The sequence below is a fragment of the Stieleria magnilauensis genome, assembly GCA_007753675.1.
Taxonomy (GTDB): Bacteria; Planctomycetota; Planctomycetia; order Pirellulales; family Pirellulaceae; genus Stieleria; species Stieleria magnilauensis.
In genome coordinates, this window is the sequence record CP036432.1 from 6,620,655 (window position 1) to 6,678,325 (window position 57,671).

Consider the following 57,671-nt stretch of genomic DNA (forward strand, 5'->3'; position numbering starts at 1 on the left):
ACGAATGGATGTCGGTCGATCCCTACATGCGAGGCCGAATGAAAGCGGGTGATAGCTATGTGCCAGCTTTCTCAATCGACCAACCCTTAGAAGGCGGTTGCATCGGCAAGGTGGTGGAGTCTCGGCATACCAGCTTCAAAGAAGGCGACTACGTGCTGGGCACTCTCGGATGGCGAGAGTATTGGACGTCGACCGGTGAAGGGGTCACCCCCATTTCCAGCGATCTGGCCCCGGTACAGGCCTACCTGGGTGTGCTCGGCATGACGGGCATGACGGCCTGGGTCGGCTTGAACCGAATCGCAAACCTGTCCAACAACAGCACCGTCTTCGTTTCGGCCGCCTCGGGCGCGGTCGGTTCGGTCGCCTGCCAGATCGCCAAAGCGAAAGACTGCCGCGTCATCGGTAGTGCCGGTCAACCGTCCAAGATCGAGTGGTTGAGCGGAAAAATCGGCATCGATGCCGTTATCAACTACAAGGAAACGGACGATCTGACCGCGGCATTGAGAGAGCATGCACCCGACGGCATTGACGTTTACTTTGACAACGTCGGCGGCGACCATCTGGAAGCGGCCCTCGAGGTGATGAACGATTTCGGATGCTGCGTCGAATGTGGCATGATCTCCACCTACAACGCCACCGAGCCGCCCGCCGCCCCACGAAACCTGTTCAAAGTCGTCAGCAAACGCATTCGCATGCAAGGCTTCATCGTTCGCGACCACATGAGCGATCAAGAGGAATTCACCCGCGAGATGGTCTCGCTGATCAAGTCCGACAAAGTCGTTTGGGAGGAGTCCATTGTCTCCGGGCTGGAGAATGCCCCGGCCGCCTTTATCGGATTATTCAGTGGCGACAACCTCGGCAAGCAACTCGTCCGCATCGACTGATACTGGGGTCATCAACTGAAGTCGTCAACTGAAGTCGTCAACTCGGGTCACACGTCTCGTTCCATCGGAAACTCGCACCCTCGCATCGCATGCGAGGGCAGAATCTCCATACAGTCCGGCCGCTACCGGACTCGATCGCTGACTTGGCGCGTCTACCTGCGCGGTCCGATCAGTGTCGGCGCGCCGAAGAAGATCTGTCGCAAGGGTCGGACCGGTTCAGCTGAAACGCGAGACGTTGTGATCAATCGAATCGTATTGCCGTAGACGTGCAGCGGACGCCCCGGTCGCTGATGGATCGGCATGGATTTAATTCGTTCACGGTACTCACCGGTCGCAATGATGACGGGACTCCAACCGGTCGGGGAGGCGGCTCGTCCATCATCGGCGGCGAGCGAGGTGAAACCGAAAACGAGTATCAATAGGGTGGAACGCAGCATGGTCTGTAGGTCTCCGTGTGTTGAGCATCAAGAAGTGAATCAGTTCATCGGCGATGCGGGCGAGACGACACCGCCCTCGCGATGGTGACTCCACGGCAATCGGCAACTGCCGTGCCAATCGAACACCCGCCCGACCGAGGGAGTCTGCAACCGACGAATGACTCGCAGACGATTGACGACGGCGATCATTGTCGGTCCAATTCGGCTACACTTTAGGGGTCTTGAAATGGATCGATTGTCTCGCGAGAGAACGAAGAATCGACGGCGAGAAGATGGAATGCGCAATGCTTGGTCGGTCTGACGCAGATCGCCGAAGCCGCTGCGCTCTGTGGTGTTCCTTTGGAAACATGAAGGAGATTGAGATCGCAGTGAGCGACGGGCGGCTAAGCAACGAGCGTTGCCATGAATGATCGATCACAGACGCTGCCGTTCGTCGTCGGCATCGGAATTGCAACCTACCGACAGGACGCGCTGCAAGCATTGGTTGCGGCACTGGGTGACGTGCCCGGCATGGCGGTCGTGTTGGTGCCACCGTTTGATTGCCGGGAAAGCCTGCTGCGACCGAATCGGCTACAGGAATTCACGCCATCGCGGGTGATCGAGGTCGTGTCCCGGGAAAAGCTCACCGCGGGCTGCGTCTTTGTCTGCCGCCCCCAGACGTTTCTCGAATTGCGTGGCGACGACCTTGTCGTCGTCGAACGCCAGGACGCAGACCTCGAATCCGGCCCGATCGACCACCTGTTTGATTCGCTCGCGCGGCAATGCGGGGAGTCCTGCACCGGCGTCCTCTTCGCTGCTGCAAGCGAACAGGGCGCGAGCGGGCTAAAGGCGATCGGCGACGCCGGCGGGCACACCTTTGCGATCGATACTGACTCAGTCACGGCAGCGACGGCCAGCGTTGCCGACTACATCATGCCTGTGGCGAAGGTTGCCTCGGCGATTCGAAAGCATGCGTTTCAATGGCAGAAGATCGAACAACTGCAACGGAAACGATCGACTGCTCCACTGGTTCACTCCGACTCTGGTCAGACGGATCTTCTCGACAGCATGAACATCGCCACGCTGTTCCTGGATAACCAGCTGAAGATTCAGCGTTTCACTCAAGGGGTGACTGCACTTTATCAACTGAGCGCATCCGATATCGGCCGCCCGCTGCAGAGCGTGACCCACTTTGCGGTCGAGATGCCTCCGTATCCGGACGAGGTCACGCTGGTCGCCAATGCACCTGTTGAAGATGAAGTCGAAACGCAAGACGGTCGCTGGTTCCTTCGGCGCGTTCAACCGTATGCGGACGACACCACTGGCCGTGGCGGGCTGGTCGTGACGTTTTACGAGGTCACGGAGCAACACCAACTCCGCATGCGATTGGCTGCAGCACATGCGGTCACAAAACTGTTGGCGGACGCGGATTCCTTTGAAACGGTGATCCCCAAAGTCCTGAAGGCTCTCCGCAGCTCCTTGTCGGCGGAAGTCTGCTTGCTGTGGAGAGTGGACGCCCAAGCAGAATTCATGACCTGTGTCGAGGCTGACGCGATCGACCGCTCCTTGCAACCGTTCGTGGACCTCAGTCGCGACATCCGGATCGTCATCGGTGAAGGATTACCCGGACAAGCTTGGCTGGACCGCGAGCCGGTTTGGTTTGAAGACATTCAAAATAAAAAAGGGTTCATCCGAGCTGCCGCTGCCAAGCAGAGTAGCCTGACCAGCGGGGTCGGGTTTCCGATCGTCGTGGGCCGCAAGTTCAAGGGTGTCATCGAGATCTACACCGCTCGAACGCTGAAGCGAGAACCCGAACTGCTCCAATTACTTGGCGCGGTCGGAAACGAAATCGGACAGTTCATTCGGCAACGTCGACTCACCGACACGATCCGCGACGAAGAAGCGCGCAAGACGGCGATTCTTCGATCGGCACTCGATTGCGTCGTCACGATGGATACGACCGGTCGAATCGTCGACTTCAATCCGGCAGCCGAGCAGACCTTCGGCTATGCAGCCTCCGACGTCGTCGGCAGACTTCTGTCCGATGTCATCATCCCCGAAGAATTTCGTGAATCCCATCGCAACGGATTGACTCGATACCTCCATACCGGGACGTCCGATCTATTGGGCCGACGCGTTGAGCTGACCGCGCAACGAGCCGACGGCAGTTTGTTTCCTGTCGAGGTGGCGATCAGCGTTTCCCATGGTCGCGATGGCTCGCCATTTTTCACCGGCTACCTACGCGACATCACCGAACGCAAACAGGCCGATGAGATCCTGTTGGAGCGAGCCGAAATGGCGGCGTTGCACGCGTCGTTGGCGGTCTCGTTGGCCGGCGAGGCTCCGCTGGGCGAAATCCTCAACACCTGTTGCCAGAGAATCGTCGAAGGGCTCGATGCCGCCCACGCACATGTTTGGTTACTGGACGAACAAGACCAGATGCTGGAACTGACGGCCAACGCCGGCGTCGACACCCACTTGGACGGTCCACCACGAAGGGTGCCTCTGGGGAAATCAAAAATCGGACAGATCGCGGCGACCCAGCAACCGCTGCTGACCAATGATGTGTCGCATGATCCCGAGATCAGTGATTTACAGGGGTCCGGCCGGGAAGACATGGTGGGATTCGCCGGGTTTCCGCTGATCGTTGAACATCGCCTGGTCGGCGTGTTTGCGTTGTTCACCCGACACCCGCTGGCCCAGGCAGTCTTTGAGCAATTGATCCCGATGGCCGACGCGATCGCGCAGTGCATCGCCAGAAAGGAGTCCGAGCAAAGGCTGGTCGATCGCGAACAGCGGTTGAATCTGGCGTTGGAGGCCGGTCGCCTGGGGACCTGGCACTGGGACATTCAGAATGACCGCGTGACGTGGTCCGACCAGATGTTCGAAATCTTTGGTTATACGAACGATCAATTCGACGGGACGCGGGCTGGGTTTCTCGACATCATCCACCCCGACGATCAAGCATACGTTCGCAAGCGACTCGGCGACGCCGTGACGGGAACCTGCGGATCCTACGAGATGGATTTCAGAGTCATTCGAGGTGACGACGGGCGGACCATCTGGACGTCGGGACGAGGAGTCATCGACCGCGACGAGCTCAATCGACCGTTGGGCATCACCGCGGTGGCGAGTGACATCACCGACCGCAAGCACTGGGAATTGGAACTCACCGACCGAGAGTCCCATCTCCGCAGCGTGATCGACAACACGCTCTTCTTTATCGGAGTCCTGGATGTCGAAGGCACGCTGCTGGAAGCCAATGCCGTCGCGATCAACGCCGGTGGTCTGAATCGAAACGATGTCATCGGCAAGAAATTCTGGGATTGCTACTGGTGGAACTTTGACGAAGAAACGATCGCCAATCTAAAGGAATCGATCCGACTTGCCGCAGCGGGCGAGGTGGTTCGCTACGACGTCGAGGTCCGCATGGCGGGCGATAGCCGCATGACCATCGATTTCATGCTCAGCCCCGTTCGAGCGAGCGATGGGTCGATCACCCACTTGATTCCATCGGGAGTCGACATCAGCGAACGAAGGGCTGCCGAAGCCGCGGTCGTCGAGCGAGAACAATTCCTGACGCTGGCGCTCGACGCCGGAAAAATGGGATCGTTCAAATGGGATGTCATCGCAGGACACGTGGAATGGTCAGAGATGGTGTATGCCATGTACGGCTACCACCAGAGAGAGTTTGATGGCAAAGTGAGCAGCTTCTGGCAGCTCATTCATCCGGATGACCTGGACCTCGTCAAGGCTCAGATTGATGAAGAACTCGCCAGCGATTGCGAGGACCATTTTGTCGAGTTTCGGTTGATACGACCGAGTGACGGTCGCACGATTTGGGTCGAGGAGCGGGGAGTGATCCACCGCGACGCCAAGGGTGAACCGCTGCAAATGACCGGTTTAGTCCAAGACATTTCCGAACGCAAAGTCGACGAACTGAATCTCGCCTTTCTATCCGATTTACAAACGCGGCTCGTGCCGTTGACGTCGGTCAACGAGTTGATGGCGGTCGCAACTCGGCTGACCGCGGACTACCTTGGGCTCGCTCGCTGTCTGCTCGTTGAGTTCGACCAACACGGCGAGATTGCTGATATCCTGTGTGACCATCACACCGGCGACGGTCCCAGCATGGTGGGGAAACATTCGGTACGCGACTTCCATGACGACGCCGAACGGGCGGATCTGATCGCCGGAAACCAGGTGCTCTCTAACGACGCGCAAAGCTCCCGCCGTGAGGATCGGCTGGTCAAAAGTTTCCGCGCGTTCAACATCGGCGCATTCTGCAATTCTGCCTACGTGACCGATCGCGGCACGAAGTTTGTCGTCTCCGCCCTGCACGCCGAAAAACACACCTGGCAACTCGATGAACGCAGGCTGCTGCAGGAAGTTGCCGATCGCGTCGGCATTCGGATCGAACGGGCCAGATCCGAGGAGGAATTGGCCAACCGCGAAGCGCACCTGCGTCGTGTGATCAACAATCAACTCGGGCTCGTCGGCGTCATCGACCGCAACGGAATTCTGTTGGAGGTTGACGATCGGTCACTCAAGATCGCCCGCACCCGCCGTGAAGACGTTGTCGGAAAACACTTTGCCGATGCGCCGTGGTGGAGTTATGACCCGGCGGTTGCCGCCAGGATGCGTGACGCCATGCGTCGAGCGATGGCTGGCGAAGTCGTTCGTTACGATGTCTCACTGTTCGCGCACGGTGACGAGGGCGTGATGATTGACTTCATGATCGCGCCGGTGACCGATGACAACGGCGAAGTGGAATTCTTGATCCCGTCAGGCGTTGACATTCGCGATCGCTATCGGGCGCAGCAGCAATTGATGGAGAACGAACGTCGCGTCTCGATGGCGTTGCGGGCCGGACGAATGGCTGCCTGGGAATGGACGCCTGAAAAAAGCCATTGGGATCCCAAGCTATTTGAATTACTGGGAAAGCCACCCATCGCTGATCCGTCACCGGAATACCTGTTCGAGTGCGTCCACCCGGACGATCTGTCGATGCTGCGATCCAGTTGGCAACGAGCCATCGACGGCGAAGACGATTATGACGTGGAGTTTCGGGTCCACTTGCCGGGCGGCAGCATCCGCTGGCTGGCTGCGGTCGGCACCGTGATTCACAGCCCGGACGGTGGCGTCGCCGCAATGCATGGCTTGAACTGGGACATCACCGAACAAAAAGAGTCTCAGCAACGAATTCGTGATAGCGAACAACGGTTCCGCAATATGGCAAACGCCGCTCCCGCGATGATCTGGGTCAGCGACCAAAACCATCAGTGCACGTTTCTGTCGCAACGTTGGTGTGACTTCACGGGACAGACCGAACGGGAGGGCCTGGCGATGGGTTGGCTCGAAGCGGTCCACCCGGACGACCGCCGATCGACGCGACAAGCGTTTTTGGCCGCGGTCGATCGTCACGAACCATTCGAGCTGGATTTCCGTTTGCGGACCGTCGACAACAGCTACCGTTGGGCGATCGACGCCGGACAACCGCGGTTTGATGAGTCGGGCGAGTTTGTCGGCTACGTCGGATCGGTGATCGATGCCCATGACCGACACGAAGCCCAATCCGCATTGCAGGAAGCGCGCGCCGTCGCTGTCGCCGCCAACGAATCCAAAAGTGCCTTCCTGGCCAACATGTCGCATGAAATCCGCACGCCCATGACGGCGATCCTGGGCTACGCCGATCTGCTGGGCGACTTGATCGAAAACGAAGAAGCGAAGCAACATTTACAAACGATCCGACACAACGGCGACTACCTGCTGGAAATCATCAACGACATCCTGGACCTGTCCAAAATCGAGGCGGGAAAACTGGACGTCCAATACGAAGACTTCAATCCCCATCTGTTGATCGAAGATGTGCGCAGCATCATGGAAGTGCGCGCCAGTGAAGGGAACTTGACATTGGACGTTGAATACCAGGGCAAGATTCCCAAACTGATCAATTCCGACATCAAACGGCTGAAGCAGATCCTGATCAATCTCGTCGGCAATGCGATCAAGTTCACGCGACAAGGGGGAGTCAAGATTCGCGTTCGATATGAAGCCTCCGTGCAACAATTGCAACTCGACGTCGTCGACACGGGAATCGGCATTGCAGAGGAACAGATGGAAAAACTGTTCAAGCCATTTTCGCAGGGCGACGCGAGCGTGACCCGCAATTTTGGCGGAACGGGGCTGGGGCTGGCGATCAGCCAGCGACTTGCCGAGACGCTTGGAGGAAAAATCACGGTGCGCAGCGTTGTCGGTGTCGGCAGCACGTTTACGGTCGGCATCGACACCGGAAACGTTGCGGAGTCCGACTTGGTCGACTACAGCGAGCTGGAAACCGATCAAGCGGCCAAAACGACGGCGGAAAAGGATGTCCCCACGCACCTGCCGTGGCATGTGCTGATCGTGGACGATCGCCGCGACATCCGGTTTTTGAGCAAACGCATTCTTACCCAGTCGGGCGCGACGGTGGACGAATGCGAAGACGGACTGCTTGCCGTGAAATACATGTCGGGTTGCTTGGCGGGCGGCGACTGCCCGGACCTGGTCTTGTTGGACATGCAGATGCCGAACCTGGACGGTTACTCGACCGCGGCGGAACTGCGGACGCTCGGTTATACCGGTCCGATCATCGCCCTGACCGCCGATGCCATGCAAGGCGACATGAACAAATGCCTGGAAGCAGGCTGCAATGATTACTTGTCCAAACCGATTGACAAAGCCGCACTGCTTCGAAAGGTTTCAGAAATGCTAACATAGGTAGAGTGATCGTCTTGACAAGACGACTGCCTGTGCGACGCCAGCCTACGGAAAATTCAAAATGTCTCAACCCGAACAGCAAATTAGCACGGGCATCGACACACTCGATGACATCATGCACGGCGGCCTTACCGCAGATCGTCTTTATCTGATTGAAGGCTACCCGGGCACCGGAAAAACGACACTCGCCATCCAATTCTTGCTCGACGGCGCCGCCAAGGGTGAACGCGGTCTCTACGTCAGTCTCTCCGAAACCCGCGACGAACTCGAAGGCGTCGCGGTCTCGCACGGCTGGTCGCTCGAGGGGATCGACATCCATGAACTTGTCGATCAAGAGAAACTGACCCAAGAACAATCTCAATACACCATGTTCGAGCCTTCGGAGATCGAACTCGGCGTGACCATCGACGGCGTCCTGGAGAAGGTTCAAGCAATTCAACCCAAACGGGTCGTTTTTGACTCACTGTCGGAGATGCGACTGCTGGCACAAAGTCCCCTCCGCTACCGACGTCAGATTCTGGCACTGAAACAGTTTTTCGTCGGGCGTGGTTGCACCACACTGATGCTCGATGACAAATCGGGTGGAGACATGGCAGCCGATCTCAACGACCAACAATTGCAAAGCATTGCCCATGGCGTGATCCGATTGGAGCAATTGCTCAACCACTACGGCGCCGAACGCCGTTATCTGCGTGTCATCAAACATCGCGGCCGTGATTTTGTCGGTGGCACCCATGACGTTCTACTCAAACGTGGTGGGATGCAGGTCTATCCGCGCAAAACGATAGAATCGCCTCAGTGGCTTTCAACGGGAAATCTGATTAGCAGTGGCAATCCGGAACTGGACTCGTTGATCGGCGGCGGATTGATGGAAGGCACCAGCACACTCCTGCTCGGTCCAGCCGGTGTCGGCAAGTCGTCGACGGCAACGCAGTTTGCCATCGCAGCGGCCGAGCGAGGCGAGCGAGCGGTGTTTTTCGAATTCGAAGAAAGCCAGCATGCGTTCCTTCAACGCAGTCGCGGCTTGGGATTTGAAATTGACCAATACATCGAATCGGGTTTGATCGAACTGCACCAGTTTTCCGCCGGGGAAACTACCCCCGCCGGATTCGCGTCGCAAGTTCGCCAGGCCATCAAACCGGATGCCCAGGGTCGCAAGGCCACGATCGTCACGATCGACAGCCTCAACGGCTTTTTGAATTCGATGCCCCATGAGCAATTCCTGCTCATACAGCTCAACGATATTTTGCAAATGCTCGGTCGTCACGGTATCGTGTCGTTTCTGATCACCGCCCAACACGGGATGCTGGGGACGGCGATGAAAACGCCCTTGGACGCCAGCTACATGGCGGACAACGTCTTACTGTTCCGATACTTTGAATCAAACGGAGCGATTCGCCAGGCGATTTCGATGGTAAAGAAGCGAACGGGTAGACATGAGCGTACCATTCGTGAGTTTTTGTTGACGGATCGGGGACTATCGATAGGCAGTCCCTTGGCCGACTTCCACGGAGTACTGAGCGGAACACCGTCCTATCAAGGCAACCGCGAGGATCTAATCAAGCGCGGTGGAAAAGATGCATGAGCGAGCAACCCAGAATCAGACCACCGTCGCGACCGAACGACAGCCAGACGGTTACCGTGCTGGCGCCCACACCTCAGGACGCGAAGTATTGCGACCAAGTGTTACGCGAAAACGGCGTACCGGTCGAATTTGCCACCTCTATCTACGACATCAACTCGCGAATACGCGAAGGGGCGGGAGTTATACTGATCGCACAGGAGTACCTAACAGGAGAAACCACCGAACACCTTCGACAAGCCGTCCGCGAACAGCCGTCATGGTCCGACGTGCCGATCCTCGTGCTGCTCGCGCAACGCGGTTCGTCCCCACGCGTCATTGCCGATTTGTTGTCCATCGGTCACGTGACGTTGATCGAACGGCCGCTGCGAATCGCCCTCTTGGTGAGCACCCTGCAGGCAAAACTACGTGATCGCCTCAGACAATACGAGGTTCGAGATCTCCTGCACACCGCGCAATTGGCCAACGAATCGAAGAGTGAATTTCTGGCGAACATGTCCCACGAAATCCGCACGCCGATGACCTCGATCCTCGGCTACGCAGAGTTATTAACCGATCTGGTGGAGGATGAAAAAGCGGTCGGATACCTGGCCACGATCCGTCGCAACGGCAACTTTCTGCTGGGCATCATCAACGACATCTTGGACCTCTCGAAAATCGAAGCGGGGAAGTTTGAAATCGACAGCGAACGCTTTGATCCGGCACGCGTGATCGAGGATGTCCGCAGCATCATGGAAGTTCGCGCCTATGAAAAAGGATTGAAACTGGATGTGGACTATCGCGGCCGCATTCCTCAGTTCATCGAAAGTGATGCCAAGCGGTTGAAGCAAATCCTGATCAACCTTGTCGGCAACGCGATCAAGTTCACCAAGCGGGGCCGCGTCGGAATCGTCGTCGAGTCCGCCAATCGTCCTGACACCAACGAGCCTTTGACGACGTCGACCGAAGGCCAGTTGCGGATACGGATCAAAGATTCCGGCATCGGAATGACGCCTGAACAACAAACGCGTCTGTTTAAACCGTTCTCTCAGGGCGACTCGATCATCACGCAACAGTTCGGTGGCACGGGACTCGGACTCGCCATCAGCCAACGGCTTGCCAGCATGTTGGGTGGCGAAATCTCTGTCGAAAGCAAGATCAACGGCGGCAGCACGTTCACACTTTCGATCAAGACCGGTGACGTGGCTGAGGCGACGGAGATCCGACCGACCGGCGAACGTCAACTGGACACAGAAACGACGTCAAGTTCCACGGTTAGACTAAACGCCCATGTCTTGATCGTCGATGACCGCCGCGACATTCGCTTCCTCAGCAAACACATCATCAACAAGGCGGGCGGACGAGTCACCGAAGCCGAAGACGGCGTCCTGGCCATCGAATCGGTCAAGCAAGCGGCCGAACGTGGCGAGACCTTTGATCTGATCTTGCTGGACATGCAGATGCCCAACATGAACGGCTACGAAACCGCGCGGCAACTCCGCCAACTCGGCTATGCCGGACCGATCATTGCGCTAACGGCCGATGCCATGCAGGGTGACATGAACAAATGCCTGCAGGCGGGATGCAACGACTACCTGTCTAAACCCATCGACAAATCGATGATGTTGGAAAAGATCGCCGCGTTCGTGAACACTTCTAAGCAACGGTCGGTCGATCAAAGGTAGTGATTGATGGGGGAATCTGACGAGACAAACGTGGAATTCATCGAAAACGTGCGTTGCGTACCGAGCACGCAACGCACGTGGATCGACGAATGAATTCGCCCTAGGTAGGGATTTGCCCTTCGACCTCAGCGGCCTTCTTTTCGGCCTTCTGCTGAAGCTCTTCATCCGTCATTTCGGGGACGATGACCGTTGGACGGGAATCGCTGCACCCGATCGCGGCCACGCAGGACACCGCGACGACGGAAAGGACGAGGAGATGGAACAGGTTTTTCATTGTTGAATCCTTAGTTTGAGTTGTGATACCGAGTACGACGCCATGACGATGACTCAAGGTCAATCGCCGTGCGTGAACTACAGTTCCTCCGAAATGACTTCTCGACTCGCTCGAGTTCCGAGCGCCCCCCAGACACCAAAGGGGCTGGCGCGACCGACCATGTTTTGGTTGGCGTTGTCGAAGTAGTAAACGATGGTCGAGCTGGCGTTGCCCGCGTCGATGGAATCGGTGACAAACTTCACCGCACCATCGCCCATCAAGACATGCGCGCCGCCTTGATGCCGGCTGCTCGCTGACATCGTGCCACCGTACGTCCGTGCAAACGTCGAAAGAATGCAGGAGGGGGTGTTGGGCCCATGGATCGTGTAAAAGCCGCTGAAGACGGGACCCCAGTCGGCCCAACGAAACCCACGCTTGTCGTCGGCGGACGGGATCAGTGTGACCCCGGTTCGTAGCCAAAAACGCGGTCGTTCGGGATCAAGCATGTCATCACAAGTGCTGGGATCGGTGTAAGAATCTCCCGCACTCGGGGCACGTGCGGACGAACCGGAGACCACGCGGGGATCGGTGCGGGCATCTCGATCTCCCAGATCTGTCGCGATTTCGCCACACATGATGGTGTTCGAAAGTCCGTCCAAGGTATCGCGGAACTTCATGTCCACTCGGGGGCGAAACATGCCGCGGTGACCGGCTTGACTTCGCTGGGCCACCTGGGCAAGAGAAACCCCGCCCGGGTAGCCGCCCGATCCGCCGTTGCCGTTGGGATAGGTGTATTGATAGACGTAGTGGCTGTCGCCGAGACACGCGGCGTAGTTGGTTCGTCCCTGAGCCGGAAGCCCCGTTCCCGGATCACTCGGGCAACGCAGGGTCGGGATTTCAGAGGCCCACGGCACATAGCCATCTTGTACCCACGGGTTGGGTCCCATCGGATTCCACGACCCCGTCATCACGCTACCGTTGGTGTTCTCACGGAGCGGGTTGGAGATCTTGTCCCACAAGGCTTGCTGCTCGATGAACGGCATGATGCCGACCAAAAAGCTCAGCCGTCTGGAACTATACCCGCCACCAGACGTGACGTTGCCGCCACCGGCCCCCCAGCCCGTTGATGAATTTGCATTCGTCCCGGTACCTTGAACGGGTTGCTGCTTGTGAGCCGCATAGTAGTTGTGAACGCCCAAACCAATCTGTCGAAAGTTGTTGCTACAACTCATCCTTCGGGCAGCCTCCCGCGCGGCTTGCACAGCGGGAAGCAGAAGGCCGACGAGAATGCCAATGATCGCAATCACGACCAACAATTCAACAAGCGTAAAGCCTGTCCGTTTCTTCGACTGCATTATGAAACCTCTTGAGGAATGCCATCTTCCAAGTAAAACCGATGGGCTGTGAACGGACCACTCGGCTGATGCGATTCCACATAGGCGGACATTCAGCAACACGCCTGACCTTACGTCGATCGGAGTTGTCGTCACCGCCTTGGTTGAAAACATACGTAGATTGACGGGAGATCAAATACGTAAAATTTGCAGCAACGTTCTATGGAAAGATGCGCCTCCGCAAGGCGCGAGAAGGGCGAGTCGCAGGACGACAGCGCGAACGTTTTCCAAAGACACATTCGGGCAATACTCGGAGTTGCTGATTCGTTGCTTAGTCCATACGCTGAGAACGGCGCGCCTCTAAAAGCGTCACGGACATCCGACTCGTATCGACGACGCACGTGTTCGCTGTCTCCGCGAGCGATTCCTTCGATCGATCTTGCACCGCTCATTCATTCCAAGGGTCAGAGAATCGCAATCCCATGTATCCATTGATCCGACTCACGTGTGTTCTGATCGGCTTCCCCCTGGCGAGCCATTTACTCCCTCTCCACACGACGAACGCCCAATCCGTTCCTTCCCATCCGATCGCACCCGCGACGGACGCCGTGAACTGGAGCGAGATGCTTTCTCGGTTCAATCCGCGATGGGACCGAATGCCGACGCGGTGGGATGAAGCCCCCTTTCTTGGCAATGGAGAACAAGGGACGCAAGTTTATCAAACCGGTTCCAGCACCCTGCATTTTGGTGTTGGCTGTTCCGCTGCTCACGACCATCATCCGCCGGCAAAGGATGACCTGAACGAGAAACATGTCGAAGTCCTCAATCGGGGCCGGCACTTCATCGGACATCTGGAACTCCACACTTCCGCCCCGCTGACCGCCGGCACCTCTGAATTGGATCTCTGGAACGCCGAGGCAACCGGCACGATCCGATCCGCCAGCGGCGGCCAACTGAAATGGAGGTGCCTTGTTCATGCGGATCAACCCGTGATCATGATCGAGACCCTGGGCAGCGGTGATCTGAAAGACAGCGTGTTCGACTATCTGCCGGCGAAAGCCCAAAGCCCGCGAGCGGTTCGCAGCAAACAGCCACGCGAACCAGCCAACCCGGCAACGGTTCTCGCCAGCAATCCCGATGGGGTCCAAACTGCGATCCAGAACCTGGCATCCGGAGGCCAAACGGCGGTCGCCTGGAAAGTTGTTCGATCCGACCAGAACGCGCGCACCGCCCAGGTGATCTACCTGTCCGTGCAGCATTCCTTTCCCGAGACGACGGCCGCCGCATCGGCCGCTCACGCCATCGCGAACGCGTCAATCGCCCCGGTCGATCGATGGGTCGGCCGGCATCGCGGATGGTGGCACCACTATTATCCGCTCAGTTTCCTGTCCACCGGCGACCCCTACTGGGATGCGTTCTATTGGATCCAGCAATACAAACTCGCCTCCGCTACGCGAGACCACGGGTGGATCATCGACAATCAAGGCCCCTGGCTGCAACCGACGGCGTGGAACGCAACGTGGTGGAATCTCAACGCACAGATCTCGCACGCCGGCCCTTACCAGGCGAACCGGCGGGGACAGGCGAGTGCCCTGAGCCATCGGCTGAGCACCAATCGCGACAACCTGGCTTTGAATGTCGATCCCAAATTTCGCAGCGACTCCTACGGCCTGGGCCGATCCAGTTCCGGCTGGGACTTGGTTGCCCATAGCGGACAACCGGGTGGGCGACCGCCGATCGATCCACGCATCGGTCATGAAACCGGCAACCTGCTCTGGGCGCTTCACAATGTCGATCTGGAAGTCCGTTACTGGCACGACGAATCGCTGCGAGACGAAGTGCTGTACCCGTTGCTGGTTCGAGCCGTCAACTACTACCGCCATTTTCTGGTCGAGGAAAACGACGGACGATTACACCTTCCTGCAACACACAGTCCCGAATACCGCACCGTCGCTGACTGCACGTATGACCTCGATCTGCTGCACTGGGGACTCAACCGGTTGATCGAACTGGCCGAAGAAAAACGTCAAATGGACGCGCACTTCGAGGAGCCCCTGCTGCCGAAATGGAAGGAGGTCCAGCGCAAACTCACTCCCGTCCACACCGACGAAACGGGACGAATGATTGGCCGAAAAACGGCACTGACCGGAGGTCATCGCCATTGGTCTCACTTGCTGGCCGTTTATCCGCTGCGAACGTTGACCCCGGAGACGTCGGCCGATCGAGACTTGATCGAAACGTCACTCAAGCACTGGCGCAGCTTTGGCCGCAGCTTCGCCGGCTACTCCTCCACCTCTGCCGCATGCATGGCCGCCATGCTGGGCAACGGGAACGACGCGTTGGACTACCTGAACGGATTGAAGACCTACCTTCGTCCCAACACGATGTATTCCGAAGCCGGCAATCCTGTCATGGAAACGCCGCTTCACGGAGCCACTGCGATGCAGGAAATGGTCATGCAAAGCTGGGGTGAAACGTTGCGAATCTTCCCGGCAGTTCCCGACATCTGGACCGACGTTCAATTTGCCCGGTTCCGAGGCGAGGGTGGATTCCTGGTTTCGGCTCGTCGTTCCGGTGGCAAGAACCAGTGGGTCGAAGTGTTCGCGGAAAACCAAAGCGTGGTCAACATCGACTGCGGATTCGACATCCACCGGTACTCCGCCGATGCCGGAGCCAGCGTTCAGATCCAACCCGACGGCAAAGCAACGCTCCACCTGCCGGCCAACCATCGCGTGCAGTTTTTCGCGTCCACAATGACTCAATCGGCACCTGCCATCGACGCGATCCCATCGCGGGGCCAGCCGCACTTCTTCGGTTTAGGCCGACTGAAACCAACGCGTTAGCCGTCAAGCGTGAAGCCGATCTTGACGGTGACTTGCCAATGATCGACTTTTCCGTCATTGATATTGCCGCGGGTTTCTAAAATTTCGAACCACCGCATTCCATGCACACTTTTGGATGCGCGATCGATCGCGTTCTCGACGGCCTCTTCGATCGAACGGGTCGATGTGCCAACGATTTCAATCTTCTTGTAAACATGATCGGACATGGCCGGGGCTCCGGAGGTGGATCGGTTGTGTTTTCAGATGCGATGCGTCCAACAAAGCAAGTCGGAATCGGACGTTGACTTGCCCAACTTCACTGCATCTGCCGCGATCGATCGGGGCTGGCCAACGCATTCACCATTGTAGCCGATCTGAGCGTTCCGCCCGATCAAAGCGGCTTACGACGCGACTGGGCAGTGTATCATCTACAGACCCACGCCTTTCCGTCCGCGCCTTTGCGATTTCTCCTGTTTTATGATGGTCCTGCATGCTCATCCGGGGGAAAGCCGTCTTGCGTTGAACGAAGGGGCGTCCGCTGGAGTCCATCGAACACGACTCGGGGCCGGCGAACTGACCCGCGATCCACTCTCGTCATTGGAGCAAAACGCATGACAGATTCTTCAGCACCGATTGTGGTCGAGCAATCGTTTGACGTGCCCAAGTCAACGGTCTGGAAAGCCATCACCGAACGGGAACAAATGGTCGATTGGTTTTTTGAAAACATCCCGGAGTTCAGGGCGGAACCCGGATTTGAAACCCAGTTTGACATCGACTCCGGCCGACGCGTCTTCCGACATCTCTGGAAGATCACCGAAGTCATCCCGGGACAACTGATCGTTTACGATTGGCGATATGAAGGACTTCCTGGGACCGGCAAAGTGACGTTCGAAATTTTTGAAGAGGGCGAAGGGTCCCGACTGCGAGTGACCAACGAAGGCATCGAATCGTTTCCCAATGACATGCCAGAATTCACGCGTGAAAGCTGTGAAGACGGATGGACCTACCTGCTGCAAACCAGTCTGAAGCAATACCTGGACGGCTGAAACTCCTCACCACCGGTGGAACGATGATTCGCAAAGTAATGGCCGTCGTTGCGGGCCTGATTGCGGGCAGCATTTTTAACATGGCCCTGGTCAGTCTTTCCCACGCCGTGTATCCGCTGCCCCAAGAGATCGACCCCAACGATTTCGAAGCGTTTGGGGAGCATGTGAAAGCCAACGGCATGCCGACCGGAGCGCTGCTGATCGTGCTGGCGGCCCATGCCGGCGGCAGCTTTGTCAGCGGTCTGGTGTGTGGGCTGATCGCGAAACGAACGTGGTACCTCGCGGCGGGGGCGTTGGGGATTCTGTGGATGTGCGGGGGAATCACCATGCTGATGATGCTGCCGGCCCCGATCTGGTTCGCCGTCGCCGACACGATCTTGTACGTGCCCGTCGCCCTGCTGGGCGTCAGGCTCGGCGGAACGCTGACCGGCGCCTCCTCGCAACCACCGGCAGCGGATTACAATCATGACTCAACATGACGTCGATTTCCCCCCAGACCACGACAGAGGATTCCCCGATGCGACCGGTTCTCCACGCCGCCCTGATTGCGCCATTGCTGTTATTGACGCACGCTTGGCAGGCGACGCCTTGTGATGCCGCCGACCAACCCAACTTCATTGTCTTCCTGGCGGACGATCTCGGTTGGGGTGACCTGGGTTGCTACGGACACCCAAAAATCCAGACTCCGAATCTGGACCAATTCGCGTCCGAGGGGGTTCGTTTCACACAGGCCTATGCCGCTTGCGGTGTCTGCTCGCCGAGCCGTTCATCGATCCTGACCGGCCGCACCCCTTACCGAAACGGCGTTTGGCGTTGGCTGCCCGTGGGAAATCCCGCTCACCTGCGTGAGAGCGAAGTCACGATTCCCGAATCGCTGCAGCCGCTCGGTTACCAGACGATGCACAGCGGCAAGTGGCATTTGAACGGCTATTTCAACAGCGACGAACAACCGCAACCGGATGACCACGGATACGACTGGTGGTTCGCGACACAGAACAACGCGTCACCGTCGCACAAGGACCCGATCAACTTCGTTCGCAACCGAAAGGAGGTCGGCCCTCTGCAAGGATTCTCGGCACCGTTGGTCGCGGAGGAAGCGTCGACATGGTTGAAGCAGCAGCGCGACCCGGAGCGACCGTTCTTCATCACCGTCTGGACCCACGAGCCGCACTTGCCGATCGAAAGCGACCCAAAGTTCCAGCAGCTGTACAGCGAGATCGAGAATCCGGGCGTGCGGCAACACCACGGCAATGTCACTCAGCTGGACCATGCCTTCGGAAACTTGATAAAGACGGTTGATGAGCTGGGATTGCGAGACAACACGTTTGTCATCTTCACCAGCGACAACGGTCCCGAAGGCTCTAGCAAAGGCAATCTGAAAAACCCGGAATCACAACAGAATCGAACCTGGGGATCCACCGGCGGCTTGCGCGGCCGCAAACGCGACAGCCACGAAGGTGGAATCCGGGTTCCGGGAATCGTCCGCTGGCCCGGCAAGATCCAACCGGGAACAGTCAGCGATGTGCCGATCATCGGTTCGGACATTTTCACGACGGTGCTGCAGATCGCCGGCGCACCGGTGCCGACCGACCGCACGATCGATGGCGTCAACCTGCTGCCGGCGTGCGAAGGCAAGTCACTCGATCGCCCCGTGCCGCTGTTTTGGCGCACCCACATCGCTCCGCCGGCCAGTCACGCGGCGATGAGAATCGGCGACTGGAAGATCGTTGCCGATCAAAAACTGGAAAAGTTTCAGCTCTATCAGATCGCGAAGGACTGGAAAGAAGAACATGATCTGGCCGACGAGATGCCTGAAAAATTGGCGGAGATGAAAGCGAAGTTTCTGGAGGTCTGGGAAGGTGTCGAAAACGAAGGTCCGAAGCAGTGGTGGATCGACCAGCCGGACGGCGGGAAACGCAAACCCGGTCCCAAATTGTCCGATGGCACCGACGCGACCGGAGACTTTGATGTGGTCAAAGGGGCGACGGTGACAGCGACCGATTTCGGGTACCTGTTGGATGCCAGCCAAAGCGAGGGATTTGCGGTCCAAAAGTTGGACGCTCCGATTCAGGAATCAGCGACCTTTCGCGTCCAATATCGCTCGGCAATCGACAGCACGACGCGAAACGCATGTTTTTGTTTTGGAGCGACTGCGGTGAACGACCGCTTGCACAAAGCCGGCACGTTGATCGGGATGGGCCGCCACGGCGCGTTCGACGGTAGCTGGGCCAACGTCGGGATCGGCGCCAGCAAGCAAGGCAACTTTGACCCCACCGAGACATTTGAGGCCACCGTCACGATCGATTTGGATCACGGAAAGCTGATCTTGAGTGTCAACGACACGCGGATCGAGCATCAACTACCGAGCAATCTGGAAAGCATCCAGTACGTCGGCATCTATGCCAAGAAGACGAAGTCGGAGTTCTCCAAGATCACGCGGGTGAAGTGACCACCGCGGCTCGGACCAAGTGGCGTAAGCTTCCAGCTTGCGACTCAACAGATTTCTCTCCACGCTTGAGTCCCGATCACCCGTTCGCCTAATTCATCGATCCACCGTCGACGCGGACGGTTTGGCCTGTCAGCCAGCGTCCCGAATCGCCCGCGAGAAAGGAGACGGCTTCGGCAATGTCGTCAGGATGCCCGAGTCGCCCAAAGGGTGACATGGCGGCGAACGCTTTGGCCGCCTCCTCGCCGCTCTGCTCGAACATGCCCGGAACGGTCGCGCCCGGCTGGACCGAATTCACCGTGATGCCGCGCTCACCGAGTTCTTTGGAAAGCGAAACGGCCATCGCGTCGATCGCGGCTTTCGTCGCCGAATAGACTGCGGTGCCGGCCATCGGTCGTGCCGCCAAACCGGACGAAATAAAAATCAGCCGCCCGTTGCGACGGATCCGTTTTGCAGCCTCAAACGCGGTGAGAAACGCTCCACGCAAATTGACTGCGACCATCGAATCAAACTGCTCGATTGTCATGTCGACGACGGGGCACTTGGTGATCGTTCCCGCATTGGCAACCACAACGTCGACACCACCGAAGGCAGCTTCGGCCGTTTCGAACAGCTCGCGAATGCGCTGGGGATCCGTGACGTCCGCGTTTGCACTGATGGCCTTTCCGCCGCCGGAAGCGATCTGTTCCACAACATTCGTTGCGGCGTCCTCATTGGAACCATAATGGACGACGATCTGGAAACCGTCTTCGGCCAATTTCCGGCAAATGGCACCGCCAATGGCTCCAGAGCCGCCCGTCACGATTGCAGCTTTCACGTCACGATGCATCACGTCATTCCAAACCGGTGACCATTGAATGCTCCGATCCATCCTCGCGGGTACGGAGTCCGTCGATTGAATAGTCGTCGTAGCGACGAAGCATCCACAGAGTATAACAAGCGGCCAACATCGGGATCGCTGCAAAGAACAACAGGTGCGGATAGGTCCAGGGATCTGCGTATTGCTTGAACGAACTGAACGTTGAGATGCTGTGCAGAATCAGGATGATCGGATAGGTGATGTTTCGCATCGCACCGAGTGCAAACGCAATCACGAACGCCAGTTGAATCGCCCCGACGGCATAGGCCAGCGAATTGCTGAGCGACGGGATCATGTAAAACTTCTTGAACACGGCGGCGGCATGTTCTGGGTTGACGAACTTGTCAATCGTCCACATCAGAAAGACGCTGGTGATGCCCAGTCGCATCAGCAGCAGACAGGTCGCGAGTTGCGGACGGAGCTTGGAATCGATGGCAGACAAGCGATTCTCCCGGAAGTGACAGAGTGGAAACGGCTGGGGTTCAAACGAAGCGAGCGAGTGACGCTGCGAGGCTCCGTTGGACACAAATGGCCATCCACCACGATCAACCGCCGGCCCCCATCATCTTGCCCCCATCATTTTGCTACTTTGAGGGCAGGCTGTCACTTCCGGACCGATGAAATGATCACTGGGCCCACGGATGGCAGCGCGAACCCACGGATTTTTGGCACGCTGTCACCTGTGGGTTCGCGCTGCCATCGGTGGGTATTCGTTTCGCGGGTTAGCCCGGGAAAGTTGCTTAGCGGAAAAGGGGCAGGCACCTACATCTAAAGTTGTCGAAGTGCTAGGTGGGGTTGAACCGAGGATGACTGAGCAGCTCTCGGAGCTGATCGATACTGGGCGGTTTGACCAGATGCTCATCGAAGCCGGCGACCTTTGATTTCAGGCGGTCTTCATGTTGTCCGTATCCGGTCAGGGCGACCAGCAAGAAGGAGTGGTCGGTCGTGGATTCTCGTATTCGGCGGGCGAGTTCGTATCCGTCCATTCCGGGCAAACCGATATCCAGCAGCACCAGGTTGGGCCCAAAACTCGAAAATTTCTTCAATGCCGACGGACCGTCTTCGGCGGTGGCAACCGCTTGGGCACCGAGCTTTTCAAAGATTTTCTCCATCATCAACCGGGCGGCGCGATTGTCATCGACGGCGAGCACCCGCAAGGGAAACGGCGTCGCGCGAGCGGCTGGGCGAACCGTCTGGCCTTCCGCCCCGGAGGGAGCACTGCAGCACGGCAATCGGACCGTGAACGTACTTCCGGTCCCCAGCCCGTCACTTACGACCGACACCGTACCACCATGCATCTCCACCATGTTCTTGACGAGGGTCAGGCCGATCCCGAGGCCGCCCTGGGATCGCTCCAGCGTTCTATTGGACTGAGTAAATAGATCAAACACTTGTGGCAATAGGTCCTGGTCGATACCGACGCCGTTGTCTTGAACGCTGATCGAGACCCAGTCGCCGTCCTCTTTCGTCACCGTGATCGAGATTTCCCCACCAAAATCGGTGTACTTGCAAGCGTTCTTGAGCAGGTTCTCAATGACCTGGGTCAGCCGAACGGGATCGGCGTCCACCCAAACCGATTGCTCGGGAAGCCGAACGGTCAGTTGATGGCCGGTCTGGTCGATCGTGTGGCGCAACATGTCGCGAGCATGCTCGACGAGTTGAGCAACCGGAACGCGTTGGCGGCGCAATTCGACTTTGCCGCGCATGATGCGTGACACATCGAGCAAATCGTCGATCAGCCGAACCAAGTGTTCGATCTGTCGCTGCATCATGCGGATGGCGTCCTGATGATCGGTCTCACTGAGGATCAACAGATCCAAGCCGGAGCGGACGGGCACCAAGGGGTTTCGCAATTCGTGTGAAAGCATGGCGAGAAACTCGTCCTTTCGCCGGTCTGCTTCACGCAGTGCCTCGGTCTGCCGTGCCAGCCCGTCTTCGATGGATTGCTTGCGAATTCGCAATGCAATTCCATTGGCGACGGACTCGAGTAACGAGGCGACCGATTCGCTGAGGGGATGACTGGAAAACATGGCCATCACACCGACGGTCTTCCCCTCATCGATCAACGGGTACCCGGCGAAGGCGATCATGCCCTCACGCTTGGCCCATTGCTGATCATGAATTTCCCCGTCTCCGAGCACACGGTTGGTGACATGCGCGCGTTGCCCCGCCGCGATTCGTCCGATCTTGTAGTCGCCAAAGCGAATCCGGCTGTGTTGGCCGTCAAGATGTGTGTACAGCCCACTGCTGGCGGTCAACTTTAATTCGGTTTGCTCTTCATCGGCCAACCAGATTCGTGCAAAGGCCGCACCCAGACGATCGACCATCAGATCCGTACACTTTGCCAACGCCTCGTCCAACCCGCGGGACTGGACCAATGCAATGCCGATATCGCGACCGAACTCGGCAACATCACGCTCGGTCCGCAGTTGCATTTCAGCCGACCTGCGACGGGCAATTTCTCGATTGAGTTGATCGAACTTTTCGTTCAACGCCGCAAACTGTCGGGTCGCGATGTGTTGCGGTTCGATGCGTAGCAACAGCAAGACGCGTCCGTCGTGGCCCATCGTCCGGCGAGCGATCACACGGTGCGACTGAGCGGGTTCACCGAGGTCGATCGAACCAATGGTCTCGTCCGACGTCCGCCGCGCCAACTTCAACAGATCCTTCACACGCGAGGCGGATTGAAGTGCAACGCCACTCAAGTCGCGATGTCGCAATTGAGTCTGGTCCTCGACACCGATGATCGCGGCAGCCTGTTGATTGCCCGCTTGGATGGTGCCGTCGGGTAAGACCAGCAGCAACGCTTCCTTGAATGCGTTGCCGAACATCTCGAATGATTCAGGTGTCAACGTTCGCACCCTGGCCGAGTTCGTCCGAAAAGTATTCACGCCCGTCGGCCGATCGACTTTCTGGCGATTGTTTCAAATAGACCACCACCCGACACCCCGCGTCGCCGCGGGCGATCGCCTCTTGGATCTCTACTTTCGCATAGCCAAGATTCTCGGCGGTGATCATACCGAACACGTTGGACGTCATCATGCACAACGCGGGGCGGTCCAACACGTTGTCGCCGAAGGGACAGCGGCGGTTTCCGAGCACGATCTTCTCGTCGTCTTGGGAGACGATATAAAAATCTCCTTCGATTCGGCGCTTCAGGTCCACCAGAACCTCGCCGACCTGCTCAGCATTGAATTTGTCACCGCCGGCCGCTGCCCGGTACATCTCGTTGATCCGCTCTGCCATCCGCTGACCGACCACGGCCACGAATCCAGACGCCTGATCCAATCCGACGACGTCCTGCAGCGTCCCGGACAGTTCGCGAAGCAGCGTTCGCATGAAGTTGCCGCGAGCCAGGTCGATGGGCAATTGATTGATCACCGGAAGTTCGGGCGGTTGACTCATTTCGGTTCCCTTTTGCAATAGCAGTTGGTTGCCCCGTTGGTTGCCCAAGCTCATGCTACCACATCAAGATCAATCTCGTGCTCCGCCCTCAATTAATCTGGCTGTGGACGGCGAAGCGGACTCCGTCCGTCAATGATCGACTTCCGCAGCCGATCAACACGAGCCCAATGCGGTTAAGTGAAACGCAGTTTCTTCAGGTTGGGGCCCGTGAGCTTGCGCTCATACGGATGCTCCCACGTGGGATCCGGCAGGCCCCACCGGATCAGGGCGATCAGATCCGATCGCGGTCATTGCCCCGCAAGACTGCGATCCGCGGCGACTTCCGCAGGCACTTCCAGTTTGGACGTGCAGTTGGGACACCGGGTCGCCCGATAGGCGATCGTGGTCCGGCAGAAGTCGCATTTCTTTTCGCTCGGTTCGCCTTCAGGCGGTTTTTCGCCAAACGCTTCATCGAGCTGCTCGTCCAGTCGATTGACCAGGCGGATGATGATGAACATCGCAATCGCAACGATGCACAACGCCAGACAGCTATTGAAGAACTCGCCGTAGTTCAGCGTCACCGCACCGGCATCCTGAGCGGCTTGCAGCGTTTGAAATCCGCCCTCCGGCACGCTAACGCCCTCGGGGACGTCGAGCACCCAGAACAAATCCGAAAAGTCGGCATTGCCGGCCAGCAGTCCGATCGGCGGCATGATGATGTCGTTGACGAGCGACTTGACCACGGTCGTGAACGCCGCCCCCACGGTGAACCCGATCGCCAAGTCGACCATGTTCCCACGTAGGGCGAACTTTTTAAAATCTTCAATCAAACTCATTCTCGACGGTGCTCTGGTCGGCGTGTTGTGAAGGGTGAACGCAGGATCGTTACTGTAAGACTCCAGACGGTCTGCGGTTGCACAAAGACAACCACCGACCGTGCGAGTGAACCGTGCGATTGGAGTAACGCAAACCTTGGGCCAAAGCCAGACACGCGGCTGTAGAAGCTGCCCAGCAATCTCGGCAGGGTGCCAGCGGCTACCAATCCGGCGAAACAGGAGCATTGCTTGCAACGCATCGGCCGCCATTGGACCACATTGGTCGATCAGCGACCAGATTTCCGGATCCAGACGGCTCGGCATGAGCGTGAAGGCCTCGCGGCATGTATCGCTAAATCGAGATTGATTCGCGCCCGGACCCTGGCGCGAACCGGCTGATGTCAGTTGATTATCAGCCGTTTGGCGCGAGCCTACGGGCCCTGCGCTGGTCAAAACCTTGTCGATTTAGCGGTAGGGCGCGAGCCCTCCGGTGTTTCGGGAACGATCAAGGACCGGAGGGCTTGCGCCCTGCCGCTAACACCTCGTCAAACGCAGGGAAAAAATGATTCGCTGCGACCCCGTCCGGAGTCGAGGGGATTGTGGGACGTGCTTCCCGGAGGTGGCGCTTCGCTGACCTCCGGCTACTCGCTGGCATCCCTCCGGGAGACTCGGTTCGCTGCCGCGAACATCGCCCAACCGTCGGCCAGCTCGCCTCGCCTACCTGGATTCGGCCAACATCCCGGGTTCGCTGCGGGTGCGATACAGAAAGGCGTCCGACGTCAGCAGCGAGGTGATCAGTGCCTTCATGCTGCCGCCGCTCTCCTTGTAGGCGCGGTGGGCGTCTTGCAGCACGGGAGCGTCGTGGAGCGTTTCGTTGCGGCCCATCCAGAAACGGAACGCGTGTCTCACGAACACCTGTTCGGCACGTTCACTTTCGGCGAGTTTTTGGATCATCTCAATCGCATCGGTCACTTCGCCGTCGAGTTCAGGATCTCCCGAATCGATGATCTCGCCCGTCGTTTCGACGGGCTTGTCCAATTCCAGCGTGCGATACAGCCCCGCGTGGTTGTACATCTCGAACGGCAACCCGAGTGGATCCATTTTCTCGTGGCAGGTCCAGCAATACGTTTCCCGCGTGACCCGCATGCGTTCGCGTAGGGTGCTGTGGGGTTCATCGGGCAGCATCGCATCGACGGTGATCGGCACATCGGGTATGCCGCCGCCGAGCAGTCGTTCGCGGATCCATCGACCGCGCAAGATGGCGTGATTGTCCATCGCGTCGGAGTGTGAAACGAGCCAACTGGGATGGGTCAGGATGCCCAACCGTTGGCCTTCGGGTGCGGTGGCGAGGACTCGCTCGGGTTTCATCGATCCGGCGCCAAAGCTGCGGCGACTGACGCGGGCAAAAATGTTCGGTCCGGACAACTCGGCTTCAGCCACACTGTGATTTTCGTTGTCGCGGCGTTGCTTTTTCAGCGCAGCCAGATTCTTCTCGGCGGCCGTGACCGCTCTCTCTTTCGCCGTCAGCTCCCTCTGTTTCTTCGCTGTTTCTTCGTCCGGATTCGCCTTCATCGACTGTTCCAATTCGGTCAATTCCTTTTTCGCCAATTCCAGCGCCGCGGTCGCCTCCTTCGTTTCTTCGTCCGCTGCCCGTTTTGCCTCGGCTACCGCCGCAGCGGTTTCTTCTTTGGTTCGCTTTCTGCCGAAGTAGACCTGGTCGTTCTTGGTGGCAACCACCTTGTCCGTCGTCAGCAGTTGTTTCAACACATCCTTGTCTTCTTGCAGGATCAGTTCGACCAGGCGATCCGTGCTGGCGGTCGCGTCGAACATCGCGCGGTAGTGCGCCACTCCCCTCGCGTTGACGCCGGTTTCCGCAAGCGCTTTGTTGTCCTTGCAGATGTAGCCGCCGAGGTCGTAGTCGAAATAGTCCCGAAAGAACTGCAGGATACGAGGCTTTCGGATGCTGTCATCGGCGAGCATCCGTTGGACTTCGCGGCGCACGTCGTCTCGGGTCCGCATGCGACCTTCCAGGACCGCCATCCGCAGTGCTTCGTCGGGCTTGATGTACCGCAGCGCGTGATTGACGGCCAGACCGAGTTCCCAGTCTTGCAGCATGACGCGTCCGTGCGGATCCGACGAACCGTACTCGACAAGTTCGGGCCGAAACAGCGCGTCACGATCCAGGAAGATCGACGACAGCCCCAGTACAGCCCCGTCTTCTTTGCCGAGCTTCTGGATCGATTCGTTGACAATTTGCAGATATTGATTTGACTCTCGCTCGGTCGGCGGCCGGTAAGTCAACGCCTCGAACAAGAACTCCACCGCGCGGCGCACACGTTGGTCAGTGACACCGTCTTCTTTCATCAGGTCATAGACCGGCGTCAGTGGACGAACCACCTTGGTGCTGTAGACCAAACTGGTCGGCAAACCGCGAAGGTCACCCACCATTTTGTCCGCAATCGATGCGGGGTCGTCCGTGATCTGATAGGGCTGGGCGATACTCAGCGGACCTTCGGCCATATAGCGGATGATGTCATCGGCAACGTCCAAGATCTGCGTCGCTTCGGCGCTGTTGACCGTGTAGAAATCGGGGTAGTTTTCCAGCCCGTGTTTGCGTGCCGAGGAGAGGATCGCGGGAACGCTTTTGACCGAGGTGGCGTAGGCCACCGTGCCGCCTTGCCATTTGATGATGCGATCGACGCCGAAGTACAGCTTCAATTCGCCGCCGTGGTTGGTCGGCACGACATCGCCATGCGTGCGCAGCCCCGGTTTTTCAGGATCATATTCCGGTTCCGTGTTGATCAGTTCATTCAGACGCGTGATGTGCTCTTGGGGCGTCACCCGCCAAATCCGAGCCAGCGACGACGTCGGCACCAGTTGGATCTCTTCGGGCAACGAGCCAAACAGCAGCTCGTGATCGACGAAGTTCCCCTTGTTCGGATCGCGGTGATCATGGAAGCCACCCTTGTCCTGCATGACGCGTGACAATTCGCCGACGATCCAGTCGGAGAACTGCAGCCGGTCGACGACTTCAAGCTCCGATGCATCCGGCGGCGGCATCTCCTTCAACGCGACCTGAGCCCAAATGCTTCGCCAGGTGCCGGCGTTGATTTCGTCCACCGGTCCGAGGTCGTGCAGCGACAGGTCACCCTCGGGCGCCGTCTCGCCGTGACAGTCGATGCAATGGTCGGCAAGGAACGCGGCGGCAAAACTTTCAAAGTCCTTTTCCAGCGGCTGTCCCGGCGTGTACGTTTCGGCGGACGTCGAAGACATGATGCCGAACGAGAAACAGAACACGGCGCACCAAACGCACCGATGCACATCAAACGCCAACGAGTTTGCCTGTCGGACTTGCTTGCCAACCGTCATACGAAAACCTTCAAGAACAATAAAGTGGCGTAAGCTTCCAGCTTGCGACGCTCTGGATACTTCCAGCTTGCGAGCCGCCTCGGATTCAAACGCAATGCCGCGATCCGCTCACCGCTTACGCGAGCACTTCTTTGAGCGGGCCGTTGCCGGCGTCGTACTTCTTGGCCTGTTTGTCGTCCATGTTGAAGCGGTCGACGTTTTGGCCGGCGGCACGCAATAGGCTGGTGTACAGCGCGTTGATCGGGCGTTTGCCATCCAACTGGGTGAAGCAACCGGATTTGAACGCGCCGTCGAGGTTGCCGAGCAGCATGACCGGCCAGTTCGCACCGTTGGTGTGCTGCTTGTCGGCGTTGTTGCTGGTGTAGACGATCAGCGTGTGATCCATCATCGTGCCGCTGCCTTCGGGAACGCTCTCGAGCGCTTCCATGATTCGGACCAGCATGCGGCTGTTGTACTGACGGATCTTGATCCAGATCGGGTTGTCCGGCTGGTCCATGTGCCCCAGGTTGTGACCCTGTTGCTCGACGCCCAATCCTTTCCATGCTCCGAAGATCTCGCCGCGTCCCGAACCGATCGTGAGCGTGTTGGTGATGCCAGAGGTCAGTGCCGAAATCCCCAGGTCCAGCAAACGATCATGCCAATCGGTTTCGAATTCGGGATTGGTGTAGCGCTCGTCCACTTCGGGTGCGAACTTGCGGAGATGGCCGCTGACCGCACCCAGGCGATCGCGGAGGCCGTTGGCTTCTTTGAATCCTTGGACGTATTGGCCGTAGCGTTGACTGTCGGCTGCCGGAAGCGCGCGACCCTTGGACGCGGCAAACTGCTCGATCTGCAGCATCAAGCTCGTCCGCGCTTCGTGCTGCTTGCGAATGTCACCGGTCGAGATGCCACCGTAGAGCATCTGGTACAGATGGTTCGGGTTGGAATGCATGAAGATCGGCTGGCCGGCGCCGCTGGCGGACAGCGTCGCGAGCGTAGGCTTGGTCGTCATGTTTTCGATCGAGTCCATGCCGATGCAAAGGTGCGGCAACAGCGTCTGCGGCAAGACCTTGCTCAATTCGTAGTCGATCGTCGGGGCACTCGGTGGCACACCGTCGCTGCCGCGATAGCCGCCCAAGGCGCCGAAGAAGGCGCTGTGCGAGGGACTGGTATGAAGACCGTGCAGCCCATTGATGATGTGCAGTCGATCTTTGTAGGGTTCCAGCGGGCTGATCGGTTCGGGCAGTTTGGCCTTGGCCAGCGAACCGCTGTTTTTCATTCCGCTCGGAATGCAGGTTTTGGGGTCGAAACCCTGGTTCTGCATGAAGAACACGATTCGCTTGGGAGTCGAATTGCCGAGTAGGGGGACGTTCGTCGCGGGCGAGGCCAGCAAACGCTCGGCGAGGATCGAAGGGCCAAAAGCAGCGCCGACGCCAGCTGCGATTCCGTGCAGCATGTTTCTACGGTTGATCATTTTGAATCTGTTTGCGAGATCGAAGAATTGCGGGTCAATTGTCCGGCTGATTCGACAGGGAAGTCGAGTTGGCGATCGCCTGAAACCGCTACACGCCGGCCGAGGGGTGGGAAAGCAGCTGGCTGGGGTAAGTCTGGGGATGTGGCGGGTAGACCGATTATATAGCTAGATGCCCTAAGGGGTCCAATTATTTCAAGATCGAAAAAATTAGGCGTCCGCCCCGGTCCCATCATCGGTCTAAGGAGAGTGGAAAATCCCGTAATTGCCGCGATCTGACGAATCGCCACGCTCCTCCCGTTTGGGTGGACGCCGAGTCAAACCGTCGCATCGAGGGGGGAGAAACCAACTCGAAAGCATCTCTTGTCGCTGATCGCCGGGGACGCCAATTGAATGACTGATGGATTTTTGTGCCTGTCATCCGTGGGCAATCCTTTCAATGAGTGAGGGCCCGTAGGCTCGCGCCAAACGGCTGATCATTCGTTTGATCTCAGCCGGTTCGCGCCAGCGCGAGAGGCACCCATCAATGTCGATTTAGCGGTCTTGCGCTCTCGGAGCTCGGCTAACGCTCCGGTGCGCTGCGGGTGCGATACAGGAAGGCGTCCGACGTCAGGAGTGAGGTGATCAGCGCATTCATACTGCCGCCGCTTTCCTTGTAGGCGCGGTGGGCGTCTTGCAACACGGGTGCATCGTGCAGTGTTTCGTTGCGGCCCATCCAGAAACGGAAGGCGTGACGCACGAAAACCTGCTCGACACGTTCGCTCTGGGCGAGTTTCCGGATCATCTCAATCGCATCGGCGACCTCGCCGTCGAGTGCGGGGTCCCCCGAATCGATGATCTCGCCACGGGTGTCGACGGGTTTCCCGAGTTCCAACATGCGATACAGCCCCGCGTGGTTGTACATCTCGAACGGCACACTACTGCGTTGCCAGACTCGTCAGGCTCACCAACTCCTCGGCGCTCAACGCCCGATCAAACACCGCAACGCCGCCGATCCATCCGGTGAAGCCGACGGTGCGAGCGCTGTGAATGACGCGGCCGATGGTGAACGGGCCGCCGCTGCCGTCGTCGCTGGGCGTGTAAATGCCGTGCGGGTACCACCACGGATTCAGCCGCAGCGCGACCAGGTCACGCGTGGTTTCGGTGAAGCTTCCGTCAGCAGATGGCTTGAGCGTGACGTTGACTTTGGTGAAACGATACTCGCGTTGTTCCGTCCGCTGGTCGCTTGATTCATCAAGGACTTTGACCGAAAGCGGATGGTCTTCCGGCGGATTGTAGAACTGGTCTTCTGGAAAACTCGGGTCTTCACCGGGTTGTTTGCCGGGCGTACGGTGCCAGTGGCCTTGCATGTAGGCGTTGTAGGCGGATTGGAGCAGTCCACCGCGGCTCGGATTCTCCAACCAGCGATCTCCCGATTGCCCATCGAGCCAACCGGTCAATTCATCGCGTTGGTGGTCTAACGTCATCGCAAAGCAATGCCATGAGCGGTCCAAGACATCGTCGGACGAATCGGCGGGGACTTCGGGTGATTGCCCGAGCGAATTGCATTTGTGCAGAGCGTACTTATTCAAGAACGAACTGGCTCCGTTTTCTGAAACGTGACCACAGGCGCTGCCGGCTTTGTTCAGTCCGGCAAACAGTGCGTATTGCCGCTGTCCACGCTCCACCTTGCGGATGCCGGCGGTCTCTTTCTGGTGCAGGTCGGTGCCTTCGTGCCAGATTCCCGCCAGGGCATGATTACCGCTCTCGCGAATCGCCCACACGACCACGGAAACGGAGCGGCCGTCGCCCTTGATGTCCAGTGGCGTGTCGTGCAGTCGCGACCGGGGCACAAACAAGAACGGTCTGAAATTCGGATCGGTCTCTTTGCGAATCCGGACCGCCTGTCCAAACGGCCCCCGCCCGAGCAACGGAAAATCGGCGTACGACGCCGCGCGCCCCTGCCCCCAGTAGTCCTTGACGTAGTTTGCCACATCGAGCGGATACTCGGTCGACGAGCCGCCGGGAACGTGAGCGGTAAAGCGATGTTCGCCGCCCGGTTCTCGTTTGACAAAATCCCAGAACGCCACCAACCCGGGCGTGTTCACGACGGTTTGTCGTTTGGATTCAAGATCCTCGGCGCGGATCGAGGCGGAAACGGTCAGGATGAAAACGGTAGCAAGGAATGGTTTCATAGAGATTCAGTCTTTGTACGGAAAACAGGGGCACCGTCAGGCAACAAGTTGTTACCCGCGAGACCTGCCGACAATAATGCTCGGGTTTGACTCACTCTAACGGAATCTATTTGTGCCGTCTCTCACTGCAAGCTGCCTGCCACGAGTATACTCACGGGCGTGACGTGGCCGACGAGCGAGCCGAGGAGCGATCGAACCTCACCCGTTTGTGCATGCTGTTGGTGAACGGTCTGAACAACATCCCGACGAAGTCATGCTATGCTCCGTTATGCTCTGACGATCTTCACCAGTGCATTTCTGCTGTTTCAAGTACAGCCGATCATCGGGCGATTCATCCTGCCGTGGTTCGGCGGAGGGCCGTCGATTTGGACCAGCTGCATGCTTTTTTTTCAAGCGGCACTGTTGGGCGGCTATCTTTATTCGCACCTGCTTTGCGCCAAGCTCTCGGTTCGGTCCCAGGCATGGATCCATCTGGCGGTTCTGGCAGTGTCCGTGTTGCTGTTGCCGATCGCTCCCGATGAAACGTGGAAACCGCTGCCCGACCAGTCGCCCCTTGCCCGCATTCTGTTGGTCTTGATCGCGACGGTCGGCGGTCCGTATTTCGTGCTCGCATCGACGGGGCCCTTGATGCAGAAGTGGTTCAGCCAGACCTCGCCGGACCGCTCGCCCTATCGCTTGTACGCGTTGTCCAACATCGGTTCGCTGCTGGCACTTCTCAGCTACCCGTTCGTGATTGAACCCCGGCTGACGCTGCAGCAGCAAAGCGTCTCATGGACGTCCTTGTACGTTGTCTTTGCCTGCTTTGCCGCGTGGTGTGCGGCCGGTCTGTTGAAACACGATGTGTTGCCGATTCCAGACGACGAAGCTGCCGGACAGGCGACACTCGAATCGTCGATGCCGCAAAAGCCGGGCTGGTTTGTCGGCTTGTTGTGGCTGATCCTATCGGCATGCGGATCGGCCATGCTACTAGCAACCACGAACCAGCTGTGCATCGATGTCGCGACGGTCCCGTTCCTTTGGATCCTGCCGCTCAGTCTGTATCTGATCACCTTTATCATCTGTTTCGATCGCCCGCAGTGGTATGACCGACGCGCCTTTGGAATGCTGTTGATGGTCTGCGGACCGCTGGCGGGCTGGGCCATTTCGTCGGGTCCCGACTTGGAATTGGCAAAGCAAGTCGTCATTTTTTCCGCCGCGCTGTTCGCATGTTGCATGGCGGTCCATGGCGAACTTGTCCACTCCCGTCCAGACCCACGCTACCTGACGCTTTTCTACCTGGTGATTTCTGCCGGCGGTGTCCTCGGCGGGCTGTTTGTCGCCATCCTCGCGACGAACTTGTTCACGGGTTATTGGGAGTTTCAGATCAGTCTTGTGGCGTGCTGTGTGTTTGCATTGATCGCGGCGTGCCGACAACGCGTCTGGGACGTGGCACCGTCAAGCGATTTCTGGACGTGGGCGGGTGGAGCGTTTGCGACGATCGTTGCGGCGATTGCACTCGTCTGGACGCCTCATCACGAGTCCCTGGATGCGATCGACGAAATCGCGTTGTTCGGCGGATTCGGTAGCTTGATTTTTTCGGGGCTGATCGCGATCGGCACACGAAGCGAGCGTTCGGTGTCGGCTTGGACGTGGTGCGGCTTGGCAGCCCTGCCGATCGGCTGGATGGTGGCCTGGGGATCGTGTCGCGCGCCCGACGTGATGACCGCTGGCCTGGGCATGAAATTCGCAGCGATTTCGATCACCGCCTGGGCCGTCGCCCGGGTCGCCCTGTGGGGGCTGCGACGTTTCAGTGAACCACATCAGATCTGGTTGACCCGCGTCGCCATTGCGATGTACGCCACGACCTTGCTCGCCCTGGCGCATCAGCAACACGTCGTCACCGCGGCTCAGGCCTGGACGCTGCTGCTGGTCGGACTCGGTGGCGTCTTTGCCGAATGGGTGATCCGAAAACTTCGCTCGAACGATCGGCCGTCGCTGGGCATTTGGTACTGGGCGCCGCTTCTTTCGTTGCTGGCGATCATGGGATACGGCTATTGGGAAACCCTTGATTCGAATTCACGCGGCGTTGTCCATCGGTCTCGCAACTTCTACGGCGTCTTGCATGTGGACTACGTGCCCGCTCGGGACGACGACGAATCCCCGATGCCGGCGAAGTTCAGGCTGGAACACGGCCAGATCCAGCATGGTTTTCAGTATGACGATGAAGACTGGAAAAGCGAGCCGACGACGTACTATGGCAGAGCAAGCGGCTTGGGTCTTGCGATCGAAACGGTCCGCGAGCGCAAGCAGGCGGACAAGTCGATTCATGTCGGGGTCGTGGGGCTGGGCACGGGCACGATCGCCGCCTATGGAAAAACGAACGACGACTTCCGCTTTTACGAAATCAATCCCGCCGTACAAGAGCTGTCGGGTCGATACTTCACCTACCTGCAGGATTCCGCCGCGCGAACGAAGGTCCGCATCGGCGATGCGAGAATCGTCATGGAACGGGAATTGCGTGAAAACCAGCCGCAACACTTTGATGTGCTGGCAATCGATGCGTTCAGCAGCGACGCCATCCCGGTCCACCTGCTGACGACCGAATGTGCCGAGATTTATCGCCAACATCTCGCCGAGGATGGCATCTTGGCGATCCACATCTCGAATCGTTTTCTCGACCTCGGCCCCGTCGTCCGCGGCTTGGCCGACAGTCTGGATTGGCAGGCGATTCGCCTGAGCAACGACAAGGACGAATCGATAGGCGTTTACGGCTCGACTTGGGTGCTGCTGACACAAAACGCCGAGGTCGCTGAACAACTGCAACGGAGCGAGTCGTTTGAGGCGTGGGAGCAAGACGAAACGATCCTGCATTGGAGCGATGACTACTCCGGGCTTTGGAACCTGCTCGCGCTCTAAATTAACTTACCTTCTCTTGGGGAATCTCAATTCCTCAATCAACACGAACACAGCAACCCGATCAACTCGGCATCGTCGAAATAAAGCCTCGCCGCTGAAACGGATCATTCAACGATGATTGGACCGAGGCGATGGTGCATCACAGCCTGTGTCGCAGATCACCCTCTGCATGTCGCAATGCAGTCTGGAATGGATGCACGACACGATGACAATGATCGCGCGGGATGTGAAGTCAATCCGTGTCACCATTGGCCAGTCCTGCTCGGCGAACGCACCACCAGACCCTTAATGAGTTGACCGATGAAACATTTGAGGACATTGTCATCAACACACTCGCGACCGGCGGGTCGCTCGACCGCGAGATCACCGGCATCGAGCTGATGGGCAGCACGGAGAAAATCACATGGAACCGCACCGCCGACGCGCTGACGATTCGGCTGCCCAAGAGCTTGCCCGGGAAAATCGTCAACGGCTTCCGCATCCATTCGCGGCTGGATTGAACAACAGCAATGAACAGCAATATAGATTCGACCAACGTGAAAAACCCAACGCAATCCTGTTGCTCCTCTTCTTGCGGGTGCGAACCGAACGTCAGCCGGCGGCATGCCCTGAAAGTATTGGGCGCCGGTGCGACCGCTTCGACTCTGCCGGTCGGCGCGCAGGTCATGGCCGGACCTTTTGCGGCGGACGATGTCGATGGTCATCTGATCCCCGCCGACAAGAAACTGACGCCCGAATGGGTCGCCTCGCTAACCCAACGCGGCCGGGCCGAGGTGTTCTCCGGTGATCAACTCAAGTACGTCGGCATGCCGGTCGGCGGCATCGGCTGCGGGCAGCTTTACCTGGCCGGTGATGGCCGGCTCTGGCTGTGGGACATCTTCAAGTGCAACTACACTCGCGAAACCGGTCACGGCCAACGGATTGCGGCATTTACACTCGGTGGACACTACGCCCATCCGGTCGCGGCCGGCCAAGAGTACACCAAACGCAATGGTGCCGACGTGGCCCAGGGATTCCTGATCCGTGTCAAAGCATCCGGCGAGTCAACGACCAGAACACTCGACCGAATGGGTTTTCCCGACGTGACGTTCCGCGGGGAATATCCGATCGGCAAAGTGACTTACGCCGAGCAGGGGTTTCCTGTTGAGACCAAGCTTGAGGCGTTCAGCCCGTTCATTCCGCTGCGCACCAAAGACTCGGCACTGCCGGCGACGGTGATGGCCTACACCGTGACGAACACTTCAAAGGCCTCCGTGGAAGTCGACCTCGGCAGTTGGATGCAGAACGCGACCTGTCCCTACACGACGGATGCCGCCCTCGGCCAGCGAAGGAATCGGGTCGTTCAAGCCGATGGCCGAGTCGCTGTGCTGAGCACGGTGGAACCGACCACCGTCTCGCAGGGAAAACGTCGCGGTGCCGGGATCAAAGACAAACACGGATACGGATCCACCACGCTGACTTTGTTGCACGATGCAAGCGAAGCGGGACTGACGGTCTCGGCCGCCGCTTCGCTGACTGATCCGGACAGCCCCGCCGGACTCTTTGACCAGGCCGCCGACCTCGCGCAGCAACAGGACGCCGTCCAACCGCTCAACGAATGGCTCGTCGGTGGTTTGTTCGCCGCATTCCAATTGGCTCCCGGAGAATCGAGGACGGTGGAGTTTGCCATTACCTGGTATTTCCCCGACTACAACGAAAAGGGTCCCCGCCGCAAACAGATGCTGGGGATCAGGAATTTCGCCAAGCTGCGCAGGCACTATGCGTCCTGGTTTGAATCGGCAGACGACGTTGCCGATTACCTGTGCACGAACAAATCACGATTGCTCGATGGCACGCGCCAGTGGAACAAGACCTGGTATGACAGTACGTTGCCATATTGGTTACTCGACCGTAGTTTCATTCCGCTCAATTGCATCGCCAGTCAAGCGTTTCATTGGTTCGACAGCGGCCGGCCCTACGCGTGGGAGGGTGTGGACTGCTGTCCGGGAACCTGCACGCACGTCTGGCACTATGCCCAAGCGTTGGGAAGGGTGTTCCCCGAACTGGAACGTGCCTTTCGCGAGAAGGTGGACTTCAAAGCCGGCGTCGGGTTTCATCCCCAATCCGGCATCATCGGGCATCGTGGCGAGATTCATGCCACTCCTGCGACCGATGGTCAAGCCGGCTCGATCCTGCGGGCCTTTCGCGAACATCAGATGTCGGCCGACAGTTCCTTCCTGAAACGAATCTGGCCCAACGTCAAAAAGGCGGTCGAGTTCTTGATCCGCGAAGACGCCGATGGCAACGGACTGCTGGAAGGCAAACAGCCACACACGCTCGACGCGTCATGGTACGGGCCGATGGGCTGGCTGAGTGGAATGTACCTTGCCGCGTTGGCGGCCGGCGAAGCGATGGCGATCGAGATGGGCGACACGGATTTTGCGATGCAGTGCCGCACGCTGATCGACCGAGGCTCCGAGAAGATCGTCGCGGAGTTATTCGACGGCGAGTACTTCATTCACAAACCCGATCCAGCCGTCCGCGCCCTCAACTCCAACAAGGGCTGCCACATCGATCAAGTACTCGGCCAGGCCTGGATGAAGCAGGTGGGCTTGGGGAGAGTGATTCCGAAGCGAGAAACGGTTTCTGCACTTCAGAGTCTGTGGAAATACAACTTCGCCCCCGACGCTGGGCAGTATGCGCTCGATCACGTTCAAATCGAACAGGCGTTCCGATGGTATGCGATGCCGGGAGAAGCCGGTTTGGTGATGTGTACCTGGCCCAAGGGCGGTGCAACCGAGGCGATCCCCGGAGACCGACTGCGTTCGGAAGAGAACCCGCCGGTTTATACCGGACCGGGCGGCTACTTCAACGAATGCATGAACGGCTTTGAGTACCAAGTGGCCGCCCACATGGTCTACGAAGCAGAGCCTGGAGACCCGCTGGTCGAAAAGGGATTGGCCATCGCCAAGGCGGTGCATGAACGCTACGGAGCGGACAAGCGGAATCCCTACAACGAGATCGAATGCAGTGATCACTACGCCCGATCGATGGCCAGTTATGGCGTGTTCCTGGCCGCTTGCGGGTTTGAATACCACGGCCCCAAGGGACGCATCGGGTTTGCACCACGCGTGTCGCCGGACAACTTCAAGGCTCCCTTCATCACCGCCGAGGGCTGGGGAAGCTTCAGCCAGAACGTGGCGGACGGTCAGCAATCCGTTTCGATTGGGATGCACCACGGCAAGCTCGCGCTGAACGAATTCGTCGTGGACCAAGTCGAGAACACAGGCGTCAGTCGTGCAGTCGTCGTGGTGGACGGGAACGAGATTCCGGTGAAATTTCAAACTCAGCAAGGCCGTTCTGTTGTCCGCTTTCTCAATGGCATTGAGCTGCTGGCGGGACAGACAATGAGTGTGCGTTGGACTACATGATGGACACCTTACATGTGACAATACCTCAACCCACAACGTGCCCATCCAACCGGGAACAAACATGAACAAGAAATCCGCCCCCTTGAGCAACACCTGTTGCGGTGGCACCCGTTCCTGCAGTCCGGCCGCGACAGGGCGGCGCGCTTTCATGAAAGCCTCTGGGCTGACGGCCGCGATGCTGGCGGCCGGGCGGATGAATGTCATGGCGGGGCCGTTTGCCAACGAAGACTTTGAGCACATCATTCCCTCGGACAAGAAGCTCAGCAAAGAGTGGATCGAAAGTCTCTACGCCCGGGGTGAACCGCTCAGCGCGACCGGCGACGAGTTGAAATTCATCGGCATGCCCATCAACGGCATCTGCACCGGCCAAGTTTATCTGGCAGGTGACGGCCGCCTCTGGTACTGGAATCTGGACGGAAACAGAGACGCCAAGCAGATCGGGAAGGGTCCCCGGTTCACCGATCCGGACACCCTGCATTCCCCCATGGATCAAGGCTTCGCGTTGCAGGTCAACTCCGGCGGCAAAACGCAAACCTTGACGCTTGATTCCAACGGCTTTGAGGAAGTGGTCTTTACCAACCAGTATCCGATGGCACAGGTGACGTATGCCGACGCGGCGTGTCCCGTGCGTGTCACCCTGGAATCCTACACACCGTTCATCCCACTCAACCGCGACGATTCCAGCTATCCCGTGATCGTGATGCGCTACACGATCCAGAACACTTCGGATCAGGTCCAGCAGACGGCGATTGCGGGTTGGGTTGAGAACTTCTCAAATTTCCGGAGCGGACGGGGAAAGAACGGAATCCGGATGAGTCGGTATCGCCATGGCGATGGACTGTCCGCGGTGGAGTGCTGGGTGAAACCGGCCGTCGAAGATTGTCGTCCCGAACAATCCGTCGTGTTCGCTGATTTTGAGACAGGCGATTACGGCGACTGGAAAGTAGAAGGAGAAGCCTTTGGTGATGCGCCGGCGTCGGGCGCGCGGACGATTCAGAAACTGTCCGGATTCAAGGGGAAGGGCCTGGTGAATTCCTGGACCGGAAGCGACGAGCCCCAGGGAAAACTGATCTCACCCGAGTTCACGATCGAAAAGCCCTACATCAATTTCCTGATCGCCGGCGGACGGGACGAGAAGAAATTGAACATTAGCATGTGGGTCGATGGAAAGAAGGTCCGGTCCGTCGGAGGCGATCAGTCCGACGCCATGGCATGGGCCAGCTGGAATGTCGCCGAACTCTCCGGCCAGCAGGCCCACCTCGAAATACTCGATGCATCGTCCGGCGGATGGGGACACATCGACATCGACCACATCGTGTTTTCGACCCATCCTCCGAAACAACCATCCGAATCCACTTTGGATCGGGCGGCGGATTTCGGCGCGGTCGCGTTGGGGTTGCTCGGCGAAGAGAAGCCGGACATCGTGGACATCGAGAGGTCGCAGCCGGGCGCCTTGGGTCTGTTTGCCTCCGAGCGACCAAACGCGGAACCGGACGCGGTTCACCAACGACCGCTTCGTGAACGGGGATTTGCCTCCATCGGACGACAGCTGACGCTCCAACCCGGCGAGGAAGCAACCGTTTCCTTCGCGCTGTCCTGGCGATTTCCCAATGCAAACTACGTCACGTCGTTCGGACGCAAACCTGGCGCCCACGACATCAATTTTTATTCGACCTTGTGGCCGACCGCGATCGATGCCGCAGCCGCCGTGGCCGCTCGGGAAACGGAACTGCACGGGACGACTCGGACTTGGGTCGACACCTGGTACGATTCGACGTTGCCCCATTGGCTGCTGGAACGGACGTTTGTCACGCTCAATTGCATGCAGACCCAGTTGGCCGAACGCTTGGCCCTGCAGGACGGCATGTACAACCTGGACGAAGGCGTGAATTGCTGTCCGGGAAACTGCACGCACGTCTGGCAATACGCCCAAGGGTTGGCGCGGGTCTTTCCGGTCATCGAACGCGAATGCCGCGACAAGGTGGAATACGGCAAGGGGTTCAGACCGAACGATGGTTCGATCAACTTCCGCCATTCCATCGCCCCGTTTCACGATGCCATCGACGGTCAGTGCGGCACCATTCTTCGCGTCCTGCGCGAGAGCCAGATGACCACAGACTAACGCTTCCTGGAAAGCATTTGGGATCGCACCCGGCTTTCCATGGATTACGTGATTCGCAAATGGGACCCCGATGGCGATGGGCTGTTGGCGGGCGCCCAGCACAACACGCTGGACGAGCCCTGGTTTGGGCAGGTGCATTGGCTGATCAATCTGTACCACGCCGCGCTCAAGGCATCCGCAGTGATGGCGCGACGAATGAAGCAACCTGGGGTCGCCGAGCGCTATGAGAGAATGGTCGCCAAAGGCACTCCGAAAATGGTCGAGATGCTCTGGAACGAGCAGTACGGCCACTTCATCCACAAGCCCGGTCCGGGCGAAGAGGAGAAGCACGGTTCGGTCAACGGCTGCCACATCGATCAGGTTCTCGGCGAGTTTTGGCTCTTGAACCTGGGCCTGGACCGCGTGCTGCCGCAAGACAAGATCCGCCGAACGTTGGAATCACTCTGGACGTTTAACTTTTCACCCAACGTGGGCGATTTCAGAAAAGTCATGACCGATGGGCGGTGGTACGCGGTCGAAGGCAACGCGGGCTTGGTCATGTGTTCGTTTCCGCATGGAAAGATCGAACCCAAGAGCGGCAAGAAAAACTACGCGGGTTATTTGAATGAATGCATGACGGGCTTTGAATGGCAGGTCGCCGCGCACATGATCTGGGAAGGCTTGGTCGAAAAGGGCCTCGCGATCGGCAAGGCGATTTACGACCGTTATCTGCCGAAAGACCGCAACCCGTACAACGAAATCGAATGCAGCGACCACTATGCCCGCGCGATGTCGAGCTACAGTGCCTTCATGGCCGTCTGTGGGTTCCGTTACGACGGCCCCGAGGGCAAACTCGCCTTCGGACCTCGCATGCAGCAAGACAACTTCCGTGCCGCCTTCATCACCGCCGAGGGCTGGGGCAGCTTCCAGCAAACCGCCGACCGAGGCAATCAAACAGGATCGATCGAACTGCGATACGGACAGCTTGATCTGAAGGAATTGGCGTTCGATCGGGTCGACCGAACCGCGGCCGGCCGGGCCGAAGTCACACTCGACGAACAGCCAATGGCCGCTCGCTTTCAGGCTGAGCCGGGACGGTACGTCGTGCGTTTCCCCGATGGTTTCCACATGAAAGCAGGCCAACACCTCCGCGTTCGCTTTCTCTAGTGCTCTGGTTCTCGAGTGCTCTGGCTAGACTCCCCCCCGGTTTGCTAGTTTCGTTAAGGTGCAGGTAACGGTGTGAAGCATTTTTAGCGGTAGGGCGCGAGCCCTCCGGTGTTTCGGTAGCGATGAGGGACCGGAGGGCTTGCGCCCTGCCGCTAACACCTCGTAAAACGCAGGAACTAAATGCTTCACAGCGTTAAGGTGCAGTGTTGCAGGACGCACCCGTGCGGCGGTTTCGCGCGGACCGGAGGAGGAACCCATGCCGCCGAGGAGAGAAGCACGAAGTGTTTCAATTGCCGGTGCGGGGCGGTCAGGTTTGGCGTGACTTCGCGAGATCGGTCTACCATGCCAGAACCGACGCAGAACTACTGGCGCTCGATCCGTTCAACCAGACGATCGCTCACACGCACAAGAAAACCGCCGAGGCGAGAGCGATGTACGAGTCGCACAAACGCATGATCGAGGGTCTGCGCCAAGCGTCTCTGCCGGTCGTCCGAGCGGCACGGAAATTGCCTACGAATCGGTAGCTTTCCGACGGTAGCATCCAGCTCTTTCTCAAAGCTTCTACCAGCTTTTCCGTTGTTCAGGTCACGTTTCGCCAAACAGCGATCACTGTTTGATCAACGGTCAACTTGACCGCCTCTCCATCACGATTGTCGCCAAACGACGTTTGCCAGCGGCTGCGCAACGAACAGCCCTTCGGTGCGTCATGGATTGACATGCCCCGGAAATCGCGGCGTTTTTGACGCTGCGTCGGCGTGATGCCGTCTGTTTTGGCATTCACTTTGCATCATCTCCTGCTATCGGAATTGCAGCGGGCGATTCCATTTCCATACTCGAAAAGGAGACCAAAATGACTACCACCAAGAAACGCATGCTCTTTTCTGCCACACTTGCCGCCGCCTTTGCGATCCCTGTCGCAGGCGCCCGCGCCGATGAATTCGGTAGCAATACACCGTACTACGAAGACGACGCATGGTACGACGTCAGCGAGTGGTTTGACGGCAACGACTACAACCCCACCGATGAAGCGATCGGCCGCTGGGATGATGAGGTTTTCGACTTCGCCGACAACGCAACCAGCACTGACTCGGACAACGACCGCGGTCTGTTCTACGGTGACTACGGTTACAACAACGACTCCGAGTCAGAATCCGATTGGTTCTACGACTACTACGACGACGGGTACAGCTACTGGGGCAACCGATACTTCTCCAACTATTACGACACCAACGATGATGGCCTGTACGACGCGTACGCCTCGTTCATTGACACCGACGGTGACGGGTTCTACGAGGAGTTCAACTACTACGCATTTGAGTCACAGTCCGAGGGCCAAGACAACTCGAAAGAGCAGGCCAAGAATCAGCAAAAGGAATTGGAATCGCAGAAGCTGAGCGTGTCGGGCAACGTCGAAGAAACCAAGACGGTGCAGGTGCGAGACCGCGAGCACCTGGTTGCGATGATCAATACCAAGCAAGGAAATTCACTTGCCGTTGACCTTGGACCGACCCAAAAAGAAACCTCCGTCCAGAAAGGCGACCAGTTGACCGCGTCCGGTCATCGATTGAAGGTCGGCGACAAGTCGATTCTGGTGGCCAGTGATGCGTCAACGAAAAATGGCAGCGTGCAGATCGATCGCCACGGTAAAAAGTATGAGGGAACGATCGAGAAAACGAAGACCATCGACATTCGCGGCGTCGAGCACACGTTGGCCAAGGTCAAAACGGCTGACGGAAAATCGATGATGGTAGACTTGGGACCCGCCCAAAACCGCCAGGCGAAACTGACCGATGGTGAGGAAATCACGGTACAAGGCGTCCCCCTGAAGGTGAACGATCGAGTCGTCTTGATGGCCCGAAAGATAACGCAGGATGGCAAATCGACCGAGATCGATCGACAGATGCCCGACTCCAGTGCCAGCACCAGCTGATCTGGAACCCTTTGACGAGCGTCCGCTTCGAATCGCATGCGGTGACTCCCGTCACTCGACTTGAAGCCACTTGGATGTAGGACGTGAACTCAATAAGTGACGCCGTTCGTTCCCGCCGTTCCCGCGAAAGTAGCTTTCTTTCGCAATGCTTGTGGAGCAAACGGCGACGACAGAATCGAACTGGATCGTGACGAAAAAACGACGCGATCCAGTTCGTTGTTTTAAGTTTGCGAATCGATTTTTTCTCTACCGAATTCCACCTACCGAACCGGGCCGATGGCAACTGATCTCTTCGTCGCGATTGTGGTGATGTCCGTTGCCTCACTCGCAATCGGCTTGCTGGCAGGTCTGTACGTCTACTCAGACAAAGGGCAACGGACGACCGCAAGTCTCGCGATCGCGGTCCTGGCGACCGTGATGTTTCTTTTCTATGCTTCGGGGCAATTGTTCTGGGCACGGTTTGTCTCTTCGTCGGCGGCCATCATCTACACGAACCTCGCCGCCATCTTTGCGGCCTTGGCAGCCGGATGGGCTTGGCGATTGCCGAACATGACCGTTTGGCGGCGGATGATCATGTCGGTCCTACTCGCTGCCGGCTCGCTGGCCGCGATCACCTGGCCGCTTTTGTCGATCGCGCTGCGACCGCCACCGGTTGGCGGCGATCGCTGGAACAACGGAGTCGCGATGCAAACCTCTTGGGCGACTTGCAGCCCGGCTGCCGCGGCAACGTTGTTTCGGGCGGAGAGGATCGATGTGAGCGAGTCCGAAATGATTCCGCTGTGCTTGACCGATTCCAGTGGTACACCGACGCTGGGTCTGTACCGCGGCGTGAAGCTGATCGCCGAGAAGAACGGACGTGAACTGGAAATCGTCGATGGCACGATCGATGACCTGCTGAACGACGACGACTGGCCGGTCTTGCTGGCCGTCGAATTGCCCTACGGCGTCGATGATCGTCGCTACGTCGAACAATGGGGCTGGATTCCCGGGATGGGCCATTCGGTGGTGGCACTCGGCCGTGCGCCGACCGGCGGACTGTTGATCGGCGACCCCTCGGTGGGACTCGAACAATGGTCCGAGGCCGACTTGGACGTGCTCTGGCACGGTGCCGGCCTACGTGTCAAATGAGCCCCTCGAGACACGCTAATCAACGAGCCCGCGAATCTCCTCGCGAATCCTACGTGTCAGCCGACTTTTGGCCAGCAAGACGACGTTGACGGACACTCCCAATTCCTCGGCCACCGCGTTCGCATTCCTGCCTTCGACCGCATGTTTTTGGAACGCTTCCCATGTGCTCGTCTTCACTTCGTTTCTGACAATGCTCGCTGCGTGACGAAATACGGACTGGTCGTGTTGTCTGTCGAACTCCACCGAGAGTTGACTGTTCGGGTCGGCAAGCTGTTCGATCTGGTCGGTGAGTTTGTCATACTGTCCAGCCACGAGCGGTGTCTTTTGGACGCGCCGCATGGCGTACCGCAATTGATTCAAGACGATCCCTCGCAAGAACGCGCGAAAAGACCCCGTCCTTTGTCGCTGAAATGTCGGCAGCTCCCGGACGAGCACCATCAGCACCTCTTGCACGATATCTTCCGCTTGACTGACCAGTAAAGGATATGTCGAGATGCGTTGATACATGAACGGCCGATAAATCTCCAGCAGCCGTTGCCAGTCGTCGTCGGTCCCCTCATCGGCGATCCGCTTCAGCAGGCTGATTGAAGTTTCTTGCATCGTTCCGCTATTAGTCCTTTGCCAACGCCAACGCCATGGATTTCGCGTATGCCTCGGCCGTCGCATCATCGCCCAACTCGAGCAGCGAGAATTCGCGGAACGAATCCGATACCTGGGGAGACTTGAACAGCACGATCGAGCCGCGATCTGCGCGATCTAATTTATCTTTCGCCGAAAAAACGAAGCGGCCATCAAGGAAACCCTCGACCGTTGCGCCGTGAAGAATGTACTCCACGGTGTGAAACTCGTCGCGTTTCAAGCTTGATTCGGGAGCCGCCTGGTAAAACGACAGTCGGTTTTCGTCAAAGAACGGAACGCCGATAATTCCTGAGGGATAGCCGGGAAACGGCCGGACCTTGATGCCCATCAGTCCGAACGGCGCGACCTGATGCAACACCTCCGAGTGCGGACGATTGCCTCCCAGCATCACCCGCCATCCGTTTGTGTCCGCACCAGTTCGCCTGGCGCGCAAGACGAAGTGCTGATTCCAATTAGATGATTCATGGGTGGACCGAATCATGATCTCCATTCTTAAATGAAAGTTTCTCAAGTCGTCTCGCTTCAGCGAGAGCATCTCCATCGAACGGTCACTGCCCAGTAAATGGACAGCGCCGGTTTGCGGATCGATTCGGTATTTTTCTCCATGGGTGTCGAAGTTGGCCAAGAGCTCTGCTTCTCCGGCCAGCAGATTCGCAAAGCTGCTTTGGTAGGGGAGCTTGTCTCGCAGATCCGGCAGTCGGGCTGGCGGGACATTGACTGTCTCCACCGCCGCGGCGACTTCCACCTCGGCGACTTCCTGATCCACTTTGAGGGTTTCCTCGTCGCCGGCGTGAATTTCAATCCGCGTCTTCAGCAGCGTCGTTCCCGTCAGCGTGACCGTGATCAAGCGATCGCCCTGTTTCAAACGAATCGTTCCCTCGCCGCCCTCACGGCGGACCGACACCGACTGGCCATCGACGAGCACGACGGCACCGTCAGGCAGGTCGCGGATCACGACCGTGCCCATCGGTGTGATGATGATCAGTTGAGCGACCAGATAGAGGACCGCGGCGATGAACAGAGCGGCTGCCACCTTTAGCTTCCCGCGGGGACGATTCCGCAGCGGGTCGGACTGCGATTCCGCACCGGGCTTGAGTTCGACCGACGTATCGGCTTGGTGGAGTTGTTCGACGGCCGTGTCAATCGATTCTTCGGACCGGACGGGAGAAACCAGAGCAGCGGTGGTCGAAGCCGACTTCACCGCAAACGGCTTCAGCGCTTCGGCGACTTGCTGCGGCGTGGCATAACGCTCGTCGGGATCTTTGGCGAGCATTTTGGCGACGATCTCGGCCAAGGGTTTCGGAACCTCGGGCCGAAGGAGATCGATCGCGGGCGGAGTCGCCTGAGAATGGGCGAGCACGAGTTCGCCGGTGGATCCTGAAAAGGGCGGATGACCGGCCAACATGTGATAGAGACTGCAACCGAGTGAATAGATGTCCGATCGAATATCCGCCGATGCCGCGTCGCGGCACTGTTCCGGAGCAATGTATTCGAGCGTGCCCAGTAGCGTTCCGTCATCGGTTAAGACACTGTCGGGTTTCCGTTTTTGGCCACGACCCTCCGTGCTTAATCGGGCGAGCCCGAAGTCAAGAATCTTGGCTTTGATCTTCCCGTCAGCCTTGTGGATCATGATGTTCGATGGCTTGATGTCTCGGTGAATCAAACCGTTGTTCATTGCATGCTGCAGGCCGAGACAGATTTTGATCGCGACGCCACAAGCAAACTGGATGGGTAGCGGTCCGTTGTCTGCAATCAGCTGGTGAAGATTCTTTCCCGGGACGTACTCCATGCACAGCACCACGGCATCGCCGAAGTGCTTGACGGTGTAGCAGCGAACAATCGACTCATGGTTCATCGACGCGATGCATCGGATTTCCTGATCAAAACGCTTGCGAGCCTCGCTGTTGGAATTCAACCGTTCGTTCAAGACCTTTAGCACTTCTTTACGGCCGGTGTGCACGTGCCGGGCGAGATAGACGACCCCCATCCCGCCGCGACCGATTTCCCGAAGCATCGTGTAATCCGACAGAGCTGACAACTCGCTCGGGATCCCGGAGACCTCTCCCGGTGGCGGGGCTAACAACTCCGTTTCGTCGGGCGTTTGACAGGAAAGCTGGCTCGACAGGGATTGATTGGACACGACTTGTCGATGAGACCGCAGCTTGGCGATCACCGAGTCGACGGAGATGGCAGCGACTTGGGCTGCAAGCTCCGGATGGGCCTCCAGCAACAGCATGACTTCTCGCTCCGTGGCTTCGTCCAACTGTCCTTTCGCAAAGGCTCGCAAAGTGTCTTGTGTGACCTGTAGATCTCCGGTCGCAAAAATTAATTCGTCGGTCATGGGTGATCACTCTGCTTGACGAATGCCGCGAAACGGAACGCCGTTAGTCAACTTGCCGAAGAGACGATCACCGGCCACGCCGATCACCGCCGTTTGTCCACGTTGGCCGGTGAAGCGAAACACACCAGTGGATTCCTGCTCCCACGTCGCTCGCTGACGACGCCCCTTATGATAAACCGTCCCTGAGCCGCCACGACGAAACTCCCAAACCAGACGTGGTCCGCCCTTGACGGCGACCGACCACTTGCCGAGCAACAGGTCGTTTGCCGACGGTTCGACTCCGCCGGGACGGCTTTTCTGTTTTCGCACCTGTTCGGCATCCTCAAGCCGTTTGATCCAAACCGTCACATTCTGACCCGTGTCCGCCGCAGCTGCATTCAACTCGGCACGGGCGAGACGGGTGTCGGGATATCGGTCGAATGCCAAAAAAAGGCCTGTCACAAACTGCTTGTCGGGCCAACGCTCAAGCTCCGGTTTGACGATCTGAAGCCAAGTCGCTGAATCGAGTCGACTGAGCGGATAGGTCACTTCGGCTCCCCGTGAATTGGTCAATACAAGCGCTGTGCCTGATGTCTCTGTCACCGGTCGCTCAAAGCGGTAATCGCTCGACAGGACCGTCAACGGCGTGGATTTCGGCAATCGCTGGACAGCATAGTCAACCGATTCGGAGAGCTTTTGGAGTCGTTTGACGGCATCCAGATCCTGCTGAAGCCGACTCGTGTAGCGAAACAGTTCGGAGTCGTCCAACCCGTCTTCGAGCAGGTCGATTGCCAAGGAATACTCTCGTCGCTGCAGCAGCGATTGTGTCTGGTCCCAAATCGCCTGTTGAGGGTCCACCTCGTCGGCGAATCCACGGATCAGAGGCGATGGAGCGAGCACCAGGACGAGTAAAAAGAGCTGAATTGTAGTGCAGAACGGCTTGACCATGGGATCTATCGGCAGGCGGAGTGTCATCGGAATGGTTGGCTGGGCGTCACTAAAGGCGCTGGAGCCCTCGCACCTGTCGCGAGAAATCAAAAAATCTCTTTCAGCACCGTCACGCGATCGATTTCCTGTCGCCGGAACCGCCGTGAATGCCGTCAGGAAACGCTAAATGGAAGCGGCACTCGCCTACTTGTCTTGCTCCTGTCCTTTTTCCTCGTCGTCACCCAACAACTCGCTGATCTTGGCGTGGATGGCGTCGGCGGTTGCTTGTCCGGCACCGGTCTTGACCAGCTGCACGACTCCTTGGCGGTCGATCAACACGACGTGCGGAATGCCGCGGACGCCAAAATCGCCGGGCATCTCGCTGCCTTCGGGCGTCACCAGAACGGGATGCTCGAGATCGTGATGTTCTAAGAAACGGGTGAGCGTTTGACGTTCTTCTTCGGGCGTGACGTCTTCGGTGGCGCGAGAGGCACGCTTCGCTTCTTCATCCCATCGAAAATTATAGTACTGTGTGACACCGACGATTTCGAAACCGCGATCGGCGAATTCCTCGCGCCACTCGCGCAGATGCGGAAACGTCGCGATGCACGGTCCACACCACATGGCCCAGAAGTCGAGCAACACGACCTTGCCCTTGAGTGCTTCCTGATCCAACTCGATGACGTTGACCCAGGCGTCAACCTCCCAATCGGGCGAGGGTTTTCCGACCAGTGATGCCACCGGCTTGGCAGCCGCCATTCGTTCGCGGTGAAGCTCGATCCGCCGAAGAGCCGCCTGCACCGATCGATTCTTGATCGCGAAACGGGCCAACCTCTTTGACACTTTCTCAATTCGATCTTGGGTCGCGGCCGGATCCTCTTGTTTCCAGGTGCTGATCATCATCAGCTGCACATCGGCGAAGTCGTTTTGCAGAGCGATCGACTCGGGATAGTTTTCAAGGGCCATGCCGACCGCCTCGTCCAGTTGCTCGATGTATCCGTCACGCCACGGATCATTGCCCCGTTCGTCGCCGGTTAGCTCGCGAAGGATGCCGACGTACGTGGTCATCGACACTTCGTTCGCGTGATCGGACTCAGTGATGTCGCGCAAACGCTTGACTTGCATCTCGACCAACTCTTTCGCGGCGGTCGCCTCACCCGCCTCCACCATCATCTGGGCTTTGAGGACCATCAACTGCGACAGCGGCAACAGTAAATCGAAATTTGATTCCGCCGGTGCATCGCTGAAAGCCTTCAACGAGTCTTCGACGGCCAACCGCAATGCTTCATCGTCGCCGGATTGGTCGGCGACGTCCTTGAGACTTTGGATCGTCATCCAGGCACCGAACAGGTTCTTGCTCTGATCGGCGTGTTCCAGGTAATAGTCGAGCAGCTTGCGAAATTGCTCGGTCGCTTCCTGATAATCTTGCTGGTCGGAAAACCGTGATGCCAGACTGTGGCGCAGGACATGATGGTCCTCGGAATCGGGATTCTCCGCGATCTTGGCATCCAGAAACTTTACGGCGTCCTGCAAGTCCGCCTCCATCCGCTCCCGCAATTCGGCATGCAGCTTTCGAAAGGCTTCGAGCCCCGAATCCTGAGCTCGGAGCAGCGCAATGCCCGGAAGTGTGACGCACAGACAAATCGCAAAGCCGACAAAGGCCGCTGGCAGCATCAAACGTGTGCGGAAGCGAAGCATAACCATCCTCTCCTACCAGGGCATCATTGATCGAAGGAGTCATCTTAGGCCTGCGGAGCTGTCCAGAGCAAGCAGATTCCGTGCACGCCAACTATGCTAAACTGCCAAGCTTTATCTCACCGAGCTACCGTATTCCGTGTTCGATTCTTATCGCATGAACAACAAACAGCGTTTTCGCCGCGCCAACCCAAATGCTCCATCCACGGACCTTCGGTTTCAGCATCCACTGTCGCTTGAATCGCTAGAACCGCGACGTTTGCTTGCTCAATTGTTGCTGTCCACGCCGGATGCGATGGAAAACGACGACCGTGTGACCGTCAATGTCTCGTTGGCGGAAGCTCAGATTCAACCCGTGGAGGTTCTCTTTGATACGATCGACTCCGGCGCGATCGGAGGGCGGGACTTTGTTCCGGTGACGGGTCAGCGACTGACGTTTTCTCCGGGCCAAACGGTCAAATCGGTCGACGTCGATTTACTGGACAATGCACTGCGTGACGGAGATCGCAGCTTCGGTGTGCGAGTCTCAATCGTCGATGACGAGGTTGGCCGCGTGGTCGCCGACCAGCAAACGTTTGCGCCACCCGGGGATCTGTTTGTCAGTTGGTTGGAAACGAGCCCGGACGGATCCATGATCGCTTATGGTGCCCGACGTTCGACATCCAACGTGATCCTCTCGGTACCGACCGACGCTTCGAGGGCTCCCATCGAGCTGGCACGCTACGATGACGATTTCTTCAAAACCGTCCAGACACACCGATTTTCCGCCGACGGCCAGTGGCTGATCTATTCGGGTGACCTGGAGACCGATGGAAAAACGGACGTCTTCATTGTCCCCGCCGACGGATCGATGAATCCGATGCGAGTGCCAAGCGATCTCAGCACGGGGGTTCTAGGGAGCTTCACCTTGGCTCCCGATGGCGAACGCTTCGTGTACACCTGGACGCCCGACGGTGAAGATGCATCGATGATGTACTCCGCCCGGCTGGACGATTCCTCACCGGCAATCCCGATCAGCAACTTGCCTCCTTTTAGTGGCGCCGTCGATTTCACCCCCGATGGCAACTCGATCGTGTTCCAGTACCGCAACGGGGACGACGTGCAACATTATCTCGCTGCGATGGATGGATCGTTCGAGCCGATGCAGGTTGCCACCGATGTACCAGGAAGCACCTGGGGACTCGCGGGGACCATCAGCCCCGATGGCCAGACGTTAGCATTCGCAAAACGAGATCCGAATGCCTCAAGGATCACCAATCTCTGGACATCGCGACTGGACGGTCAAGGGGAATCGAAACGAGTTGCGTTTGACATCGGAAGCTCGTCTTATCAGTTTTCCTCAGACGGAAAACACCTCGTCTACCGAATGGACAAGGGAATTGTGGCCCCGCACGAGATGTTCACCGTTCCCGTCGACGGTTCCGCCGAGCCAAAGATCTTGCATCCGGAATTGACCGGTTCGCAATGGGTGGAACACGGTTTTCGGGTGATCGGCGAGAACGTGCTGTTTCGTTCCGATTTTGAAAACGAGTCGGGCGGGTATTCGACGTACCTGGTGCCAAGCGACGGCTCCTTGCCTCCACGCAAATTGCTCGACCCCATCGAAGGCAGAACCATCGACAAGATCACTCCGTCACCGGACGGAAAACACATTGTGTTCCAGGCCATCGACTTTCGTGATCCGGAAGACGACCTCGTGGATCTCTTCAGCATCCCACTGGATGGTTCCCAGCCGCCGAAGAAGCTTAACGGCGACTTCGTTGACGGAGGAACGATCCCTCGCTTTGCACCGTTCCTATTCAGTACCGACGGACAAGATCTGTACTATTTTGCGGATCAACTGGTCGATGACAAGCTGGAGTTGTTTGTCGTCCCGGTCGACGGTCGTTCGAAAGCTTCGCGGATCAACCCATCGCTACCGAGTGACTTTGATGTCAGCTGGACAGCCGTCGGCGCCACCGAGACTGGCATCGCCTACGGCGTCCGGCAAGGCTCGTTTGCTCCTTATGGCATCTACAGCAGTCAGCTCCATCAATTCGGCGAAGTTCAGATTCTCGACGACGAAGGCGACATCGCTGATTTCGGCGATGCCCCAGCACGATTGCCCGACGGGCTCGGTCAATCTTATCCGGTGACATTGTCGCAAAATGGCGCTCGGCACAACGTCACCGAACTCTTCCTGGGCGCAGGTGTTGACGTCGATTCCGATGGGCTCCCCTCCGCAGCCGCCGACCATGATGACCAGGACGAGCCGGACGACAACCAGGGCGTGCGGTGGTTGAGCAATCTGCTCGTCACGCAGACAGACACTCTGACGACCATGCAAGTGACGGCATCACAAGCAGGAAAAATCAGCATCTGGATCGACTTCGATCGCGACGGCGACTGGGGCGATCGGATCGATGAAGTCGTGGTCGCACACGATGTCCACGCCGGCGACAACTTCATTCCTCTGACGATTCCAGCCGGAGCGATCGCGGGTCCGACCGCGGCCCGAGTTCGGCTCAGCACCGCCGGGGAGACTTCGCCAACGGGAGCAGCAGCGGATGGAGAAGTCGAAGATTTTTGGCTGGATTTGGTCGATGCCAAATCCGATCCGGCCCCACTGGTCGTCAACTTGTTTCATCCTGACAGCTACCTGAGACTGATCGCCGACTACGTCCTGGTCGGAAACAATCAGGAACCGCCGATGTTTCAGACCGAAGGCATCTTCTCGCAAGTCGACGTCTCGCTGTCCCCAGCTGGCCACTCCTTGGCGATTGAACTGGGACAGCCACCCAACGACAGGATTTCCGTTCAGGGTAATCACGAAATCAATCGACTCGCGTTTCATGATCTTGACCGAGCCAATCTTCAACCATTGGTCTTGGACTTTGGCGCGTCGGGTGATTTCCAAACCAACAACATTGAAGTGCTGGACATTACCGACTCCGAGAGATTCCGTCTGCCCGTCGATGACTTGACGTCCATCTCGGCGGCACAGCCCCTTACCATTGTCGCTGCCTCACGAGAGCAACTGCAGTTCAACGATCGGTCGGCTTGGCGAATGGGAGACACCTTCGAGCAGGACGGCAAGTTCTATCGTCAACTCGTGTCTCCCGGGACGTCGTCGCCACCCATCGTAATCGATGTCCCCAACCCATGGCAGAATGTGGTGACGACGACCGATGTGGACAACGATGGCTCCACCTCGCCGATTGACGCACTGATCGTGATCAACCGGATCGCCACGCAAGTTGACCCTTCCGGAACCACATTGCCCGATCCGCTGAGTCTGCCTCAATGGCCCGGCAACTACTATGATGCCAACGGAGACTTGGGGATCTCTCCACTCGACGCGTTGGTCGTGATCAACGCCGTGGCAAGACAAGCCGAGGGGGAGCGTGCTGCAGAATCAGAGCACGTGACACCGGCCCCCAGCCTGATCTCCAACCTGATCACTGATCACAGTTTCCTCCCCGCGGTTCCATCGGCAAAGGAGCGGGACGCAAGCCCGGAGACGACTGGGTGGCAAGACCTTCAAACGAACAACCGAACGGGATCGGCACTGCCAACGCTCGATGCAGGTCGAGATCACCAGGCTCAGCCGCTTGATAACCAACCAACCTCCGATGGGACCCGCACCGCATCCGCGACGGAGCATCTGGGCCAAGAACGTTTGACCGCTACCTGGGCACAGTCCGTGGATCGTGCGCTCGCCACGGGCCTGCTGCATTAGACGTTCCGGCCACGCATGACAGATCGCAACCACGCGAAAGTGACTCGTGAACGCAAACTGATTGGCGGCTGAACTTTGGAATTCGTTTTAGGTACGCGACGAGGATTGAAAATGCATCACTTGTACTTATTCCGTCGGCTCGGCGCGGTCGCCGTCCTGTTGGCTGTCGCAGCTGGAGTCTTGGGAGCTGACCGACCGAACGTTTTGCTGATCACGGCCGACGACTTGGGGCTGCAGCTTTCGTGCTACGGCGACCCGATCGCAAACACCCCGAACATCGACCGACTGGCCGATCAGTCCGTTCGCTTCAAGACCGCTTACGTCAGCCAGGCGTCGTGCAGCCCTTCACGCTCATCGATGTTTACCGGACTCTATCCGCACGGGAACGGACAGTACGGATTGCTGAACGCCGACGTCGGCTTCCGCGTTCACGAACCACTCGTCGACTCGTTGTTGCCCAACGTCCTCAAGAGTCATGGTTATCGAACCGGCATCATCGGCAAACTGCACGTCGGTCCCGAAAAAGCGTTCGCGTTTGACATGCGGCACGGCGAAGGTTTCGGCAGCCGAGACGTTCGACTGCAAATCGATTTCGCTCGCGAGTTCCTGACACAGTCCGGTGACGAACCGTGGTTCTTGATGTTCAACCTGTTCGATCCGCACGTGGCGAGAAAGCCCCTGCCGGGAGGTCGCCGCGGACCGCAGTTCTTCCCCGACTCGGTCAAGGGCCTGCCGAAGAACATCCTCGCACCCGAAGACATCGTTCCCTGGCCATGGCAACAGATCGACACATCGGAGCAGCGGAAAAAGATCGCCGGCTATTACAACTGCGTGCACCGCATCGATGCGGCGATCGGGATGCTGGAATCCGTACTGCAACAGACAGACAACTGGAACAACACGCTGATCGTTTTTCTCGGCGATCATGGCCCGCCGTTCACGCGTGGAAAAACCAGTTGCTATGAATCCGGACTCCGCGTCCCCTTCCTCGTCCGCTGGCCCGGCGTCTCGCAGCCCCACGCCTCCGATCGCTTGGTCAGCAGCGTGGACATCTACCCGACGATCCTGGACGCGGCCGGCATTGATTTGCCCTCGCACCGCCACGGCAACTCGCTCCGCACTGTCTTGAATCAGCAGAACGACGCGGCTGATTGGCGCCGCACCTTGGTCGGCGAGTTCCACTACCACGGCGCGACCCCGTTCTTTCCGCGACGAGCGATCACCGATGGATGGTACAAGTTGATTCACAATTTACGTGCGGGCGAGACGACCGCGTCGGATTCGGTCGACGGAGACCGCGCTTACGCCGAAGCACAAAAGCTGCCCACAGACCACCCCGCACGTGTGGCAATGGAAAGGCTCAAGAACCCGCCCGAGTGGGAATTGTACGATCTGGAAAACGATCCGATCGAATTCCAGAACCTGGCCGGGGACACCGACGTTGCTGACGCCCAATCGCGACTCCAACACGCTCTGCAGCAGTGGCAGGCACAAACAGAAGACCCATTCGTTGACCCCGACTTTCGCGATGCAGTCCAACAACGACACAAGCCGAAACCGTAACTTGAACTTGCCCTGCCGGCGTGTCTGATGGAGCACAAACAGAAGAATGAGGAGCAGAAAACGAAGAACAACTCGATAAAGCTCATCGGCGGGATTGACCGGGGCTGAGCGGAAGGGCAGCCGGTTACCAAATCAACCGTCGAGGCCTCCGTGTCCTGCTCATTGTTCCCCCAAACATTACTTCGCCCCAAGGTCACTCGGGTCGGCACTGAGCAACTCGATTCTTGCCTCAGGGTGCTTCAGGGACTTCACTTCGCTCTCAAGCTTTGCAACTCGCTCGACCAAGACGCCAACCATGTACCGCAATTCGTCGTCATTCATGACGGAAACGTTCTTGCGTGCCCAACTCGGCAATTGCTTCAGTTTCTGTTCTTGCATGTTAGAAAGATTCGACAATTCAAATTTCAGACGAACAACGGATGGATGCTCCTCTCCATGTTTCTCCAGAAGAAGTTCATAGTCCGCAAGTTTTTCAGCATGAAGTCGGTTTAGTTCTTCAAGTATCGATAGTCCAATCTCGTCTCTCGGGATTGGATCCTGGGCAAGCAACAGTCCAACAGAAAATGCAAGTCCGGCGACAAGGACTAAAACGTTCGTGCGCATCGGTCATCTCTGTTTTCTATGAATAATGGTTTGCGTATCATTTGAGGCGCAAGTTCGGCAAACGCATTGCGATCCATCCGCCCATGCGGAGGAACAGTGATCGATCGGATTGTGGCCATGGTTCATTTTTCAGGCAACAATCCGGAAGGAATCTGATCGACCCGTTTTTTGTCACGAAGATTGATCAATCGTTCTAACTCAACAGTGACATCGTCCCCGTTTTCGAGACGTCGTTCAAGAATACGGATTTCTAGTGGCAAAATGTCCAGAAAGTAACTGTCGGCATCTGGCGCACCAATTTCCTTCTCACGGTCGAGTAGCCACTGAAGACACTTTATCTGCATTTCTACGTAGTTTAGGCCGTTGTTTTGTTCTAGCCATTCTTTGAGTCCGCCTGCATCATCAAAAGGTGTCCCTTCCCAGTAGGGTTTGGGGTGGTCCTTTCCATCGCGTCCCTTACGGCTATAGCCGTATCGAGAATAGTCGCGAGGACGGTCTTGGAGTTGGAAATAGATGTTCCAAAAGCAAGCATCGCCCACGGAGTTCCCGGTGTAATGATTTCGAAAATTGATGGACTGCCGTTCGTCATCGAGGTGCTCGACCAAGAATGGTATGGAAGCTCCTTTCAGTTCATAAAGTTTGTTGAACGCCTCTTGGCAAGAATTGAATTTCTCGCGTCGCCTCTCCGCGTCCTCGGATTCACCATTGATCAGTTGAGCATTCCCTTCCGAATCGACAACTTTTATGTTGGGATTGATGATCGGCTGATTGCTCGCGTCATCGTGGCTGAAAACCAATTGTTCGATCAGTTGTCGAATTTCCGCATCGCTGATGGATTTGGCGGCTGCAGTCGCGGTTGCGTCAGCGGCTGGTGATTCGGACGAATGTATGGATGAACGATCGGAGTCCCCTCCGTTGCAACCCGAGAGCAAGATGCCAATCAGCAGAACAAATGCCAGTTTCCTCATTTACGACCTCAAGGGTTGGCCACTCAATGAATCACGATCCATTGGCAGAGTCGGAGGAAATGGGATAGACGGGGGCGCACGAGCTTTGTCACCCACCAGATGGGCCGGTGGTGGGACTCGATTAGAACGGATGCTGGCCGAGAGTGCCAGCGATTGAGACCATGTGAACGCCAGTTCCACGTCCCACGCTATCCCAACCGGCCGGAGCTCACCCTGACGCGTCGCAACATGAGTTAGGACACTTGTGAAAGGCCTAGCATCCCAGTTAGATCGACCTCCACCAGCAAAGGTCATTGTGCGTGTGCGAATGCCCCGCTCCTGCATACCGAGCAAGGTATCGCCACCTCCGGAACACGCCCCCACCCCCCTCCACGACCCCGGACGGGCAACGCTGTGAAGCATCTATTCCCTGCGTTTGACGAGGTGTTAGCGGCAGGGCGCAAGCCCTCCGGTCCCTCATCATTCCCGAAAGACCGGAGGGCTCGCGCCCTACCGCTAAAAAAATGCTGCGGGCTGACGGCGCCCGTAGGCTCGCGCCAAACGGCTGATTAAATCAACAAGCCGTCACACCGCCGGCAGACACTGTGTCTGCCCTCGGGGCATCACCCAAACACCACGCTTGCTGCGATCGTTGCCACTTCCTCCTGACCGTCCGCTTCCCGAATTTCCTGGCCGCAGTTCATCAGCGCTGTGCTGGCAACGGCGTCTTGATCTCATGGGTGCACTTCCAGCATCCGAAGCCGCTCGACTCCCCAAGATCGGCGCGTCGTGTGTTCGGTCGGATTCGTCGTTCAGTAAAAGAAAAATACCCTCTGACCACACGACGCAAGTGACGGGGGAGTCATGCGCCTGTGGATCACACGATGGGCCACGAGAGATCAAGACGACTGCTGCACCAAGACGCTGACGAACTGCGGCCAGAGGATTCAAGAAGCTGGCGTCAGCCTTGCTTATCGCCGCATTCGGGGAATCATCAGATGATCAACAATTGGAGTTGTAGTTGAGAGGCCATCATAGCCGACGATACCAGGCCCAAGCAAGAATTACGTGATCACAAACCGTTGCGCAAAAATGGACCAAGTGGGCTGATGTAGGTGAATCCCAAGAGCACGACAACGCCAGAAATCACGAGTGCAGAAATTAGAAACACGAAGATGCAAGCCTTGATTATCGCTTGATGCTGAGTGCCGGGTTGATTGGCTGGTGGAGTGGACGTTTCTCGAGACGTTTCGTACGGGTTCATGTGCACTACGAGTACCTGAATGGTCGGCTCGGCCTTCGGCGCCGTTGCCACCAAGTGAGTTCGGCAAGTCTTGCGACGATGGATGTAGACGAATCGCGTGATTGTGT

The 57,671-nt window shown here is 57.9% G+C and carries 38 protein-coding genes and 1 pseudogene (1 of these 39 only partly in view); 18 read left to right on the forward strand and 21 right to left on the reverse strand.

What is annotated here, in order from left to right; all coding sequences use genetic code 11:
• Positions 1 to 884: the 3' portion of an NADP-dependent oxidoreductase gene (locus TBK1r_RS23705; RefSeq protein ID WP_145216372.1), read on the forward strand. It extends 142 nt beyond the left edge of the window; the window shows 884 of its 1,026 coding nt (coding positions 143-1,026); the start codon falls outside the window, past its left edge; its stop codon occupies positions 882 to 884.
• Positions 885 to 1,036: 152 nt separating this feature from the next.
• On the opposite strand, the gene TBK1r_RS23710 is transcribed toward TBK1r_RS23705, so the two are convergent.
• The gene (locus tag TBK1r_RS23710) at positions 1,037 to 1,321 is read right to left on the reverse strand and encodes a hypothetical protein (RefSeq protein WP_145216375.1); all 285 of its coding nucleotides are present in this window, start codon (positions 1,319 to 1,321) and stop codon (positions 1,037 to 1,039) included.
• A 39-nt stretch (positions 1,322 to 1,360) separates the two neighbouring features.
• Positions 1,361 to 1,510, reverse strand: coding sequence for a hypothetical protein (locus TBK1r_RS39025; protein WP_372894435.1), 150 nt, complete (start codon positions 1,508 to 1,510; stop codon positions 1,361 to 1,363).
• Positions 1,511 to 1,723: 213 nt separating this feature from the next.
• Between TBK1r_RS39025 and TBK1r_RS23715 the strand changes: the two genes are divergently transcribed.
• From TBK1r_RS23715 to TBK1r_RS23725, 3 genes are all read left to right on the forward strand, one after another.
• On the forward strand, positions 1,724 to 8,059 hold the full coding sequence (locus TBK1r_RS23715) for a PAS domain S-box protein (RefSeq protein ID WP_145216379.1): 6,336 nt from the start codon (positions 1,724 to 1,726) through the stop codon (positions 8,057 to 8,059).
• A 61-nt stretch (positions 8,060 to 8,120) separates the two neighbouring features.
• Positions 8,121 to 9,644 (forward strand): ATPase domain-containing protein, encoded by a 1,524-nt coding sequence (locus tag TBK1r_RS23720; RefSeq protein ID WP_145216382.1) that lies wholly within the window; start codon positions 8,121 to 8,123, stop codon positions 9,642 to 9,644.
• Positions 9,641 to 11,305 carry a response regulator gene (locus tag TBK1r_RS23725; RefSeq protein WP_145216385.1) on the forward strand — a complete coding sequence of 555 codons (1,665 nt, stop codon included), beginning with the start codon at positions 9,641 to 9,643 and terminating at the stop codon, positions 11,303 to 11,305. The genes TBK1r_RS23720 and TBK1r_RS23725 overlap by 4 nt, the downstream gene beginning before the upstream one ends.
• A gap of 100 nt (positions 11,306 to 11,405) precedes the next feature.
• On the opposite strand, the gene TBK1r_RS39030 is transcribed toward TBK1r_RS23725, so the two are convergent.
• Both TBK1r_RS39030 and TBK1r_RS23730 read right to left on the reverse strand, forming a co-directional pair.
• Positions 11,406 to 11,579 (reverse strand): hypothetical protein, encoded by a 174-nt coding sequence (locus tag TBK1r_RS39030; protein WP_372894439.1) that lies wholly within the window; start codon positions 11,577 to 11,579, stop codon positions 11,406 to 11,408.
• 77 nt (positions 11,580 to 11,656) lie between these two features.
• Positions 11,657 to 12,913, reverse strand: coding sequence for a DUF1559 domain-containing protein (locus tag TBK1r_RS23730; RefSeq protein ID WP_145216388.1), 1,257 nt, complete (start codon positions 12,911 to 12,913; stop codon positions 11,657 to 11,659).
• A gap of 602 nt (positions 12,914 to 13,515) precedes the next feature.
• Here TBK1r_RS23730 and TBK1r_RS23735 point away from each other — a divergent pair.
• Positions 13,516 to 15,735 carry a glycosyl hydrolase family 95 catalytic domain-containing protein gene (locus TBK1r_RS23735; RefSeq protein WP_145216390.1) on the forward strand — a complete coding sequence of 740 codons (2,220 nt, stop codon included), beginning with the start codon at positions 13,516 to 13,518 and terminating at the stop codon, positions 15,733 to 15,735.
• On the opposite strand, the gene TBK1r_RS23740 is transcribed toward TBK1r_RS23735, so the two are convergent.
• Positions 15,732 to 15,941 carry a dodecin gene (locus TBK1r_RS23740; RefSeq protein WP_145216393.1) on the reverse strand — a complete coding sequence of 70 codons (210 nt, stop codon included), beginning with the start codon at positions 15,939 to 15,941 and terminating at the stop codon, positions 15,732 to 15,734. The genes TBK1r_RS23735 and TBK1r_RS23740 overlap by 4 nt on opposite strands.
• A gap of 384 nt (positions 15,942 to 16,325) precedes the next feature.
• Here TBK1r_RS23740 and TBK1r_RS23745 point away from each other — a divergent pair, with 384 nt between their 5' ends.
• Genes TBK1r_RS23745 through TBK1r_RS23755 form a run of 3 tightly spaced genes read left to right on the forward strand, consistent with a single transcriptional unit; the run spans position 16,326 to position 19,209 of the window.
• Positions 16,326 to 16,760, forward strand: coding sequence for an SRPBCC family protein (locus TBK1r_RS23745; protein WP_145216397.1), 435 nt, complete (start codon positions 16,326 to 16,328; stop codon positions 16,758 to 16,760).
• A 23-nt stretch (positions 16,761 to 16,783) separates the two neighbouring features.
• The gene (locus TBK1r_RS23750) at positions 16,784 to 17,239 is read left to right on the forward strand and encodes a hypothetical protein (protein ID WP_145216399.1); all 456 of its coding nucleotides are present in this window, start codon (positions 16,784 to 16,786) and stop codon (positions 17,237 to 17,239) included.
• Between the two features lie 38 nt (positions 17,240 to 17,277).
• Complete coding sequence (locus TBK1r_RS23755) at positions 17,278 to 19,209, forward strand: sulfatase-like hydrolase/transferase (RefSeq protein ID WP_145216402.1); 1,932 nt, start codon at positions 17,278 to 17,280, stop codon at positions 19,207 to 19,209.
• A gap of 88 nt (positions 19,210 to 19,297) precedes the next feature.
• Here the strand turns inward: TBK1r_RS23755 and TBK1r_RS23760 are convergent, their stop codons facing one another.
• From TBK1r_RS23760 to TBK1r_RS23800, 9 genes and pseudogenes are all read right to left on the reverse strand, one after another.
• The gene (locus TBK1r_RS23760) at positions 19,298 to 20,035 is read right to left on the reverse strand and encodes an SDR family oxidoreductase (protein ID WP_145216405.1); all 738 of its coding nucleotides are present in this window, start codon (positions 20,033 to 20,035) and stop codon (positions 19,298 to 19,300) included.
• Positions 20,036 to 20,039: 4 nt separating this feature from the next.
• The gene (locus TBK1r_RS23765) at positions 20,040 to 20,507 is read right to left on the reverse strand and encodes a MauE/DoxX family redox-associated membrane protein (protein WP_372898292.1); all 468 of its coding nucleotides are present in this window, start codon (positions 20,505 to 20,507) and stop codon (positions 20,040 to 20,042) included.
• A gap of 343 nt (positions 20,508 to 20,850) precedes the next feature.
• Complete coding sequence (locus tag TBK1r_RS23770; protein ID WP_145216408.1) at positions 20,851 to 22,917, reverse strand: hybrid sensor histidine kinase/response regulator; 2,067 nt, start codon at positions 22,915 to 22,917, stop codon at positions 20,851 to 20,853.
• Positions 22,907 to 23,470 (reverse strand): methanogen output domain 1-containing protein, encoded by a 564-nt coding sequence (locus TBK1r_RS23775; protein ID WP_145216411.1) that lies wholly within the window; start codon positions 23,468 to 23,470, stop codon positions 22,907 to 22,909. Before TBK1r_RS23775 ends, TBK1r_RS23770 begins: the two co-directional genes overlap by 11 nt.
• A 287-nt stretch (positions 23,471 to 23,757) precedes the next feature.
• The gene (mscL, locus tag TBK1r_RS23780) at positions 23,758 to 24,285 is read right to left on the reverse strand and encodes a large conductance mechanosensitive channel protein MscL (RefSeq protein WP_145216413.1); all 528 of its coding nucleotides are present in this window, start codon (positions 24,283 to 24,285) and stop codon (positions 23,758 to 23,760) included.
• Positions 24,286 to 24,981: 696 nt separating this feature from the next.
• Positions 24,982 to 27,537 carry a DUF1588 domain-containing protein gene (locus TBK1r_RS23785; RefSeq protein WP_145216416.1) on the reverse strand — a complete coding sequence of 852 codons (2,556 nt, stop codon included), beginning with the start codon at positions 27,535 to 27,537 and terminating at the stop codon, positions 24,982 to 24,984.
• A 211-nt stretch (positions 27,538 to 27,748) separates the two neighbouring features.
• Entirely contained in the window at positions 27,749 to 29,086 is a 1,338-nt protein-coding gene (locus TBK1r_RS23790; protein ID WP_145216419.1) for a DUF1552 domain-containing protein, read from the reverse strand.
• 559 nt (positions 29,087 to 29,645) lie between these two features.
• Positions 29,646 to 29,999 (reverse strand): annotated as a pseudogene (locus TBK1r_RS23795) (DUF1585 domain-containing protein); the annotation flags it as partial.
• Position 30,000: 1 nt separating this feature from the next.
• Positions 30,001 to 31,257: a LamG domain-containing protein gene (locus TBK1r_RS23800; protein ID WP_145216422.1), complete on the reverse strand. Its 1,257-nt coding sequence runs from the start codon at positions 31,255 to 31,257 to the stop codon at positions 30,001 to 30,003.
• Between the two features lie 258 nt (positions 31,258 to 31,515).
• Between TBK1r_RS23800 and TBK1r_RS23805 the strand changes: the two genes are divergently transcribed.
• The 6 genes from TBK1r_RS23805 to TBK1r_RS23825 all read left to right on the forward strand — a co-directional run bounded on the left by TBK1r_RS23805 (position 31,516) and on the right by TBK1r_RS23825 (position 41,354).
• Positions 31,516 to 34,152 (forward strand): fused MFS/spermidine synthase, encoded by a 2,637-nt coding sequence (locus tag TBK1r_RS23805; protein WP_145216425.1) that lies wholly within the window; start codon positions 31,516 to 31,518, stop codon positions 34,150 to 34,152.
• A gap of 293 nt (positions 34,153 to 34,445) precedes the next feature.
• Positions 34,446 to 34,652: a hypothetical protein gene (locus TBK1r_RS23810; RefSeq protein WP_419580327.1), complete on the forward strand. Its 207-nt coding sequence runs from the start codon at positions 34,446 to 34,448 to the stop codon at positions 34,650 to 34,652.
• A 165-nt stretch (positions 34,653 to 34,817) separates the two neighbouring features.
• Positions 34,818 to 37,562, forward strand: a complete 2,745-nt coding sequence (locus tag TBK1r_RS23815) for a GH116 family glycosyl-hydrolase (protein WP_419580328.1) — start codon at positions 34,818 to 34,820, stop codon at positions 37,560 to 37,562.
• Positions 37,563 to 37,623: 61 nt separating this feature from the next.
• Positions 37,624 to 39,684 carry a GH116 family glycosyl-hydrolase gene (locus TBK1r_RS39035; protein ID WP_419580329.1) on the forward strand — a complete coding sequence of 687 codons (2,061 nt, stop codon included), beginning with the start codon at positions 37,624 to 37,626 and terminating at the stop codon, positions 39,682 to 39,684.
• Between the two features lie 39 nt (positions 39,685 to 39,723).
• On the forward strand, positions 39,724 to 40,830 hold the full coding sequence (locus TBK1r_RS39040; protein WP_419580330.1) for a GH116 family glycosyl hydrolase: 1,107 nt from the start codon (positions 39,724 to 39,726) through the stop codon (positions 40,828 to 40,830).
• 281 nt (positions 40,831 to 41,111) lie between these two features.
• The gene (locus TBK1r_RS23825; protein ID WP_145216431.1) at positions 41,112 to 41,354 is read left to right on the forward strand and encodes a hypothetical protein; all 243 of its coding nucleotides are present in this window, start codon (positions 41,112 to 41,114) and stop codon (positions 41,352 to 41,354) included.
• Between the two features lie 56 nt (positions 41,355 to 41,410).
• Here the strand turns inward: TBK1r_RS23825 and TBK1r_RS23830 are convergent, their stop codons facing one another.
• Positions 41,411 to 41,611, reverse strand: a complete 201-nt coding sequence (locus TBK1r_RS23830; RefSeq protein ID WP_145216434.1) for a hypothetical protein — start codon at positions 41,609 to 41,611, stop codon at positions 41,411 to 41,413.
• A gap of 69 nt (positions 41,612 to 41,680) precedes the next feature.
• Here TBK1r_RS23830 and TBK1r_RS23835 point away from each other — a divergent pair, with 69 nt between their 5' ends.
• Together TBK1r_RS23835 and TBK1r_RS23840 are read left to right on the forward strand one after the other, a co-directional pair.
• A complete protein-coding gene (locus tag TBK1r_RS23835) occupies positions 41,681 to 42,760 on the forward strand; it encodes a MamS/MamX family magnetosome protein (protein ID WP_145216437.1) in 1,080 nt (359 codons plus the stop codon).
• A 276-nt stretch (positions 42,761 to 43,036) separates the two neighbouring features.
• Positions 43,037 to 43,888, forward strand: coding sequence for a cysteine peptidase family C39 domain-containing protein (locus tag TBK1r_RS23840; RefSeq protein WP_145216439.1), 852 nt, complete (start codon positions 43,037 to 43,039; stop codon positions 43,886 to 43,888).
• A 15-nt stretch (positions 43,889 to 43,903) separates the two neighbouring features.
• Here TBK1r_RS23840 and TBK1r_RS23845 read toward each other — a convergent pair whose 3' ends face one another.
• From TBK1r_RS23845 to TBK1r_RS23860, 4 genes are all read right to left on the reverse strand, one after another.
• Positions 43,904 to 44,488: an RNA polymerase sigma factor gene (locus TBK1r_RS23845; RefSeq protein ID WP_419580331.1), complete on the reverse strand. Its 585-nt coding sequence runs from the start codon at positions 44,486 to 44,488 to the stop codon at positions 43,904 to 43,906.
• Positions 44,489 to 44,498: 10 nt separating this feature from the next.
• On the reverse strand, positions 44,499 to 46,868 hold the full coding sequence (locus TBK1r_RS23850; RefSeq protein ID WP_145216442.1) for a serine/threonine protein kinase: 2,370 nt from the start codon (positions 46,866 to 46,868) through the stop codon (positions 44,499 to 44,501).
• A gap of 6 nt (positions 46,869 to 46,874) precedes the next feature.
• Positions 46,875 to 47,795, reverse strand: a complete 921-nt coding sequence (locus TBK1r_RS23855) for a hypothetical protein (protein ID WP_145216445.1) — start codon at positions 47,793 to 47,795, stop codon at positions 46,875 to 46,877.
• A 183-nt stretch (positions 47,796 to 47,978) separates the two neighbouring features.
• Positions 47,979 to 49,472 carry a TlpA family protein disulfide reductase gene (locus tag TBK1r_RS23860; RefSeq protein ID WP_419580332.1) on the reverse strand — a complete coding sequence of 498 codons (1,494 nt, stop codon included), beginning with the start codon at positions 49,470 to 49,472 and terminating at the stop codon, positions 47,979 to 47,981.
• A gap of 154 nt (positions 49,473 to 49,626) precedes the next feature.
• Between TBK1r_RS23860 and TBK1r_RS23865 the strand changes: the two genes are divergently transcribed.
• Positions 49,627 to 53,187 (forward strand): GEVED domain-containing protein, encoded by a 3,561-nt coding sequence (locus tag TBK1r_RS23865; protein ID WP_145216451.1) that lies wholly within the window; start codon positions 49,627 to 49,629, stop codon positions 53,185 to 53,187.
• 111 nt (positions 53,188 to 53,298) lie between these two features.
• Entirely contained in the window at positions 53,299 to 54,750 is a 1,452-nt protein-coding gene (locus tag TBK1r_RS23870) for a sulfatase family protein (protein ID WP_145216454.1), read from the forward strand.
• 177 nt (positions 54,751 to 54,927) lie between these two features.
• On the opposite strand, the gene TBK1r_RS23875 is transcribed toward TBK1r_RS23870, so the two are convergent.
• Both TBK1r_RS23875 and TBK1r_RS23880 read right to left on the reverse strand, forming a co-directional pair.
• A complete protein-coding gene (locus TBK1r_RS23875) occupies positions 54,928 to 55,353 on the reverse strand; it encodes a hypothetical protein (protein WP_145216457.1) in 426 nt (141 codons plus the stop codon).
• Between the two features lie 122 nt (positions 55,354 to 55,475).
• On the reverse strand, positions 55,476 to 56,321 hold the full coding sequence (locus tag TBK1r_RS23880) for a hypothetical protein (RefSeq protein ID WP_145216459.1): 846 nt from the start codon (positions 56,319 to 56,321) through the stop codon (positions 55,476 to 55,478).
• Positions 56,322 to 57,671: the final 1,350 nt, after the last annotated feature.

Coding starts and splice junctions, on each gene's coding strand:
- TBK1r_RS23710 (WP_145216375.1), bottom strand. CDS start 1,321: ATGCTGCGTTCCACCCTATTGATACTCGTTTTCGGTTTCACCTCGCTC.
- TBK1r_RS39025 (WP_372894435.1), bottom strand. CDS start 1,510: ATGATCGCCGTCGTCAATCGTCTGCGAGTCATTCGTCGGTTGCAGACT.
- TBK1r_RS23715 (WP_145216379.1), top strand. CDS start 1,724: ATGAATGATCGATCACAGACGCTGCCGTTCGTCGTCGGCATCGGAATT.
- TBK1r_RS23720 (WP_145216382.1), top strand. CDS start 8,121: ATGTCTCAACCCGAACAGCAAATTAGCACGGGCATCGACACACTCGAT.
- TBK1r_RS23725 (WP_145216385.1), top strand. CDS start 9,641: ATGAGCGAGCAACCCAGAATCAGACCACCGTCGCGACCGAACGACAGC.
- TBK1r_RS39030 (WP_372894439.1), bottom strand. CDS start 11,579: ATGAAAAACCTGTTCCATCTCCTCGTCCTTTCCGTCGTCGCGGTGTCC.
- TBK1r_RS23730 (WP_145216388.1), bottom strand. CDS start 12,913: ATGCAGTCGAAGAAACGGACAGGCTTTACGCTTGTTGAATTGTTGGTC.
- TBK1r_RS23735 (WP_145216390.1), top strand. CDS start 13,516: ATGCTTTCTCGGTTCAATCCGCGATGGGACCGAATGCCGACGCGGTGG.
- TBK1r_RS23740 (WP_145216393.1), bottom strand. CDS start 15,941: ATGTCCGATCATGTTTACAAGAAGATTGAAATCGTTGGCACATCGACC.
- TBK1r_RS23745 (WP_145216397.1), top strand. CDS start 16,326: ATGACAGATTCTTCAGCACCGATTGTGGTCGAGCAATCGTTTGACGTG.
- TBK1r_RS23750 (WP_145216399.1), top strand. CDS start 16,784: ATGATTCGCAAAGTAATGGCCGTCGTTGCGGGCCTGATTGCGGGCAGC.
- TBK1r_RS23755 (WP_145216402.1), top strand. CDS start 17,278: ATGCGACCGGTTCTCCACGCCGCCCTGATTGCGCCATTGCTGTTATTG.
- TBK1r_RS23760 (WP_145216405.1), bottom strand. CDS start 20,035: ATGCATCGTGACGTGAAAGCTGCAATCGTGACGGGCGGCTCTGGAGCC.
- TBK1r_RS23775 (WP_145216411.1), bottom strand. CDS start 23,470: ATGAGTCAACCGCCCGAACTTCCGGTGATCAATCAATTGCCCATCGAC.
- mscL (WP_145216413.1), bottom strand. CDS start 24,285: ATGAGTTTGATTGAAGATTTTAAAAAGTTCGCCCTACGTGGGAACATG.
- TBK1r_RS23785 (WP_145216416.1), bottom strand. CDS start 27,537: ATGTCTTCGACGTCCGCCGAAACGTACACGCCGGGACAGCCGCTGGAA.
- TBK1r_RS23790 (WP_145216419.1), bottom strand. CDS start 29,086: ATGATCAACCGTAGAAACATGCTGCACGGAATCGCAGCTGGCGTCGGC.
- TBK1r_RS23800 (WP_145216422.1), bottom strand. CDS start 31,257: ATGAAACCATTCCTTGCTACCGTTTTCATCCTGACCGTTTCCGCCTCG.
- TBK1r_RS23805 (WP_145216425.1), top strand. CDS start 31,516: ATGCTCCGTTATGCTCTGACGATCTTCACCAGTGCATTTCTGCTGTTT.
- TBK1r_RS23815 (WP_419580328.1), top strand. CDS start 34,818: ATGGCCGGACCTTTTGCGGCGGACGATGTCGATGGTCATCTGATCCCC.
- TBK1r_RS39035 (WP_419580329.1), top strand. CDS start 37,624: ATGAACAAGAAATCCGCCCCCTTGAGCAACACCTGTTGCGGTGGCACC.
- TBK1r_RS39040 (WP_419580330.1), top strand. CDS start 39,724: ATGGATTACGTGATTCGCAAATGGGACCCCGATGGCGATGGGCTGTTG.
- TBK1r_RS23835 (WP_145216437.1), top strand. CDS start 41,681: ATGACTACCACCAAGAAACGCATGCTCTTTTCTGCCACACTTGCCGCC.
- TBK1r_RS23840 (WP_145216439.1), top strand. CDS start 43,037: ATGGCAACTGATCTCTTCGTCGCGATTGTGGTGATGTCCGTTGCCTCA.
- TBK1r_RS23845 (WP_419580331.1), bottom strand. CDS start 44,488: ATGCAAGAAACTTCAATCAGCCTGCTGAAGCGGATCGCCGATGAGGGG.
- TBK1r_RS23850 (WP_145216442.1), bottom strand. CDS start 46,868: ATGACCGACGAATTAATTTTTGCGACCGGAGATCTACAGGTCACACAA.
- TBK1r_RS23855 (WP_145216445.1), bottom strand. CDS start 47,795: ATGGTCAAGCCGTTCTGCACTACAATTCAGCTCTTTTTACTCGTCCTG.
- TBK1r_RS23860 (WP_419580332.1), bottom strand. CDS start 49,472: ATGCTTCGCTTCCGCACACGTTTGATGCTGCCAGCGGCCTTTGTCGGC.
- TBK1r_RS23865 (WP_145216451.1), top strand. CDS start 49,627: ATGAACAACAAACAGCGTTTTCGCCGCGCCAACCCAAATGCTCCATCC.
- TBK1r_RS23870 (WP_145216454.1), top strand. CDS start 53,299: ATGCATCACTTGTACTTATTCCGTCGGCTCGGCGCGGTCGCCGTCCTG.
- TBK1r_RS23875 (WP_145216457.1), bottom strand. CDS start 55,353: ATGCGCACGAACGTTTTAGTCCTTGTCGCCGGACTTGCATTTTCTGTT.
- TBK1r_RS23880 (WP_145216459.1), bottom strand. CDS start 56,321: ATGAGGAAACTGGCATTTGTTCTGCTGATTGGCATCTTGCTCTCGGGT.